This window comes from Pseudomonas sp. TH41 (assembly GCF_016650695.1).
In the GTDB taxonomy this organism is placed as follows: Bacteria; Pseudomonadota; Gammaproteobacteria; order Pseudomonadales; family Pseudomonadaceae; genus Aquipseudomonas.
Map to the genome: position 1 here is coordinate 2,847,673 of NZ_JAEKFH010000003.1, position 57,671 is coordinate 2,905,343.

The following is a 57,671-nucleotide window of genomic DNA, read 5'->3' on the forward strand; positions in this document are numbered from 1 at the left end:
CGTGCACGACGGGCGAGGGTATGACCGGTATCGAGATCGCGAGGGTCGATGATCTCTACGCCAAGGTTGCTCTGCCAGCCGAACAACTCCTGCTTCAACGCTGCTTCGAAACCATTGATCCGCGCTGATGCCACGTTCCGCGGGCGAGAGTTGCTGCCGAAAATAATCGCGTCTTCCAGGTTCGTGCGATACAGCGACGCTTCCAGTCGACTGCTGTCGGTCAACTGACTGCGCCATTGCAGTTCGTAGCTTTTCGAGGTTTCAGGCTTGAGGTCCGGGTTGCTGAAATCCGGGTAGTACAGGTCGTTGAACGTCGGCGCGCGGAAGCCTTCGCTGTACGTCAGCAACACGTCGTTATCCGGGTTCAACGGCAGCGTAAAGGTGCCACTCCAGCTGTTCTGGCCGCCAAACTGTTGGTTCTGGTCGCGGCGCAGGCCCAGTTCTGTGGAGAAGCTGTCCGCCTGGTAGCGATGCTGAACAAACACCGCGCGGTTCCAGCGGCTGTCCTCGTCAAACGGCGTGCTGCTGTTGATTCGGTCTTCGTACCAATCGCCGCCAAGGATCAGGCTGTTGCGCGCGTTGAGCGTCAGGTCGTTCTGCCAGCTCACCGAGTCGCGGTAGGTGTTGAATACGCCGCGCTCGTCGCTGAGTTTGTCGAGGGTCTTTTCGCGGTTTTCGCTGTGGCCGAATTCGACGCGGGTTTTCCAGAGGTCATTAACCCGTGCATCGACGTAGCTGCTGACGCTGCTCACATCGAATTCACTGTAAGGCTGTTGCTGGACCGACTCGAACGTGTCCGGGTCGAAGCGGCCGAACGGGTTGTCGAACGCGCTTTTGCCGCGGTTATCCAGCAGGTTGGCGCCGATTTCGATGTCATCGGTGAGGGCGTGGCTCAGGCTTAAACTCAGCGATTTGTTGCGGTACTCGTCGTGATCGCCGTCGCTCGGATATGACTCATGGGTGCGATTGATTCCAGCGGTTTCATCGAGGCTGGCGCCGAGGTTGAAGCGGGTTTTATCGTCGCCACCGGACAATCCGAGGCTGCGCTCCCAGGTCTGATTGCTGCCAAAACCCACGTGCATTCGCGGTTGCAGGCCGGCCTCGTTGCCACGGCGGGTGAAGATCTGGATCACCCCGCCAATCGCATCGCTGCCATAAATCACCGAACGGGAGCCGCGCAGCACTTCCACACGCTCGACCTGTTCAATGTTGATGTGTTGCAGGTTGCTGTCGCCGGAGGTCGAGTTGCCGATCCGTTGACCGTCCACCAGCACCAGGCTCTGGGCCGAATTAGTGCCGCGAATGTAAATCCCGGGCAGGCTGCCGCGCCCGCCAGTCTGCCCGACTTGCACGCCCGGCACACGCCGCAGCAAATCCGTGACGCTGTCCGGTTGCAGGCGATCGATGTCGTCGCGGGTGAACACGGTGTTGGCGGCGCTGCTGTCATTGCGTGCTTCGACCTGGCGGTTGGCGCTGATCAGTACGTCGGGCAGTTTCAGGGCCTGGTCGCGTTCGAAAGTGTCGGCCAGGAGCTGGCCGGCTGGCAGCAGGGTCAGCGTCAGCGCGAAAGGGGAGAGTTTCATGGAGGATCCGAGGCGAATTCAGGCACAACGCACGCCCCCTGTAGGAGCTGCCGAAGGCTGCGATCTTTTGATGTTGATCTTTGACAATGCCAGAGCCACCAAAGGCAAGATCAAAAGATCGCAGCCTTCGGCAGCTCCTACACGGGGATCGTGTTAGATGTTAAGCAGTTGCAGGCGTTGGCGAATCGACGCTTCGATCCCGGCTTCATCCAGCCCACACTCGGCCAGCATTTGCGCAGGCTTGGCGTGCTCGACGTAAACATCTGGCAAGCCCAGGTGCAACACTGACTTGAGGATGTTTTCGCGGGCGAGGAACTCGCTGACCGCGCCACCGGCACCGCCCATGACCGCGTTCTCTTCGATGGTCACCAGCAGCTCGTGGCTGCCGGCGATTTCGCGAACCAGCGCTTCATCAAGCGGTTTGACGAAGCGCATGTCGACCACTGTTGCATCCAGCGTCTCGGCGACTTTCAGCGCTTCGGCCAATTGCACGCCGAAGACCAGCAGGGCGACTTTGCTGCCCTGACGGCGAACCACGCCTTTGCCGATTTCGATCGGTTGCAGGTCTTTCTCGATGGTTGCGTTCGGGCCATTACCGCGTGGGTAGCGCACCGCCGCCGGGCCGTTGTACAGGTGGCCGGTGGTGAGCATTTTGCGCAGTTCGTTTTCGTCGCTCGGCGTCATCACCAGCATGCCGGGGATGCACCGCAGGAACGACAGGTCGAAGCTGCCTGCGTGCGTCGGGCCGTCTTCGCCCACCAGACCGGCGCGGTCGATGGCGAACAGCACGTCGAGGTTTTGCACCGCCACATCATGCACAAGCTGGTCATAACCGCGTTGCAGGAATGTCGAGTAGATCGCCACCACCGGTTTCGCGCCTTCGCAGGCCATGCCGGCAGCGAAGGTCACCGCGTGTTGCTCGGCAATCGCCACGTCGAAATAGCGCAGCGGGAAACGCTCGCTGAAGGCCACCAGGTCGGAGCCTTCTTTCATCGCCGGGGTGATCCCAACCAGGCGCGGATCAGCCGCGGCCATGTCGCACAGCCATTCGCCGAACACACCGGAATACTTCGGCCCAGCGGATTTTTTCGGCGCGGCGGCCGGAGCGTCCAGCGGTTCGAGTTTGGTGATGGCGTGGTAACCGATCGGATCGACTTCCGCCGGGGCGAAGCCTTTGCCTTTCTTGGTGACGATGTGCAGGAATTGCGGACCCTTCAGATCGCGCATGTTGCGCAAAGTGGCAATCAGGGTCGGCAGGTCATGGCCATCGATCGGGCCGATGTAATTCCAGCCCAACTCTTCGAACAGCGTGCCGGGAACCAGCATGCCTTTTGCGTATTCTTCGGTGCGACGGGCAATTTCCCAGGCACCGGGCAGGCGCGACAGAACCTTTTTGCTGCCTTCGCGCATGCTCGCGTAGGTGCGGCTGGAAAGGATCTTCGCCAGGTAGTTCGACAAGCCACCGACGTTGCGCGAGATCGACATGTCATTGTCGTTGAGGATCACCAGCATGTTGGCGTTCACTTCCGGCGCGTGGTTCAGCGCCTCGAACGCCATGCCGGCGGTCAGCGCGCCGTCGCCGATTACGGCGATCGCCTTGCGATCACTGTTCTGCAGGCGGGCGGCAATCGCCATGCCCAGCGCGGCGCTGATCGATGTGCTGGAGTGGCCGACGCCAAAGGTGTCGTATTCGCTCTCGGAACGACGCGGGAAGGCGGCAACGCCATCCTTCTGGCGCAGGGTGCCCATGCGCGCGCGACGGCCGGTGAGGATTTTGTGCGGATAGGCCTGATGACCCACGTCCCACACCAGCCGGTCGTCCGGGGTGTCGAAGACATAATGCAACGCGATGGTCAGCTCGATGACGCCCAGGCCGGCACCGAAATGCCCGCCGGTCTGACCGACCGTGTAGAGCAATTCCAGGCGCAACTCATCGGCCAGGGTTTCCAGCTCGGCTTCGCCTAACCGGCGCAGGCCGTCCGGCGTGTTGGCACGGTCGAGCAGGGGCGTGGTCGGGCGCTTGCGGGGAATCTCATGAAACGTCGTGGGCATCAGGCGAATCGTTATAGGTATAAAAGATGCGGCAGTTTACCTGATGCATCGCCCCCTGCCCACGCGTTGGTTTTAAGTTGGCGGATACGCCGTCAGCTACGGCGTTCGACGATATAGCGGGCCAGATCGCGCAATGGCTCGGCCGCCGCGTCAAACGGTCGCAGCGCATGCAGGGCCTGATCGCGCAGCTCCAGGGCATACGCCTTGGCCGCGTCGAGGCCGAGCAGGGCCGGGTAAGTCGGCTTGTCGCGAGCGATATCGGCGCCCTGGCGCTTACCGAGGGTCTCGGTATCGCTCTCAACGTCGAGAATGTCGTCCTGCACCTGAAACGCCAGACCAATGGCCTGTGCATACATCTGCAAAGACTTCAGTTCGTCTTTCTCGGCACGGCCGCTGGCCAATGCGCCGAGTTTGACGCTGACCTCAATCAGCGCGCCGGTCTTGTGCCGGTGCATGGTTTCGAGGGCTTTCTGATCGAGCTTCAGGCCTACCGAGCCCAGGTCGATGGCTTGACCACCGACCATACCGGCCGGGCCCGCCGCCAACGCCAGCGCGCTGACCATTTGCAGACGGATTTCAGCGTCCGACGAACTGAGGCGTGGGTCGAGGAGGGCGCTGAAGGCCAGGCTCTGCAAACCGTCACCGGCCAGAATTGCGCAGGCTTCATCGTATTTTTTGTGCGTTGTCGGCTGGCCGCGACGCAGATCGTCGTCGTCCATCGCCGGCAAATCGTCGTGCACCAGGGAATAAGCGTGAATCAGCTCCACCGCGCAGGCAGCGCCGTTGGCTTGTTCAGCCTTGCCACCCAGCGCTTCGCACGCCGCGTAGGCCAGCAGCGGGCGCACACGCTTGCCGCCGTTCATCACGCTGTAGCGCATGGCTTCGTACAGCCGCGCCAGCTCAGGGCTCGGCGCATTGAACAGGGTTTCCAGGGCCGCGTTGACCCGGGCCTGGCTGGTCGCCGAATACGCTGCAATCATTCTGGCTGATCCGCGTCGAAGGGTTCCTCGGCCAACTCGCCATCACGTTCAAGCAGCACCTGAACCTTCTGCTCGGCCTGGGCCAGCGCCGCCTGGCAATCACGGGTCAGACCGATGCCTTGCTCGAAAGCCGTCAGCGAGTCTTCCAGCGACAATTCGCCGTTCTCCAGTCGCTCTACCAGCGTTTGCAGGTCAGCGAGGGATTGTTCGAAATCCAGTGCAGCTTTTTTGCGGGCCATGGCGGCTATTTCCGGTTGACGTTAAACCGGCGCGACACTAGCAGACATGGGGGTTATGGGCAAATTCACAGACGACGCACGCTCCTTGTAGGAGCTGCCGAAGGCTGCGATCTTTTGATTTTAAAAAAACAAAATCAAAAGATCGCAGCCTCCGGCAGCTCCTACAGTGTTGAGCCATCGGGATAGCTGATTTGATAGCGGGTGCTCCGTCCGCCACCGGGCAGACGTTGTAGACAGCCCTTCTCCAGCAACTCAGCCAGATGACGAGTCGCGGTAGCCTTTGAAACCTTAGCTACCGCCTGATATTGCGCCGCGCTGATCCCGTCCGCGAAACCTCGTTCACCACCCTCAAGCAAGCGGTTAAGGACCTTTATTTGTTCGGCAGACAGTCCGGACTCTCGATGCGCCTGCCAGAAACGCGCCTTGCCCAGCACCGATTCAATTCGCGCCATGGCCTGCTGCAAACTGCGCAGCAGGGTTTGCAGAAACCACTCCAGCCACTCGGTGATATCCAGCGTGGATTTCTGGCTGGTTTCCAGCACTCGATAATAGCCGGAGCGATCCTCAAGAATGCTCGCTGACATGGCGCAGAACCGGATCGCTTGCGCTTCACCTTGCGCCAGGGCCAGGTCGGTGATGGTTCGTGTGAGGCGGCCATTGCCATCGTCGAAGGGGTGCAGGGTGACGAACCAGAAATGCGCGATGCCTGCTCGCAGCAAGGGGTCGAGTCCGGCCTGATTACGGCTGGCTTCAAACCATGTGAGGAAGGTACCGAGTTGACGCTCAAGCCCAAGGCGAGGCGGTGCCTCAAAGTGAACAGTCGGCCGGTCAAGTCGCCCTGACACCACTTGCATGGGTTCGTCGCCGCGTAATCCGCCGACGCGGATTGTTCGACTGGCAAGGTCCCTGTCCTGCTCCGGAAACAGCCATTCATGCCAATCCAGCAAGCGCTCCAGCGTCAACGGCTCATCGAAGTGCTGAGTGGCATCCAGCATCAGCTGCGCCAGGCCTTCGCTGCGCTGGCTGACCTTCTCGCCATCGGCCAGCTCAAGCCCAAGTCGCCGCGCTAATGAAGAGCGAACCGAGCCGACGTTCAACTGCTCACCTTCGATCGCCGATGAGGTCACGATGTTTTGCAGCAACGCATCCAGCTCGCTTTGAGCATTCAAAGAACCACTGACTGAACGGGTCATGCCCATCAACCGGCCTTGCGCCTGAACGCACTCGCGCAGCACGTAGGCCAAATGCTCGGCCTGCCAATTGAAGTCAGGCCAATCAGGTTGTTGCCAGATCCAGTGAGGAGCCATGATTGCGGTGCTCTTGTGGGGTGTGAGCCGATTAGAAAGGCTATTCGGCTCATACAGTGAGCCGAATATGCAGCCTATTCGGCTCACCGTCCAGCCACCACCGTGATCGCTACCGCAAATCAGATGTATCCGATTGTTAATAAACCATCGAATAGCTACCCTTCAAGCCATCTACGACCCACCATTCACGGGTCTTTCTAACGAAACGCAGTTTTTGGATCTGTAACGCGCCGAGGATCAGGCGCAAGGTTTCGTTATGCATGGCAGGAGGCGTCACATGCGTTCATTTCTTTTATTGCTGACGGGGCTCGCCTGCGCGACCGCTGCCTGGGCCGAACCGACGGCTGAGCTGTCGGAGCCGGTCGGCGGCTGGCGCTATAACGGCCTGCTCGACCGCAGCGAAAACCCTCAAGTCGCCTATCCCACACCGCCCATCGACCGCGGCGTGCAACGCAATCGCACGATGATCGAAGGCCAGCTCAAGGCCATCGGCACGCAGCGCGGGCCGCACACCTTGGCGGTCAACGGCAATCCCCTGAATTTGTACACCGACGATGAAGGGCGGTTCGCCCGGCCGTATGCCTTTGGTGCGGGCTCCAATAGCGTCGAAGTGCGCAGTGCCGAGGGCAAGTCGCTCAAGCGCGTTCAATTCTATGAAGCCAACGACCTGCGCACACCGGCGCGGATTCGGGTGGTGCTGGGGTGGGACGATCCGAAGGCCGAACTCGACCTGCACATCATTACGCCCGACGGCCAGCATGCGTTTTTCGCCCACTCAGCGTTGACCAATGGCGGCGGCCTGGACCCGGATGGCGTCGATGGCCCCGGCCCGGAAATGTTCACCATGACCGCGCCGATGCACGGCACCTATCTGGTTTACGTGAACTATTGGGGCAACTTCGGCAGCGAAGGCTATAACTTCGATGAGGCCAGCAACCAGAACGAGGTCATCACCTCGCAGATCAACCTGGTCCTCAACGAAAACACCGTTGACGAAAAGCGCGAGACCTTCATCGTGCCGCTGCGCGCGATCGGTGACCTGTTGCTGGTCAAGACTTTCAACTATTGAACATCCCGCACCACGGGTGAATTGTGCTTTGTAAACATGAGCGTGAACATGAGTGATAACACTGTATCCCCGGCCGCCGACGCTTCTGCAGCCAAACCCTCCCGTCGCTGGCCGGCGCTGCTGGTCGGGTTGTGCCTGGTGGCGGTCGTGGCGGGTGGGTTGGGATGGTTCATGCACAAAACCAAAGCGCCACCTGCGCAGTTGGCCAGCGACAAACTGGGCATGAGCCGACCGGACGGTCTGCTCGAAACCCACTCCTTGAGCCAATTGCCCAAGGATTTGCTGGCGGTGCCGTTCCTCAAGGAAACCCTGACCGAAGATTTCGTCTTCTATTACGAAGCGCATGTCGATCGCCTCGGCTTGATCGGCAGCCTGCGGCGGATCATTTACGAACATGACCTGAAGTTGCAGGACAGCCTGATCGAGCAACTGTTCGATCAACCAGCAGACGTGGCGCTGTGGCGCGGGGCGGATGGTCGGCTCAAGGATTTCCTGTTGGTGATGGACCGCGGCGGTCTGGCCAAGGTGCTGGAGCCGCTGGCGAAAGTGGCGCTGGATGATTCGCAGCTGAGCAAGATCGGCGAAGTAAAAGTCGGCGCCGACGATGTGGCGCTTTATCAACTCACCTACAACGCCAGCAAAGCGCTGCTGTTCGCCTCCCATGGCGACAAACTGGTGGTGCTGTCCAACCCGGGCAAACTCTACGACCCGCAAAGCGGCTCAGCGGAAGAACCGGGCAGCGTTTCGACCAGCGCCATCGCCGCGTTGCTCAACGGCGACAAACTCTTCCCTGAAGCCTTCGGCTTGCAACCCCGCGCGCCGGAAGTGAAACAGCGCCTCTCGGTCAACGCCAGCGTTCTGGCCATGGGGTATCAGCGTTTCATCCCGAACTTCGCCGGCCTGCGCTTTGATATGGACGACAAGGGCTGGCACAGCTTCCTCGCCATGGACGAACTGGAGAACCAGCCGGACTTCGATTTCAAACCGATCTGGCAAGCCATGCCGATGGGCGCCAGCGCTTGCGTTGCTCTACCGCTCGCCGCTGAACAACAAAAGCCGCTGCTGGTGAAACTCGGCGCCGAAGAGAATGTGGCCCAGGCGTTGACCGAACACATGGCCGGTGCCGCCGGTCTGTGTTGGTACGCCGACTCGCGTCTGTACACGCCGCTACTGGTGGCGAGCCTGAACGACAAGGACAGCGCCAAGCTCGACGGTGACCTGGGCAATCTGTTCGGCTCGATGGTCGGCGCCTACGAAAGCAAGGTCGATGAACACGCGTTCCCGGTGATCGAGAAGCAGGAAGGTGACACCCACCAGTGGCAGCGTCAGGTCAGTTCCAACTTCGGTCCTTATGCGGCCAAGGAGGCCGAAGACCCGGACGCGATCACCGGCAAGGCTTTCATGAAAGTGAGCCTGGCACGCCACGGTTCAACACTGCTGTTCTCCCTTGACGACAAGCTCCTGGACAAAGCCCTCGGCACCCTCGACAAACGCTTCCCACCGATGGCCGACGTGGTGCCCAAAGACCTGCTGATGCCGGTCTACTTCGGTCCGGATTCCATGGCGCAACTGATGCAGCAGGAAACCCTCGACAGCCTGCCGCAGGACATGGAACCGGTGTTCTACAACGCCGCGCAAACGTACTTGATCCCGAAACTGCGCACGCTCGGCGGTTACGGCAAATATGCGCTGACCTTGCCCAAAGGCAGCGAGCCCGACGGTCACTGGCAATGGCTGCCGCTGGAATGGAAAGCCCTGTGACCGCGTTCATTCGAGGCCTTGGCCTGCTGGCGATGTTGCTGGGTAGCCGCGTATTCGCCAGTGACGCCGCGCTGCTGGATCCGCAGCAATCCCAGGTCTTCCGCGCCTGGTTCGTGCGCATCGCCCAAGAGCAACTGACCCAAGGCCCGAGCCCGCGCTGGTATCAGCAGGACTGCGCCGGGCTGGTACGGTTCGCCGCCAACGAGGCACTGAAAGTCCATGACGAAAAATGGCTGCGCAGCAACGGCCTGTCCAACCGCTATCTGCCACCCGAGCTGCAATTGAGCGAGGCGCAACGCGGTCTCGCCCAGCAATGGCAACAGGGCGGCGGCAAGGTCGGGCCCTACGTCAACGCAATCAAGCTGATCCAGTTCAACAGTCATCTGGTCGGCCGCGATCTGGCGCAAGCCCGGCCCGGCGACCTGATGTTTTTCGATCAGGGCGACGACCAGCACCTGATGATCTGGATGGGCCGCTACATCGCCTATCACACCGGCACCAGTACCCCGACTGACAACGGCATGCGATCCGCGAGCCTGCAGCAACTCATGACATGGAAGGACACCCGATGGATACCCGACGCAGCCAACCCCAACTTTATCGGCGTCTATCGACTGAACTTTCTCTCCCAATGATCGGTGCCCGCATGCTGCGTCTGTGCTCAAAACTGCCGTTGCTGTTGGCCTTGCTGGCGCCCTTGGCCACGGTCAACGCCGAAGACACCGTCGAGCCGAGCGGCTACACGCCGGTGGCCGGTGAAAGCTTTTTCCTGCTGGCCGACAGCAGTTTCGCCAGTGACGAACAAGCGATGGTGCGCCTTGAAGCGCCGGGCCGCGACTACCGCCGATTCCGCATGGAGCCTTACGGCGGCGCCGACATTCGCGTGTATCGCATTGATAAGCCGCTGGATTTCCTCAAACGTCAGAAGAACCTGCACCGCGTGGTCAGCGACGGCCAGTTCAAGGGCGAAGGCCTGTCGAACACCCTCGCGTACCTGTGGGATAACTGGTACCGCAAATCCCGTCGGGTGATGCAGCGGGCGTTTTCCTACGAGTCGCGTAAGCAAGTCACCGAGGAAGTACCGGAACTGAAGATGGGCACGGCGATCGCTGCGCCAACGCCTTACGACGCTCGGCCGCAATTCGCGTTGATTCCGGGCTTGCCAGTGGTCAGTCAGTTCCGTTATCCACTGTGGGAAGCCAAACCGATCCAGCCGCCTGCCGGCGTGAACCTGGCCGGTTCTTCCAGCGAGTTTGTCAGCGTCGCACCGGGCAATGTGTATATTCCGTTGGGTCATCTGAAGCCGGGTCTGTACCTGGTGGAAGCGTTGATCGGCAAGTACCGCGCGACCACCATGGTGTTCGTCTCCAATACCGTGGCGGTGAGCAAGATTGCCGGTGATGAACTGCTGGTGTGGGCCGCGCGCAAACACGAAGGCAGTTCGGTGCCGAAGGTGAATGTGCTGTGGACCGACGGCCTCGGCGTGATGAGCAGTGGCGCCACTGACGCCGACGGTTTGCTGCGTCTGAAACACGTCAGCCCCGAACGTTCGTTCGTGATCGGCGAGGACGAAGAGGGCGGGGTGTTTGTCTCCGAAAACTTCTATTACGACAGCGAAATCTACGACACCAAACTCTATGCGTTTACCGACCGACCGCTGTACCGGCCGGGGGATTGGGTGTCGCTGAAAATCGTCGGTCGCGAGTTCAAGAATGCGCGCGATTCGGTATTGCCGACCGCTGCCGACGTCAACGTGACCGTGCTCGATGCCACGGGCACCGCGCTGCAATCGCTGGCGCTGAAACTTGACGCCAAGGCCGGCACTCAAGGCCGTTTCCAGTTGCCGGACAACGCGGTGGCGGGCGGTTATGAAGTGCGTTTCAGCTACAGGGATCAGGCCTATAGCAGCGCCTTCCGTGTCGCCGAATACATCAAGCCGCACTTCGAGATTTCGCTGAACCTGGCCAAGCAGGATTACCGCACTGGCGAGCCGGTAAAAGGCAGTCTGGTGCTGCTGTACCCCGACGGTAAACCCGTGGCCAACGCGAAGCTGAGCCTGAGTCTGCGTGCCCAGCAACTGTCGATGGTCGACAACGAACTGCAATACCTCGGGCAATTCCCGGTAGAGCTGACCAGCACCGAACTGACCACTGACGCCAAGGGCAACGCGACCCTCGACCTGCCCGCCGCCGACAAACCGAGCCGTTACATGCTCACTGTGTTTGCCAGCGATGGCGCGGCGTATCGGGTCAAAACCACCAAGGAAATCCTCATCGACCGAGGTGCCGCGAGTTTCAGCCTGCACGCGCCACAGCGCTTCAGTGCGGTGGGCGACAAGGTTGCGTTCACTTACGCCAACGAAGGTGGCAGTGAACAAAGCAAAGCCGTTACGCCAAGCGGCTACAGCTGGGTGCGTCTGGAAGACCAAAGCACCGGTGAAGACAAACTCGCGGCAACCGATAAAGGCTTTACCTTTGTCTTCGACCGCCCGGGCACTTACAACCTGACGTTGAAGGATGATCACGGCCGCGTCGTCGGCGCCACCGGCCATTCGGTCACGGGCGAGGGCGTCAAAGCCGTGCCGGGCACCGTAGAAATCGTCCTCGACAAACCCGAGTACAAGGCCGGTGACGAAGCGTTGGCGTTGATCACTTTTCCTGAACCCGTCAGCGATGCATTGCTGTCGCTGGAGCGTGACAAGGTCGAGGCCACCGCGCTGCTGTCCAAGGGCGGCGACTGGCTGAAGATGGAAAAACTCAGCGACACCCAATACCGCGCGCGCATCCCGGTGAAGGACCATTTCGCCCCGAACCTGACGTTCTCCGTTCTCTATACCAAGGGCGGTCAGTACAGCTTCCAGAACGCCGGCATCAAGGTGGTGGCGCCGCAGATCGACGTGGCCATCGCCACCGATAAAGAGTCCTATCAGCCGGGCGATACGGTGTCGGTCGACCTTACCACTCAGTTCGCGGGCAAGCCGATTCCGGCGCACCTGACGGTCAGCGTGGTCGATGAAATGGTCTACGCGCTGCAACCGGAAGTGGCGCCGACCATCGACCAATTCTTCTATCACCCGCGCCGCAACAATGTGCGCACCAGCGCCAGTCTGTCGTTCATCAGCTACGACGTCGCGTTGCCGGGCAGCCCAGGCGCACCGGGTAAAGCCAACCGCAGTGAGCGGGGCGTGAAAGTGTTGGAGCGACCGCGTCGCGAAGACGTCGACACTGCCGCGTGGCAGCCGGAACTGATCACCGACGCCAACGGCAAAACCCGCTTCACCTTCAAGATGCCGGACTCGCTGACCCGCTGGCGCATCACCGCGCGAGCCATCGCAGATGACGGTCAGGTCGGACAGAAGAAGCAATTCGTGCGTTCGGAAAAACCGCTGTACCTGAAGTGGAGCGGCCCGACCAAGTTCCGCACCGGCGACAAGCCGGATCTTGGTGTATTTGCCTTCAGCCAGGCCGAGCAACCGGTCAAGGCTGAGTTGGTGATTCACGACGGCGGTTCAGATCAACGTGTGCCGGTGACGCTGAATAACGGCATCAACTACATCGCGCTGCCAGCGTTCGCGTTGGCCGGTGGCGAGTGGACAGCTGAACTGGTGCAGGACGGTAAAACCGCGGATGCACTGGCCGTGCGCCTGACCGCAACGGGCGAAGGTTGGCAAGTCACGCAAAGCCAAAGTATCGACGTGGCGACGGGTGATACGCCGTTGACCTTGCCCGCTGACGCGACGGACATTCGTCTGCGTCTGGATGACAGCCCGCAAGCACTGTTCCGTTCGGCACTCGATGATTTGCTGAGCTATCCGTACGGCGGCGTCGAGCAGACGGCCAGTCGTTTGCTGCCGTTGAGCATCGCGTATCCGACCTTGTCGTCGAATCCGCAGATCCGCGATCGCTTGCGTTTGATCATGCAAAACAGCCGCCTGCGCCTGGTACAAATGGCCGGGCCTTCCGCGAGTTTTACCTGGTGGGGCATGGACGGTGAACCGGACGCGTTCCTCACCGCGTACGCCTATTACGCCGACTGGCACGCCAGCAAAGCGCTGGAACTGAGCCTGCCGCCGGAGCATTGGCAGCGGGTGCTGGAGGTCTACGCCAAACAGGCGAAAAACACCCCTCTGTTGCAGCGCGCGCTGATTCTGTCGTTCGCTAAACAGATGCAATTGCCGGTGAACACCTTGCTCAGTGGTTTGATGGACGACCTGTCGAAAGCGGGAGAGGGCAATGCGGCGAACTTGATGGAGGACGGTGAAGACAGCATCGTCATGAGCGATCCGGATTCGGCGCTGGGTTTGGCTGCGGCGCGTGCGCTGACGGCCTCGTTGGCGCGTCAGTCCAAGGTGACGTTGCCGGATGCTTTCAACCGACAACTGGCCGACGCACAACAGCGTCTGGCCGTCAGCTCGCAGCCGTTTGCCGAAGCCTTGAACCTGTCGCTGCAAACCTTCGATCAGGCACACGCGCAAGCGCTGTTGCAGCGTCTGTTGCCACAACAATCAACCCTGGAACGTGCGTTGGCGCTGACCTGGTTGCAGCGCAGCATCGAACAAGCTTCGCCGACCATCGCACTGGTACCGGGTGAAGGCTGGAAGAAAGAACACGGTGATACCGGTGAGGTGTATTGGACGTGGCAGGGTGCTCCGCCCGTACCCGCCGTGTTGTCGCTGGCCGGGGCGCAAGAGCGTCCATTGCGGGCGGCGTTGAGCTTCCAGACCCAACAACCGCCGGTTGATCCGATGGCCGTGACCATCACCCGTCGCCTGTCGCGTCTGGTACCGGGTGACGAAGCGTTCACCTTCAAACTGGAAGCGGTCGGCACGCAGCCGTTATCCAGTGACAGCCTGTATCTGGATGAAGTGATCATCACCAGCAAAGCCGCCAAACCACTGCGTTACGGGATGATCGAAGTGCCGCTGCCACCGGGAGCCGATGTCGAGCGTACGACGTGGGGGATCAAACTCATGGGCAAGGCCGGCACCGAGCCGACCGCGCTGGAGAAGGCGCGCTTCGAACCGGGCCAGATGGCCTACGCCATTCCGGTGGACGCCTTGAGTGGCGAGTTGCGTGTGCGCCATCTGGTGCGCTTCTCGCAGAAAGGCCAGTTCAACCTGCCGCCGGTGCGTTTCACCCAGGTCTACGCGCCACAGCATCAGGCTCAGGAACAGAAACCGGCGCTTGGTCAGGTCACGGTCCACTGACATGCTGCGGCCTCTGGTCTGGTGGCTGATGTGTTTGATCCCTGCGCTGGCGACAGCGCAGGACGAGCCGCTGCGGCTGGGCTTCAAGGGCGAAATGATTTCCTTGAACCGGACTCAGGTGATCGCGCGCGAGCCGTTGCCTGCTGATTTGCAGGCGCCGTTGGGCAGTCTGTGGAAGTTGTTTGTCTACGGCTGGCTGGTGGATACCGGCGCGCGTGAGCCTGCTTACGAGTGTCATGGGCAGTCAAAAGAAGAAGTTTATTGCTGCACGGCGGGCGGCAAGATTGAACGCGATCAAGCGCTGGTGAAATCGTGTGGGTTGTATTTCGAGCCTGCGCGGTTGGGCATCGCTGGCGCTGAGTGGCGCAAATATTGGCAGGCGCGACAGGCGCCGGAGTGGCTGCTGGACTTGCCCTCGTTGAAGCCTTCCACGCGAGTGTCGGTGGTTGAATTGCTTAAGGTGTTAGCCGTGATGCCGGCGCAGGATCAGGCGCGACGGGTGTTGCTGGATGTGGTGCTGAACGCCGCTGACGGCAATGTCGTGGGCGAACTCGGTGGCCGGTTACGGGTGAAAACCTGGAGCTGGTTGGGCGATCAGGATCCGACTTCGCGCCAGGGTGGGTTCGCCGGTTGGACGGCGGATGGCACGCCGATCTGGGCCGGTGGGCGCGGGACCAGTCAAAGGGTCCTGCGCAATTACGGTGAGGCGTTGTCTTCTGTGTTGCCGGTTGATTGGCCTTCGGACGCGGGGCGTTGCGTTGAAGTCGACCTGTTTTCTCACTACCCGATTGGGCGTGTGCTGTCCGGTGATCGCGTTGTAGCGTCCGGTCCCTTACAAGGCGACTACCGCGTCGAATTCATCAACGGCAACCAACTCGATATCCACAGCGATGGCGAACTGTTTCTGTTGAAGGACACGCTGGTCGCTCGTCTGGATCGCGAAGAATACGTCGCCCGCGTCCTTCAGCGCGAAGCCAGACCCGAGCCCGTCGAAGCCGCCAAAGCGCTGGCCATTGCCATCCGCACCTACCTGCTGCAAAACGCCACCCGCCACGGCGATTGCCTGAGCATCGACGACAGCAGCAGCCGGCAACGCGTCGCCCCACGTCCAGCCACCATTGAGTCCCGCAATGTTGCGGCCTGGACCAGCGACCTGGTGTTGGCCGGCAGTACCGTCACCTACCACTCCGACCAACCCGGTCCGGACAAACTCTCCTGGCAGCAAGCCGTCGAACAAGCCAACGCCGGCCAGCGCTACGACGCCATCCTGCTCCACGCCTACCCCCGCGCCAGCCTCAGCCGCTGGGACAATCCCGTCGCCGCCTGCGAAGCACTCCCCGCTGCGCAAGACTGGCTACAAAACCAACGTCGCGGCTGGCGCCAACGCCTCGAAAGCGAAGTCGGCTACAACGAAGTCAGCACCTTCGCCGTCTGCCGGCTCTCTTTCGGCCACCCCTACGTCGACCGCGAACGCCAGCGCATCTACGTGCGCGGCGTGCTGTCGCTGCAAGACCGCCTCGACCTGACCCACGAATACCTGCACCTGGCCTTCGACGCACACCCCAACGGCCAGGATGAAACCTACATCGAAGGGCTCGCCCGCCACCTCTTGCTGGAATAGGCCATGAACGTCAGTTATCCACAGGTCTTCCTGTTCCTTTGCGCCTTTGGCGTGTTGCCGACGCTTTTTGCGGCGGATAGCGCCGTCAAACTGGACACCCCCGTCGGTGGCTGGCGCACGGGTGCGATTGAGGGTGAAGGCGAGAACTTCCGTCAGACCGTCAATTACCCGGCCTCATCAGTGAACACCCCGATGGGGCAAGCCAACACCGCGCGCATCACTGGCCAGATCAAAACCACCCCCAAGTCCACTGACCCCGGCCGATTGATCGTCAACGGCGTCAGCATGCCACTGAAGATCGATCCGGCTGGCCGCTTTGATCGACCGTTCTCGTTCCCCAATGGCAGCAACAGCGTCGAAGTCCGAAGCCCTGATGGTCAGCAGAGGCATCGCACGCAGTTCCTCAACGCCAGTGGCGGGGCTACCCCAGCCAAGTTGCGAGTGTTGTTGTCATGGGACAGCGACAACACAGACCTGGACTTGCACCTGATCACCCCCGATGGCGCGCACATCTGGTATGGCGATCGTGTTGCCCCCAATGGTGCGGCGCTGGATGTTGATGTGACGACGGGTTACGGCCCGGAAATCTTCGCCATGCCAGCGCCGATCAAAGGGCAGTATCTGGTGTATGTGAATTACTTCGGTGGCGGGTATCGCAGTGATGAGGAGGGGCAGGAGGATGCCGTTCAGCCGCTGACGACGGCGCAGGTGACGGTGATTACGGAGGAAGGGACGCCGAATGAGAAGATGGAGACTTTTCTGGTGCCGATGAGGGCGGTGGGGGAGTTGACGTTGGTTAAGGGGTTTAGTTATCCGTGAGGCGGTAATAGTGACAGCGGTGCTGTCACTATTAAATTGGGCAGTAGCGTGCGCCCGATTGGATGAAGGATGACGTTGAGTCAAAACGCAGACATTAAAAAGCCGGCTTGTGGCCGGCTTCTCGGGGACTGGCTTGGTTCATTTTTGGTAAACCGCGCCAGCCTTCAAAACGTACACCCGGATCTTGCGTCCGGCTGTGGGACTTGGCGAGAAAATCATCTGCCTTGTCGGTGCGATTCTCCGCCGCGGGGCGGGTCGATGCGCAAAATATGGGGCGCAGCATACTGATTTTTTTGGGAAATTCCCAGTCTGGTGTGCGTGTTGGAGCGATTGCGGTATGTGTAGCAGCTGCCGAAGGCTGCGTTCGGCTGCGCAGCGGCCGTAAACCCGGTATCCGCGGTAATCCTGAGATACCGTGGTGGATGGTTTCACGACTGCTCCGCAGCCGAACGCAGGCTTCGCCAGCTGCCACAAGGGTTGCGTAGTCATAGGAAGGGGACGGGTGGCCGGCGTTTGTTGAGGGTTGACCACCAGAACACCCAGCCCAATACCCTGATGTTCTGCTCTTCGATTTGCGGCGCTCTGAAGATCTCGTCCGGGTACTCGGCGCGGTTATGGCTGCGCAATCGCAGTGCATTTCCGGGCATCCGGTGCAGGTATTTGATCCGCAGCATGCCGTCATGTTCGATCGCGTAAATTTCCCCGTCAACAATCTGCGTCAGGCCGCGGTCGATGGCGACGGTTGAGCCGTCTTCGATTTTTTCGCCCATGCTGTTGCCGATCATGTAGGCGCAGATGGCATCTGTATGGTTGATTTCCAGGGAGTCCAGGTGGCTGCGGGGCAGGCGAATGGGTTGGCTGGTGTCTTCGATGACGTGGGTTTTGGTAGAGCCTGGAGTGGTGGCAGCTTCTTTGTAGAAGGCCAGCTCAACGTCGGTGGGTTCTATGACCGTGTAGATGCCGCGGATGGCCTGGGCGTCGAAGGTGTTGCCGGATTCGTCGAGCAGGCGCAGGTGTTTGGCGTCTTTCGGGCCTTCGGCGGTTTTCAGCCAGTCGCTGTTGACGGACAGTTTTCTGGCGACTTCTTCCATGTAGTAAGCGGGCACACCGCGGGTGTACCAGTTGTGGACGTTTTGCGGCGCCGTGTCCAGGAACTCGGCAAATCCTGTCGTCGTAATGTTCGCCGCTTTGAGGAGCGCTTTAAACCGTGGACCGCTAGTGTTCTTTTTCATAAACACGAGTCTACGGGCGCAGGGCGGGGGTTTGAATAAACAAACCGTTCAAAATTCGAGGGAAATTTACGACTGGATGTAAGACCTATTTGGCGAATTTTAAACAAGAAAAAACGAGTGCAGCCGGGAGGTAAACGGTCTGTTTAAAATCACTTTATAGGCGTCCACAAAAAACCCCGGATCAACCGGGGTTCTTTTCAAGCCGTCAGTGGCGCAAGGCCAATGGCGTCTCAGCCTTTATAGGCAGCAACCGACTTGGTGATCGCGTCGCGGGCGGCGTCTGCACCGGCCCAGCCTTCGATCTTCACCCATTTGCCTTTTTCGAGGTCTTTGTAGTTCGCGAAGAAGTGCTCGATCTGCTGAATCAGCAGCGGTGGCAGATCGGTGTATTCCTTCACGTCGACGTACAGCTGGGACAGCTTGTCGTGTGGAACTGCGATGACTTTGGCATCGCCGCCGCCGTCGTCGGTCATGTTCAGGATGCCGACCGGACGTGCGCGAATGACCGAACCAGGAGCAACCGGGTAAGGGGTCACGACCAGCACGTCGAGGGGGTCACCGTCGTCAGCCAGGGTGTTCGGGATGAAACCGTAGTTGGCCGGGTAGAACATCGGGGTGGCCATGAAACGGTCAACGAACAGGCAATCGCTGTCTTTGTCGATTTCGTATTTGATCGGCGCGTGGTTGGCCGGAATCTCGATCGCGACGTAGATGTCGTTCGGCAGGTCTTTGCCAGCCGGAATCTTGCTGTAGCTCATTGGGCGGTGCCCCCGTTAGTTGACCAAAAAACACTTGGCCGGATTGACCAAAAAGTGGCGGCGATTATAGGCATATTCCACCGCTGATGCCACGTACCAGAGGTCGTAGAGACCCAGGGGTCCTGTCTCACCGATACTGTTGCTTTTTGACGGCGTCCGTCGCGGCCACTCGTCAAAAGAGCAACAGTATCGGTGAGACAGGACACTAGTCGCGTGCCTGATAGACAGGGTCTTCGGCCAGAAGTTGCCGCAGTCGGGCCAGTGGGTCCTGCCGGTAAAACAGCTTCAGCTGCTCATAGACCTGTGGATAAGCCTCGTGCAGCAAATCCGGTGCGCTGAAGAAATATTCGCTGGTGACGGCGAAGAACTCCGCCGGGTTCTCGGCGGCGTAGGGGTCGATGGCGGTTTCGGCGTGCGGATGGCGGTCGAGGTGGCGGTTAAGGTCATCGTAGGCGTGTTGCATGACTTTCGCCCAGTCACTGACGCGCATGTCGGGGTGCAGCGGCGGCAGGCCGTTGGCGTCGCCGTTGAGCATGTCGAGCTTATGCGCGAGCTCGTGGATCACCAGGTTGTAGCCTTCCCAGCCACCGCTGGCCATTACGCCGGGCCAGGCGAGGATGATTGGGCCTTGCTGCCAGGCTTCACCGCTGTGTTCGCCATCCCATTCGTGCTCGACGCCACTGGCATCGCGATGGCGTTGAGGGCTGAGGAAGTCGTCGGGGTAGAGAACGATTTCGTGGAAGCCGTGATACCAGTTCAAATCGCCCAGGTTCAGCAGCGGCAACTGGGCTTGGGCGGCGAGCAGCAGGCATTGCTCCTGATGGAGTTCAACACCGGGCAAGGCGGTCAGGTGTTTGTCCTGGAGGAAAAGCACACTGGCTTCGCGCAACCATTGGTCTTCGGCCGCGCTGATACCGTCGAGAAAGCTCAGGTGATGGCGCACCCGTTGCCACATGTCGTCGGCAATCGGGTGTTTGGCCAGGATGCGTTGGCGACGCCAGGCGCTAAGGGACCACATCGCGAATCAGCGCGACTCGGCTTTGGGGTTCGAACCAGCCAAGCGGCTGCGGATGATGCCGATGATCATCGGTAACAGTGACAGCAGGATGATGCCGACGACCAGCAACGACAGGTTTTTCTTGATGAACGGTACGTTACCGAAGAAATAACCAAGGGTGACCAAGCCGCCGACCCAGAAGATCGTGCCGAGGACGCTGAAGGCAAAGAAGCGCGGGTAAGGCATTTTGCCGACGCCGGCGACGAACGGTGCAAAGGTGCGGATGATCGGCATGAAGCGCGCCAGGCTCACGGTTTTACCGCCATGCTTGTCATAGAAGTCGTGAGTTTGCTTCAGGTAGTCGCGGCGGAAGATTTTCGAGTCCGGATTGCTGAACAGCCGTTCGCCGGCCGTTCGTCCAACCAGGTAATTGGTGCTGTCGCCGAGGATCGCCGCCAGCATCAGCAAGCCACCCAGCAATACCGGGTCCATGCCGCCACCGGCCGCAACGGCGCCAGCAATAAACAGCAGGGAGTCGCCAGGCAGGAACGGCATCACCACCAGACCGGTTTCGCAGAAGATCACCAGAAACAGAATGGCGTAGATCCATGACCCGTAGTTGTTCACCAACAAGTCGAGGTAAACATCGAGATGCAGGATAAGGTCGAGCGGGTTGAAATCCATGGAAAGCACCTAGAGTGATGGCCCGACTCAGCAGACCTGTGCGGATGACTTCGTGAAAGCCTACAGATGGGTGTAGTTTTTCTTTCAAGCCGGAAAGGGCGGCATTATACGGGCTGAAAAGTGAAAAACGTGTCGAGTTTGTAGCGAGGAATGTCGAAGAGACCGGTGGTTGCAGGGACCTCTTTTGTGTAGGAGCGAGCTTGCTCGCGATGCACTTGAGAGCACCGCGGGGTGTCAGGCTTGGCGCGTTAGCGTTAACGACCATCGCGAGCGAGCTCGCTCCTACAAGGTATCCGGTGCGATCAGAGTTCGTCGCTGATTGGCAGTACGTAGTTCTTGAATTCGGTGTCTTCCTTGAATCCGATGGATTCGTAGGTTTTCTGCGCGACTTCGTTGTTGCTGCTGGTGGAAACGCGCATGCGCACGGCATTGGTTTCCTTGGCCATTTTCTTTGCGGTGCGGATCAGGTTGTCGGCCACCAACTGACGGCGTGCGTCTTCGGCGACGTAGATGTCGTTGAGAATCCACACGCGTTTAAGCGAAAGGGACGAGAAGCTCGGATACAACTGACAGAAACCCATCAGTTTGTTGGTGTCGTCATCGGCCAGGGCCAGGTAAATCACCGACTCCTTGCGCCGCAGGCGTTTCTCGAGGAACGCGCGGGACGAGTCCGGATACGGCAGGGAACCATAAAACTCGCGATATTTGACGAACAACGGGGTCAGCAGGTCCAGATGTTCGAGGGTCGCTTGAATAATCCGCATGGTAGGTCTCGTCTTGAAGTGGCTGTCTTCACGTGCTCTGACGGCAAACGTTTCTCACTGAGAGCCGTGCTTCGATCCTGCCTGAAGTGGGCCCGCAAAGGCAATGCAGAAACGGTTCACGTATTCGGCAGGCTCAGTAGGAAATTACCTTTCAGGTCCGCACCAACCTCTGACTCCAGCGTCTGAACCTGCGCTTCGTCCTTCAGGTTGACCCCCGACAACTGCCGTCGGCAGGCTTCACGCATCAAATACAGCAAACGATGTGCCGCCATGCCATAACTCAGGCCTTCGAGGCGTACATTCGAGATGCAGTTGCGATAAGCATCCGTCAACCCGATCTTGGGATTGTAGGTGAAATATAGCCCCAGGCTGTCGGGTGAGCTGAGGCCAGGGCGTTCGCCGATCAGGATCACCACCATCTTCGCGCCCAGTAATTCGCCAATTTCGTCGGCCACCGCGACGCGCCCCTGTTCCACCAGAATCACTGGAGACACAGACCAGCCTTCCGCTGAAACCTGCTCTTCCATCCGCGCCAGAAACGGCAGGGTATGGCGATGAACGGCCAGCGCCGACAAACCATCGGCGACAACGATCGCCAGATCCACCCCGCCAGGATGGGCCAACGCGTAATCGCGCAGGGTCTGCGCTGACGCTTCGCTCAACTTTCGCCCCAAATCGGGGCGCTGCAAATAGCTGTTTCGATCGATGGCCGCGCTATGCAGCAAGACACTCTCGCGCCCGCATTCGGTCAATTGCGAGCTCAGCCCCGCAGCGTCGAACGGCAAGTGCACCGCATCCCGCGCTTGAGCATGGGCGTACTGAAAATCCAGCTGCGCGCTGGTCGGCATGCTGGTACCGGTTCTACCGAGGGCGATCCGCGCCGGCGTCAGGCGACGCAGTTCCAGCAACGGGTTCTGTGGATCAACGGGCGGTTTATCCATTTCAACACTCATCCCAGTTGCGCCATCGCTTGGCGGAAAGCCGGCGGCAGGCTGTCGCCGAAGTGAATCTTGCCATCCGCTTGAGTGAAGATACCCATTTTCGCCAACCACTGTTCGAACTCCGGCGCAGGCTTGAGGCCCAGGGTTTGTCGGGCGTAGAGGGCGTCATGGAACGACGTCGTCTGGTAATTGAGCATGATGTCGTCGGAGCCGGGGATGCCCATGATGAAGTTGATCCCGGCCACGCCCAGCAGGGTCAGCAGGGTGTCCATGTCGTCCTGGTCGGCTTCGGCGTGGTTGGTGTAACAGATGTCGCAGCCCATCGGCACGCCCAAGAGCTTGCCGCAGAAGTGGTCTTCAAGGCCGGCGCGGATAATCTGTTTACCGTTGTAGAGGTATTCCGGACCGATGAATCCTACAACCGTGTTCACCAAAAACGGTTTGAAATGTCTCGCCACGGCGTAGGCGCGGGTTTCGCAGGTCTGTTGATCGATGCCGTGGTGAGCATTGGCTGACAGGGCACTGCCTTGGCCGGTCTCGAAATACATCAGGTTCTGGCCGAGCGTGCCGCGATTCAGGCTCAAACCCGCGTCGTAACCTTCCTGCAACAGGTTCAGGTTGATGCCGAAACTGGCGTTGGCCGCTTCGGTGCCGGCGATTGACTGGAACACCAGGTCCAACGGAACACCGCGATTCACGGCTTCAATGGACGTGGTGACGTGGGTCAAAACGCAGGCTTGAGTGGGAATTTCGTAGCGCTGGATGATCGAATCGAGCATTTCCAGCATGGCGCAGATCGAGGCGATGCTGTCGGTGGCCGGATTGATCCCGATCATCGCGTCGCCATTGCCATACAGCAGCCCGTCGAGAATGCTCGCGGCGATGCCGGCCGGTTCGTCGGTGGGGTGGTTGGGTTGCAGGCGGGTAGAGAGACGGCCGCGCAGGCCAAGGGTGCCGCGGAAATGGGTGATGACGCGGATTTTCTGCGCCACCAGCACCAGATCCTGCACGCGCATGATCTTCGACACGGCGGCGGCCATTTCCGGTATCAGGCCGGGGGCGAGGGCGCGCAGGCTCTGTTCGTCGGCGGCATCGCTGAGCAACCAGTCGCGGAATCCGCCGACGGTAAGGTGGCTGACGACCGCGAAGGCCTGTTTATCGTGAGTGTCGATGATCAGTCGGGTGACCTCATCGGCCTCGTAAGGAATCAGTACTTCCTGTAGGAAGTGGGTGAGCGGGATGTCAGCCAGGGCCATTTGCGCAGCCACTCGCTCGCCATCGTTGAGCGCAGCAACGCCCGCCAGGAAATCCCCGGAGCGCGCCGGGCTGGCCTTGGCCATGACGTCCTTGAGCGTGTCGAAGCGATAGGTCTGGGCGCCGACGGAATGGGCAAAGGTGGCCATGGGACGGTGTCCTCCTGATTAAATCAATACTTAACAACGCCGCTAATTCCTTGTAGGAGCGAGCTTGCTCGCGATGGTATGTCAGGCGACATCGATGTAACTGACCCACCATCGCGAGCAAGCTCGCTCCTACAGGGGAACTGCGTGCACTTCAAAATGGCAGGCGCCGGGCAACAAGCCCGGCACCGGTGCAATTAGATACCCGTAAGCATGGCATCAGCCGGCGCATCGAAGCGCTGCTTGGCGGTCAATTGGAAATACAAGTAACCGGCGGCCATGAAGCCCAGGAACACGCACCCGATCAGGGTGTTGAACCAGGCCATCGCCACCAGGCACACCACGGCCAGGAACAGTGCGATCCCCGGCACGATCGGGTAACCCGGCGCGCGGAAGGTGCGTTCCAGGTTCGGCTCGGTTTTACGCAGTTTGAACAGGCTCAGCATACTGATGATGTACATCACGATGGCGCCGAATACCGACATGGTGATCATCGCCGCCGTCAACGTCATGCCTTGCAGGTTGACCAGGCCATCGCTGTAGATCGCCGCGATGCCGATCACACCGCCGGCCAGGATGGCGCGGTGCGGGGTCTGGAAACGCGACAGTTTGGCCAGGCCGCGAGGCAAGTAGCCGGCTCGGGCCAGGGCAAAGAACTGGCGCGAGTAGCCGAGGATAATCCCGTGGAAGCTCGCCACCAGACCGAACAGACCGATCCAGACCAGCATGTGCATCCAGCTCGAGTTGTTGCCGACCACCGCTTTCATCGCCTGGGGCAGGGGATCGTTGATGTTTGCCAGTTGGCGCCAGTCGCCGACGCCGCCCGCCATCACCATCACGCCGATCGCGAGGAACACCAGGGTCAGGATGCCGCTGACGTACGCCTTGGGAATCGTGCGTTTCGGGTCCTTGGCTTCCTCGGCCGCCATCGCCGCGCCTTCAATGGCGAGGAAGAACCAGATCGCGAAGGGGATCGCCGCAAAGATCCCGGGAATCGAGGCGATGGTGAATTCGTTAGAGCCCGACCAGCCGTTGAGCACGAAGTTACTGAAGCTGAAGCCTGGCGCGACCACGCCCATGAACACCAGTAACTCGGCGACGGCCAGCACGGTGACCACCAACTCAAACGTCGCGGCGATGCTGACGCCGAGGATGTTCAGCGTCATGAACACGAAATAGGCGCCCACTGCCGCGATCTTCGGGTCCAGTTCCGGGTATTGCACGTTGAGATAGGCGCCAATGGCCATGGCGATGGCCGGTGGTGCAAAGACGAATTCGATCAGGGTCGCGATACCGGCGATCAGTCCGCCTTTCTCGCCAAAGGCTCGCCGGCTGTAGGCAAACGGCCCACCGGCGTGGGGAATGGCAGTCGTCAATTCGGTGAAGCTGAAGATGAAACAGGTGTACATCGTCGCCACCATCAAAGCGGTGACGAGGAATCCCAGCGTGCCTGCGGTGCCCCAGCCGTAACTCCAGCCGAAGTACTCGCCGGAAATCACCAGGCCGACGGCAATGCCCCATAAATGCAGGGTGCCGAGTGTGGGTTTGAGCTGTGTGGAAGAAGTCATAAGTCCTCGCTGTCGTTTTTTTTTGATCTTTTGGACTTTCGGGTACGGCGTTTACGTGTGGAGCGGGCACGCAAAGCCCGTGCCAGAGCGGCAGGGCGATGTTTTGATGTTGTCGATAAGGACGCCTTCGCGGGCAAGCCCGCTCCCACAGGGGGACGCGGTGCAAATGTGGGAGCGGGCTTGCTCGCGAAAGCTATATGCAGGGCGACACAGGAATACCTGCATCGCCCCCGATTTTTAGAAGAAGCCCAGCGGATTGATGTCGTAGCTCACCAGCAGGTTTTTGGTCTGCTGATAGTGGTCGAGCATCATTTTGTGGGTTTCACGACCGACGCCGGATTTTTTGTAGCCGCCGAACGCGGCGTGCGCCGGGTACAGGTGGTAGCAGTTGGTCCAGACACGACCGGCCTTGATGGCGCGGCCCATGCGATAGGCGCGGTTGATGTCGCGGGTCCAGAGGCCGGCGCCCAGGCCGAACTCGGTGTCGTTGGCGATGGCCAGGGCTTCGGCTTCGTCCTTGAAGGTGGTGATGCTCACCACCGGGCCAAAGATTTCTTCCTGGAACACACGCATTTTGTTGGTGCCCTTGAGCAGCGTCGGCTGGATGTAATACCCGGTCGCCAGGCTGCCCTCGAGTTTTTCGATTTTACCGCCGGTCAGCAGCTCGGCGCCTTCGCCCTTGGCGATTTCCAGGTACGAAAGGATTTTGTCGAATTGTTGCTCGGACGCCTGGGCGCCGACCATTGTGTCGGTGTCCAGTGGGTCGCCACGTTTGATCGACAGCACTTTCTTCATCACGACTTTCATGAAGTCGTCGTAGATCGACTCTTGCACCAATGCGCGGGATGGGCAGGTGCAGACTTCGCCCTGGTTGAAGAACGCCAGCACCAGGCCTTCAGCGGCTTTTTCGATGAAGGTTTCTTCGGCTTGCATGATGTCGGCGAAGAAGATGTTTGGCGACTTGCCACCCAGCTCCACGGTGGACGGAATGATGTTTTCGGCGGCGCATTTCATAATGTGCGAGCCGACCGGGGTCGAGCCGGTGAAGGCGATCTTGGCGATGCGTTTGCTGGTGGCCAGGGCCTCGCCGGCCTCTTTGCCATAGCCTTGCACCACGTTCAGTACGCCTGGCGGCAGCAGGTCGCCAATCAGCTCCATCAGCACGGTGATGCCCAGCGGGGTTTGTTCGGCAGGCTTGAGCACCACGCAGTTACCGGCAGCCAGTGCCGGGGCGAGTTTCCAGGCGGCCATCAGGATCGGGAAGTTCCACGGGATGATCTGCCCGACCACGCCCAGCGGTTCATGGATGTGATAGGCCACGGTGTTGCCGTCGATCTCGGCGGCGCTGCCTTCCTGGGCGCGGATGCAGCCGGCGAAGTAACGGAAATGGTCGGCGGCCAGCGGGATGTCGGCGTTGAGGGTTTCCCGCACGGCTTTGCCGTTGTCCCAGGATTCGGTGATCGCCAGCAGTTCCAGATTCTGCTCGATGCGGTCGGCGATTTTCAGCAGCACCAGCGAGCGCGCCTGGGCGGACGTGGCGCCCCAGGCATCGGCGGCCGCGTGGGCGGCGTCCAGGGCCTTGTCGATGTCTTCGGCCGTGGAGCGCGGGAATTCGGCAATCGGTTGGCCATTGACTGGCGAAGTATTGGTGAAGTACTGACCTTTAACAGGCGCGACGAACTCGCCGCCGATGTAATTACCGTATTTGCTCTTGAACGAAACGATAGCGCCTTCAGTACCGGGGTGAGCGTAACGCATGATATTTCTCCTTGGCTTTTGTACTTATAAAGATCGATGCGCAAACTGCCTGCGCGACGATCATGCTGCGTTAAAAACAGGTTCGGAATGCTCATGTAGGTTCCCTACACTCCGCTCCCTCGCCTGTTTTTGCCTTGCCTGATCGCCGCTCGGCGAGTTTTCGCACCGATCTTGCGGAGGCGCGCATGTGCGCTTGCTATAAGCGTAGAGCAAAGGTCGGGCCACTGCCTTGCAGGTCAGGCAAATCAAGGCCTTGCGCAGTTTTTGTCGGACAGGCGGACCCCGTTCGTGACGTTTTCGGTACAGCTCTCGTGACACTTTGTACCGTTTGTGGCACAGCCTGTGACTGGCCGGTCTTGCCAGCATTGCAATGCGCGTCAGGCTGGAGGATGCTCGGTGCTCTTCACACCTTTGATGGCTGCCGCATAACCCTGTAGGAGCTGCCGCAGGCTGCGATCTTTTGATCTTAAAAATCAAAATCAAAAGATCGCAGCCTTCGGCAGCTCCTACAGGGGCGGTGTAAACAGCTGGGGGAGAATAATAAGAAATGCACGACAACCATTTGAGTCGCCATGCCCAGCAAGTGTTGACCGTGACCCAGGGGAAATCCCACCTGCAGGGTCCCGGTAGCGATCCGTCCATCGCCCGTTCCTGGCTGCGTTGCCTTGAGGACTATCACCTCGACCCGACCCTGACCATGGCGCCGACGGTGCTTGAACATGGCCGCGTCCTGGAAAGCCGTGAACGCTTGCAGCAAGTGCTGCACATCGCCGGCAACGAAATGAGCAGCCTTCATCAGCAACTGTCCGGCGCCGGGCATGCGGTCCTGCTGACTGACGCCCGCGGGGTGATCCTCAATTGCGTCACCGCGCCTGCCGAACGCAAGATCTTCGAGCGCGCTGGTCTCTGGCTGGGCGCCGACTGGAGCGAGGCCTGCGAAGGCACCAACGGCATCGGCACCTGTTTGGTGGAGCGACAGTCGCTGACTATTCACCAGGACGAACACTTTCGCGGTCGCCATACCGGCCTGACCTGCTCGGCGAGCCCGGTATTCGACCCCCATGGCGAACTGTTGGCGGTGCTCGACGTGTCTTCGGCGCGTCACGAGGTCTCGCGGCAGAGTCAGTTCCACACCATGGCGCTGGTCAATCTGTCGGCGAAGATGATCGAGAGCTGCTATTTCCTGCGTTACTTCGACAATCAATGGTTGCTGCGTTTTCACTTGCAGGCCGAATCCGTGGGACTGTTCAGCGAAGGGCTGCTGGCGTTCGACGGGGAAGGGCGGATCAGTGCGGTCAACCAGAGCGCACTGAACCTGCTCGGGCATATTCGCGGGGGCTTGCTGGGCAAACCGGTGGAAATGTTTTTTGATTGTTCGCTGGACGAATTGCTCGGCCGTGCGAGTGTGAATGCCAACGCCAGTTGGCCGTTGCGAACCCGTGACGGTCGCAGCCTGTTTGCCGTGTTGCGGGGGCAGCCGCGCAGTATTCCGGTGCCGGTGGTTCAAAGTCCGGTGATTGCCGAGCGTGCGCGTCTGTCGGGCATCTGTATTGGCGATACCGCGTTGCAGGAAGACTTCCGCAAATCCCTGCGGGTCTTTGAGCGGGACGTACCGCTGTTGATCAATGGCGAAACCGGGTCCGGCAAAGAGGCCTTCGCCAAAGCCGTGCACCAGGCCAGCCAACGGGCCGAAAAAGCCTTCGTCGCGCTTAATTGCGCGGCCATTCCTGAAAGCCTGATCGAGAGCGAGCTGTTCGGCTATCGCGGCGGCAGCTTTACCGGTGCGCGCAAGGAAGGCATGCGTGGCAAGTTACAGCAGGCCGACGGCGGGACGTTGTTCCTCGATGAAATCGGCGACATGCCGCTGGCGCTGCAGACTCGGTTATTAAGGGTGCTGGAGGACCGTCAGGTGGTGCCGATTGGCGGTGAGCCGGAGTCGGTCAATGTGCGGATCATCAGCGCCACTCACCGCGATTTGCTGGAGCGGGTGGCGGACGGCAGCTTCCGCGAGGATTTGTATTACCGGCTCAATGGGTTGGAGGTTGCGTTGCCGGCATTGCGCGATCGTACGGACAAATCCCAGCTACTCGACTTCTTGCTGACCGAAGAGGCCGGCGGGGAATCGGTGCTGATCGACGCGCCGGCACGCCAGGCGTTGTTGGGTTATGCCTGGCCGGGGAATGTGCGGCAACTGCGCAATGTGCTGCGCACGTTGGCGGCGTTGTGTGAGGACGGACGGATTGGACTGGAGGATTTGCCCGCGATGATTCGTCAGGCTCGGCCATTGCACGCTGTGGCCGTAGAAGCGCAATCCGAGCATCCGCTGGATGATGCCGAGCGGCTGGCGTTGCTGAATGTGCTGGAGCAAACGCGTTGGCATATGACGCATACGGCCGAACAGTTGGGCGTCAGCCGCAATACGCTCTATAGAAAACTGCGTAAACACGGCATCGCCCGTTAGATGCACCAGATCCTGTAGGAGCGAGCTTGCTCGCGATGGGCTTGAGGACGCCACGGGGTGTCAGGCTTTCCGCGTAATCGTTAACGACCATCGCGAGCAAGCTCGCTCCTACAGGGGCGTGGTGGTTGATCTTCAAACACAAGGTGCGATTTCCCCCTTCCTACGCTAACCTGCGGCCATGTTTTACGAGGTCGACTATGCACATTCATATTCTTGGTATCTGCGGCACTTTCATGGGTTCGATGGCGGTTCTGGCCAAAGAGCTGGGCCATCACGTGACGGGCTCCGATGCCAACGTCTATCCGCCGATGAGCACCCAGCTTGAAGCGCAGGGCATTGAGTTGACCCAAGGCTACGATCCTTCACAACTCGACCCGGCACCGGATCTGGTGGTGATCGGCAATGCCATGTCCCGCGGCAACCCGGCGGTCGAATATGTGCTGAACAAAGGCCTGCCTTACGTCTCCGGCCCGCAATGGCTGGCGGATCACGTGCTGCAAGGTCGCTGGGTGCTGGCGGTCGCGGGTACTCACGGCAAAACAACCACCAGCAGCATGCTCGCCTGGGTGCTGGAACACGCGGGCATGAGCCCGGGTTTCCTGATCGGCGGTGTGCCGCAGAACTTCTCGGTGTCGGCTCGCCTGGGTGACACACCGTTCTTCGTTATCGAAGCCGACGAATACGACAGCGCCTTCTTCGACAAGCGTTCCAAGTTCGTTCACTACCGCCCGCGCACGGCGATCCTGAACAACCTGGAATACGATCACGCCGACATCTTCCCCGATCTGCCAGCCATCGAGCGGCAGTTCCACCATTTGGTGCGGACCATCCCGAGTGAAGGCCTGGTGATCCATCCGACAACCGAGCCGGCCTTGCAACGCGTCATCGAAATGGGCTGCTGGACCCCGGTGCAAACCACGGGTGCCGGTGGTCAGTGGCAGGTCAAGTTGCTGAGCGAAGACGGTTCGAAGTTCGAGGTGATGTTCGAAGGTGTGGCTCAAGGCGTGGTCGAGTGGGACATGACGGGTCAGCACAACGTCGCGAACGCCCTGGCCACGTTAGCGGCGGCACGCCACGTCGGTGTGGTGCCATCGATGGGCATCGCCGCACTGAGCGCTTTCAAAAGCGTGAAGCGGCGCATGGAGAAAGTCGCGGAAGTGGGTGGCATCACCATTTATGACGACTTTGCTCACCACCCGACCGCCATCGCCACGACGCTCGACGGTTTGCGCAAGCGTATCGGCGACGCGCCATTGATCGCGATCATCGAACCGCGCTCCAACTCGATGAAGCTCGGTGCCCACCGCGACGGCTTGCCGGAAAGCGTGGTCGATGCCGATCAGGTGATCTGGTATGCGCCGGCCAACCTCGGCTGGGACCTGGCCAGCACCGCCGCGCTGTGCACCGTGCCGTCGATCGTCAGTGACTCACTGGAAGGCATCATCGAACGCGTGAAGAGTCAGGCTCAGCCCGGCACTCACGTGGTGATCATGAGCAACGGCGGCTTCGGCGGCCTGCACGGCAAACTCGCCGAGGCGCTGCGATGAACAACGGCCCGGAACGCATCACGCTGGCGATGACCGGCGCTTCAGGCGCCCAGTACGGTTTGCGCCTGCTCGACTGCCTGGTACGTGAAGACCGCGAAGTGCACTTTCTGATTTCCAAGGCCGCGCAACTGGTGATGGCCACCGAGACGGACGTGACGCTGCCGCCCAAGCCGCAGACGATGCAAGCCTTCCTCACCGAATACACCGGCGCTGCCGCCGGGCAGATTCGGGTGTACGGCAAGGAAGACTGGATGTCGCCGGTGGCCTCTGGGTCCGGCTCGCCGGCGGCGATGGTGGTGGTGCCGTGTTCCACCGGGACCTTGTCGGCCATTGCGACCGGTGCCTGCAACAACCTGATCGAGCGTGCCGCTGACGTCACCCTGAAGGAGCGCCGCCAGTTGATCCTGGTGCCGCGTGAGGCGCCGTATTCGAGCATTCATCTGGAGAATATGCTCAAGTTGTCGAACATGGGCGTGACGATCTTGCCGGCCTCGCCGGGCTTCTATCATCAGCCGCAAACCATCGATGACCTGATTGATTTCGTCGTGGCGCGCATTCTCAACGTGCTGAACATTCCCCAAGACATGCTGCCACGCTGGGGTGAGCATCATCTGACCAGCGATGAATAAGCTGCTGACGATGGTGCTGGTGTTGCAACTGGCGGGGTGCGCCACGGCGCGCACGCTCGATGCGGCCAAACCCGGGGCGCCGGTGGTGTATTCAGGCACTCGGCTGGATTTGTACGCGATGAACGGCGGCTGCTGCGCCAAGGACCGTTTCGGTGCAGAAGCGCCGAGCTATCCTGGCGTCGACCTGCCGGCCAGCGCGTTGCTCGACACGTTGCTGTTGCCGTTGTCGGTGCTCACCGTGATCGGGGTCAGTTTTCAGGCGACCGGCGGGTTGTAAAAAAGCAAAAGATCGCAGCCTTCGGCAGCTCCTACAGGATGAACATATATCCCATGTAGGAGCTGCCGCAGGCTGCGATCTTTTGATCTTACTTGCCTAACTTGCGCAGCTCATCCGACTCAATCACCCGCACCCCATCCTGCTCTTCCAGCGCCAGCCGCCACATGGCGCGGGCCAGTTGGCAGGCTTCGATGCCGCGGAATTTACCGGGAATCAAACGGGACAGTGGCCCAGCGAATTGCTCCGCCAGGCGGGGTTCTGCGCGGTCACCCAACAGCAGGGAAGGTCGGCAAATGGTCAGTTGCGGCCAGTCCTGCGCGCGCAATGCCTGTTCCATTTCGCCTTTGACCCGGTTGTAGAAAATCGTCGATTTCGGATCAGCCCCCAGGGCGCTGATCACGATCAGGTGCCGTGCGCCCATTTCGCGGGCGCGCTTGGCGAACGCCACCACCATGTCCAGGTCCACGGCGCGAAACGCCTGTTCCGAGCCGGCTTGCTTGATGGTGGTGCCGAGGCAGCAATAGGCGATGTCGACGCGACCGTTCAGTTGCTGCAAAAACACCGCCGGGTCACCGACCGGGTTTTCAAGGTGGGGATGCTCCGCCAGTGGCCGGCGTGAGGGCGCCAATACCCGTGTGATCGTTGGCTCATTGAGCAGGCGATCAAGCAGATGTTCACCGGTCAATCCGGTAGCTCCGGCAAGCAATACGTGCTGAGGCGTCAAGTACATAGTGTTTCCCCCTTGATACTGTCAGCTTAGTTGTTCTTTGCATCCTTGCTGTCAATGGAGACACTTTGCAGTGCTTTTCGTGCTTGCTGTTTGCGTAGCAGCTGCCAGTGAGACAGGACAGTTTTCGGCGCCCAGATCTGTGGCTCCGAGGCTTCGAAGCTGTCCGCCAGCTCGCGCTCGGCGACGGTGGCCTTGGCCAGTTTGAAGGCTTGTTCCAGATCGTCGGTCTGGTTCAAAGCCTGGGCGAACAGGGCGTCGCCGAAGTAGGTGAAGTTGGCTTCTTCCGAACAGCCGAAGGACACTCGGTCGGCGCGCGAGGCGGTCATGATCAGGGTGCGCTCGTCCTTGAGGGCCGGGATGAAGCCGCCGGAATAGCAGGACGAAATCACCACGATCTTGTCGCGGTTTTTCAGGGGGGCGAGGACGGCGGCGAGTTCATCGGCCGGCAGGTCGGACAGTTCCATGCGGGGTTGGTCGAGCACCAGTTCGTGTTCGCTGGTGCCGTGACTGGTCAGGTAGATGAAGATCAAATCTTCCGGGCCACTGCGTTCAGCCAGGGTCTGGACGGCGCGGCGCAGGTTTTCCCGGGTGGCCATGGGCCGGTCGACAAGGTGGTCGCGATGGTTCACCAGGCGGATCTGGCCAAACGCGCCGAAGCGGCTGGCGAGCATGTTGCTGACGTAATCGGATTCACGCAAAAACACGCTCTGCTTGCCGTCACCGCCGAGGGTCAAGGTGTACAGCTCCACCGCTGGGGTCGAGGCCGGCACGTTGAACAGTGCATCGTCGAGCAAGCGGCCCTGGGCCAGCAAGCCGAGTTCGAGTGAGTCGGGCAGCAACTTGCCATCGGCATCACGTACGCGCTGGCCATTGATCCACGTACCGCTTTGCACGGTGCCGTCAGTCAGAACCAGGGTGCCACGACCGGAATAGCTGTCACTGTCGAATTGGCCGATGTAGAAACTGCCGTCCGGCAGGTTCAAGCGGCCCTGGCCGGAAAAGCGCCAGTCACTGAACTGGCCTACGTAATGGCTGCCATCGGCGCCAATCAGTTCGCCCTTGCCGTTCAGCGACCCTTCCTTGAACTGGCCCAGCCAGACATCGCCATCGGCGTTCTCGTAGCGGCCCTTGCCGTGCAATTGATTGTTCTTGAAGTCGCCGACATAAATGTCGCCATCGGCGCTGTTGAACGTGCCATTGCCCTCCAGCTGACCGTTGACGAACGTCCCGGTGAACTGATTGCCACTGGCGTCGCCGCGCTGACCTTCGCCATTGGGTTTGCCGTGGGTGAACTGGCCCTGATAGGTGCTGCCGTCGTCGAGTTCGAGACGACCCAGCCCTGAATATTGATCGGCTTTGAATTCGCCGCGGTAGGTCATGCCGTTTTCTTTGAGGGTGCCTTCACCGTCGCGTCGACCGAGTTTGAAACCGCCGGTGTAGCTGCTTCCGGCCGTCGTCAACACGCCTTGCCCGTCGAACAGGCCCTGATTGAACTGGCCGCGATAGACCTCGCCGTTGCTGCCGTGCCATTCGCCCTGGCCATGCCATTGGCCCTTGTCGAAGGCGCCGGCGTACCAACTGCCGTTCGGGTAATCGATACGGCCCTGGCCTTGCAGCAATCCGTCGACCAGGCCACCGCGATAGCGTCCGCCATCCGGCAGGCGGGCATCGGGGGACAACAGCGATTCGCCGTCGCCGCACGCGGTGAGTAATAGGGTCAGAGCGAGGAGTGCAAGTGGGCGCATAGCGGGATCCGGGCAATTAGGCGACCGAGTATGCCGCAGCTATGTGTCCTTAATATAGAGAGGAACATAGAGAGACGGCGCGAAACAGCATGAGCTGCTTCGCATCCGGGAGGTTTTACACGAAGCAGAGGGACAGAGGTTCGGCGATGTACGCCGGTTTTTCCGATCCTTCGATCTCAAGCGTGGCGGTGGCTTTGAGCAGCCATTGACCGGGTTTTTTCTCGTTGACATCGGTCAGGTCGACCTTGAGCCGCACTTTCGAGTTGACCTTGACGGGCTGAATGAATCGCACGCTGTCGAGGCCGTAGTTGACCACCATCTTCAGGCCTTCAGGCAGGACGAGGATGTCTTCCATCAGTTTGGGGATTAGTGACAGCGACAGGAAACCGTGGGCAATGGTGCTGCCAAATGGCGTTTGCGCGGCTTTGACCGGGTCGACGTGGATGAACTGATAGTCACCAGTGGCTTCGGCGAACAGGTTGATGCGCTCCTGATCGATGGTAAGCCATTCGGAACATCCAAGTTCCTTGCCGACATAATCTTTGAGCTCTGCAACGGGGACATAGGGCATTGAGACTCTCCTTGGGTTCATCATTTTTTTAGTTTAGGTGGGGGGATTTGACCTCCCGGATTACCACTTTAGATCAACATGGCAAACGGCTCAGGTCAACTGACCATGCTGATGGCGAATGCCGGTCTATAGCGTTGGCATGCTTATAATGCAGGCGCGAATTTGCGGGAGAGGACGGATGTTGTTACGTGGCCTGACCTGGCTGGTGCTGTTTCAATTGCTGGGCACCGCCATCAATCATTTGTTTTTGCCGGTACTGCCGGGGCCGATCATCGGCCTGCTGTTGTTACTGGTGTACCTGATCAGCCGTGGTCAGGTCGGCGAACCGCTGAACCTGGCAGCCAGTAGCCTGCTGCGTTACCTGCCGTTGTTGCTAGTGCCGCCGGCCGTGGGCGTGATGGTGTATGCCAAAGACATTGCCGCGGATTTCTGGGCGATTGTGGGCGCGCTGGTGTTGTCGTTGGTGCTGTCCCTGTCGTTTGTTGGCGTGCTGATGCAGCGCCTGATCAAACGACACGCTCATCCTGAGGACAGCCAATGATCTTCGACTGGCACGGCGCCTGGGCGTCAGTGATTCATCATCCGTTGTTCGGTATCGGCATTACCCTGGGCGCTTATCAGCTTGTGCTGGCGGCGTTCGAGAAAACCCGCTGGGTGTTTCTCCAGCCAGTGCTGGTGTCCATGCTGCTGGTGATCGGTGTGTTGGTGGGTTGTGGCCTGACCTATGCCGAGTACCGCAAAAGCACCGAGATTCTCAGCATCTTGCTCGGTCCAGCCACGGTGGCGCTGGCGGTGCCGCTATACCTTAACCTGCGACGGATTCGGCAGTTGTTCTGGCCGATATTTACTACGCTGGTGATAGGCGGTGTGGTTGCCACCGGCATGGGTGTGTTGCTGGGGTGGTCGTTCGGTGCCGAGCATATGATCCTGATGACCATGGCGCCGAAGTCAGTGACGTCGCCGATCGCCATGTTGGTGGCCGAGCAAATTGGTGGCGTTGCGGCGCTGGCGGCGGTATTTGTGTTGATCACTGGCGTGATCGGGGCGATCTTCGGTCCGAGTCTGTTGAATCGGCTCGGTGTCCACAGTCCCGAGGCGCGCGGCATGGCCCTGGGCATGACTGCCCACGCGGTCGGGACGTCGGTAGCCTTGCAGGAAAGTGAAGAGTGTGGCGCCTTTGCGGCGCTGGCGATGAGTCTGATGGGCGTGGCCACGGCGGTGTTCCTGCCGTTGGCGGTGTCGATGGTGGTGTAAGGAAATGTCTATGAGCTTGCCGCTTTTCCCGCTGAACACAGTGCTGTTTCCTGGCTGCATCCTCGATTTGCAGATCTTCGAGGCGCGCTACCTGGACATGATCAGTCGCTGCATGAAACAGGGCGGCGGCTTCGGCGTGGTGTGCATCCTCGACGGCGAAGAAGTCGGCATCGCCCCGGCGGGTTATGCGCTGGTCGGGTGCGAAGCACTGATCACCGATTTCAAGCAGCAGGAGAATGGCTTGCTGGGGATTCGTGTCCAGGGCGGTCGGCGTTTCCACGTATTGAGTGCCGAGGTTCAGCGCGACCATTTAACCCTCGCCGAGGTCGAGTGGCTGGAGGACGAACCCGAGCAACCTTTGCAGGACGAGGACGCCGATCTGGTGGCCTTGCTCAAGGCCTTGGCCGAACACCCGATGGTCGAGGCGCTGAACATGGGCACCGAAGCGACCGGACAACAATCGCTGGCCAACCAACTGGCGTACCTGTTGCCATTTGCCGAAGTGGACAAGATCGACTTGCTGCAACTCGATGATCCGCAGCAGCGACTGGATGCGATACAGGCGTTGCTGGACGAGTTGCAGGGTGAGTTGTTTGCCTGACGAACGCTAAAGATCGCAGCCACCTGTAGGAGCGAGCTTGCTCCGGGCGGCGTTCCGACGAAGGACGTTAACGATAACGCGTTCGTCCTGAATGAACGCGTTGCTCTCAAGTCATTCGTCGGAACGCCGCCCGGAGCAAGCTCGCTCCTACAGGTGGCTGCGATCTTTTGATCTTCAGTAGGCGTATCTCAACATCGCATGCGGCAAATGTCGCAGAGCAAAAAAGCCAAACAACGCCACCAGCGCCGGCAATACCAACCACCAGACCTTGGGTGGCATGGCATTAAGCGGCGTCTGACGCTGACTCAGCCAGAGGCTCGCAGCACAGACACATGCCGCCAACATCGCGCCGGCCAGCACATCCGTCGGCCAATGCGCGCCCAGGTAAACCCGCGACAGGGCAATCGACAGTGCCGGCAAGCAACCCAGCAGCAGCCAGGTCAGGCGCATCCGTGGCGGTTGTCCGCGGCCGGCGAGTACGGCGAGCGTCAGAAACAGTGCGAAGGAACCGGAAGCGTGGCCGCTGGGCATGCTGTAGCTGGCCAGCGGATCACTTAGCACTTCCGGGCGCAGGCGGGCAAAAAAATGCTTGGTCGCGGTATTGGCCAGCGCCGTGCAGAGCAGGGTGCTGCCGGCGAAAATCGCCTGCCGCCATTGCCGCATGAGCAACAGCAAGCCGGTCAGCAGGGCGCTGAACATCAGCATGTTGCGAAACTCACCGATCAGCGTGAGAACAACGGCCACTTCATCGAGCATCGGGCTGCGGTGTTCCTGTACCAAGGTCATCACGCCCTGGTCCAGGGCGGTTAAATGGGGATAGCCGATAAACAATCCCGCCAGAATCAGAAAGCTCATGCCGGTAATCAGCATTGTCGCTTTGCGATGACGGCGCAGGCTGCTGGTGACGCTCAAACCCACCATGACGGCAATGCTGCCCACGACAATCCCGGCTTGCGGCCAGAAACCCTCCGGCAACGGCAAGCGAATCGCCGCGCCCGTGGCCCAGCCCGGTAGCAGGTAGGCAACGCTCCAGCCCGCAGCGGCCAGCAGGCTGACGGCGGCGAACCGCGCAAAGGGCATGTCGAACATCCCGGCGACCATCGGCAACATCGGGCGCAACGGACCGATGAAACGCCCGACCAGCAAACTGGCGATACCGTAGCGCTGGAAATACGCTTCGGCGCCGGCGATCCATTCCGGGTGATGACGTAGGCCGGGCAGGCGTCGGATGTTCTGATGGAAATGCCGGCCGATGAAGTAGGACACGACATCGCCCAGTATGCCGGCGACGAACCCGAGCAACAGCGTCTCGCTCAATGACAGCGCACCACTGCCGGCCAGTACTGCCACGGCGAACAGCAGCACCGTGCCGGGCACGATCAACCCGGCAATTGCCAGGCACTCCACGAAGGCCACGATGAACACTGCCGCTGCCAGCCATTGCGGGTTGACCGTCAACCAACCGGTCACGCTATCGAGCCATGGGCCCATAAATACAACTCCATTGAATGTTCAAGGACGAACGCGATCTCAAAACATCGAAGATCCCCCCTGTAGGAGCGAGCTTGCTCGCGATGGTGGGTCAGCTACATGGATTTGGCTGACCCACCATCGCGAGCAAGCTCGCTCCTACAGGGGCTGTGTTCACAGCAAAAAATAATCGCGACCTTCGACCTGCCCCCGTCGCAGCGGGTTCCGCGTGCAATAGGGCCCGTAAGCCGCATCGACAAAGCGGTACATCAAATGCTCATCGCGCCCATGGGGAATGCCCAGTCGCGTGGTCTGGATGATGTGGGCGGGCGACGAACCGACATCTTCCACCAGCAGGACTTCGTGATCAAAACGCTTGGCGTCCCAAACCGGCACCTTCAACCCCAGCGCTTTGCAGAGCAACGTCTGACCCGCACAGAGTTTTTGTGACGGACGAGGGCGGCCTTGGGCATCAGGATTGTTCAACAGCATCTGCGCCAGGCTGGCCGGCCCGCTCAATTCATCGACCCACGGATAAGCGGATTTGATCAAAACCGCATTGCCCGCGCCTTGAGCGCTGAAGTTCAGTGAGTCGCCACCCCGGGCGTAATACATATAAATGTGCCCGCCATCCAGAAACAAAGCCTTACGCTTTTCTGTGTAGCCGAGGGAGGCGTGGCTGCCTTTTTCTTCACAGTAATACGCTTCGGTCTCGATGATTCGCGCGCTGAGCCATAGGTCTGCGACCCGGTGGCGGATGACTTTGCCGAGTAAATCACGCGCCAGTGTTTGAGCATCTCGGTCAAAAAACGCGTCCGCAAGTCCCTTGGGCAGGCAAGTAGCGGACGCAGGAACAGTCAGGTTAGTCATGATGAACGAGGTTTATCAGGGCTGATTGAGCGGTGATGATAACAATTTGCGGCTTAATCACGGCTGAACGTCGGCAAATTGCCTTCCATTTCGACCATCCGCCCGTCACCGCTGTTAGTCAGGGGACGCGACAGCTATAATCTGCCGCTTTACTCTTTACCAAGACCTTAGCAAAGACCATCACAGACCATGACTGAGTCCGTTCTTGACTACATGACCCGATTGGGTCGCGCTGCCCGCGAGGCTTCTCGCGTCATTGGCCGTGCCAGCACTGCGCAAAAAAACCGCGCGTTGCAGGCGGCTGCCAATGCGCTGGACGCTGCACGCGCCGAGTTGACGGCCGCCAATGAGCTGGACCTCGCGGCGGGACGCGCCAATGGTCTGGAACCTGCCTTGCTGGAACGTCTGGCGCTGACTCCGGCCCGTATCGACGGCATGATCGTGGGGCTGCGTCAGGTCGCGGCATTGCCAGACCCGGTGGGCGCAATCCGCGACATGAGCTACCGGCCGTCGGGGATTCAGGTCGGCAAGATGCGCGTACCGTTGGGTGTGATCGGGATCATTTACGAATCGCGGCCGAACGTGACCATTGATGCGGCCAGCCTGTGCCTGAAGTCGGGTAACGCGACCATCTTGCGTGGCGGTTCCGAGGCGATTCATTCCAACCGTGCCATTGCCGCCTGTATCCAGCGCGGTCTGGCCGAGGCCGGTTTGCCGGCCGCCGTGGTGCAAGTGGTCGAAACCACTGATCGCGCAGCCGTTGGCGCGCTGATCACCATGCCTGAGTACGTCGACGTCATCGTGCCCCGTGGCGGCCGTGGCTTGATCGAACGGGTCAGCCGCGACGCCCGCGTGCCAGTGATCAAGCACCTGGACGGCATTTGCCACGTTTACGTCAGTGCCCACGCCGATCTGCCGAAAGCCCAGCGCATCGCGTTCAACGCCAAGACCTACCGTTATGGCATCTGCGGTGCCATGGAAACCTTGTTGGTGGATCAATCGGTGGCCAAGGATTTCCTGCCGTCGATGGCGGCACAGTTCCGTGAAAAGGGCGTCGAGCTGCGCGGTTGTGAGCGTACCCGCGCGATCATCGATGCCGCAGTGGCCACTGAAGAAGACTGGAGCACTGAGTACCTGGCGCCGATCCTCTCGATCAAAGTCGTCGACGGGCTGGACCAGGCCATCGAACACATCAACACCTATGGCTCCCATCACACGGATTCGATTGTCAGCGAACACCAGGGCGACACCCGGCGTTTTGTGGCTGAAGTCGATTCATCGTCAGTGATGATCAACACGCCGACGTGTTTCGCCGATGGCTTCGAATACGGATTGGGTGCCGAGATTGGCATTTCTACTGATAAGCTGCACGCCCGCGGCCCGGTGGGTCTCGAAGGTCTGACCTGCGAGAAGTACATCGTGGTCGGTGATGGCCAGTTGCGCGGTCAGGAGTCGGTCTGACTTGGGCGACTTAGACCCGTCAGCCCCAGTGACCGCCAGCGAGCAGCAACCCCGCCGCATTGGCGTGCTGGGCGGAACCTTCGATCCGGTGCACATCGGCCATTTGCGCGGTGCGCTGGAAGTCGCCGAATCGCTGGCGCTCGATGAGCTGCGCCTGACACCCAGTGCCAGGCCGCCCCATCGGGATACGCCGCAGGTGTCGGCCAAAGACCGGCTGGCGATGGTCGAGTGTGCGGTGGCCGGCGTGGCACCGTTGGTGGTGGACGCTCGCGAATTGCAGCGGGACAAGCCGTCCTACACCCTCGACACCCTGGAACTGATGCGCGCCGAACTGGCCGCGCAAGACCAGGTTTTTCTACTTTTGGGCTGGGACGCATTTTGCGGCCTGCCCACTTGGCACCGCTGGGAAGAGTTGCTCCAGCATTGCCACATCCTGGTGCTGCAACGCCCGGATGCCGACAGCGAACCGCCGGATGCCTTGCGCAATCTGTTGGCGGCGCGCTCGGTGAGCGACCCGCTGGCCCTCAAAGGGCCGAGTGGACAGATTGCATTCGTCTGGCAGACGCCGCTCGCGGTATCCGCCACCCAGATCCGTCAACTGCTGGCCAGCGGTAAGTCGGTACGTTTCCTGGTGCCCGACGCGGTCCTGGCCTACATCGATGCGCACGGACTTTACCGTGCGTCGAACTGAAAAAGGGCGCGCTTCAAAGCACGAAATGACGTGTATTGAAGCGCCCGAACATACGAGCAAAACGAGTTTTATATGACGAACAAAGACGTAACTAAAGTAAAGCGCAAAGGCACGTTCAAGAGCGCCCCGCTGCCTGAGCCGGTTCTCAGCACCGAGCCCCTGAAGGGTGATGAGCTGGTCAAGGTTGCCGTAGCCGCCCTGGAAGACGTAAAAGGCCAGGACATCCAGGTGATCGACGTTCGTGAAAAGCAGAGCATCACGGACTACATGATCATCGCCACCGGTACCTCCAACCGCCAGATCGGCGCGATGCTGGACAAGGTTCGCGAAGCCGTCAAAGCCCTGGGCGTCAAGCCGCTGGGTGAAGAAGGCAAGGGCGACAGCGATTGGGTGCTGCTGGACATGGATGATGTCATCGTCCACATGATGACCGCCTCGGCTCGTCAGTTTTACGACCTGGAGCGTCTGTGGTCCGGTGCAGAACAGAGCCGTGCTCTGAACGCGGCTCACCACAGCCCGGAAAACACCCATGAGCACTTCATCAAGCTCAACAAAGACCAGCAATAAGGGACCGCTGTGCGACTGCGACTGATCGCCGTCGGTTCACGCATGCCCAAATGGGTGGAAGAAGGCTGGCATGAATATGCCAAGCGTCTTCCGTCCGAGCTGGCGCTGGAACTGGTGGAAATACCGCTCAACACCCGTGGCAAGAACGCCGACGTGGCGCGCTTTATCCGTCAGGAAGGCGAAGCCATGCTGGCCAAGGTCGGCCCGAACGAGCGCGTCGTCACCCTCGAAGTTCATGGCAAGCCCTGGAGCACCGAGCAATTGGCGGTCGAACTCGATCGCTGGCGGCTGGACTCGCGCACGGTGAACTTCATGGTCGGTGGCCCCGAGGGGCTGGCGCCGGAGGTGTGCGCGCGGGCTGATCAGCGCTGGTCGTTATCGCCGTTGACGTTGCCGCACCCGCTGGTGCGGATTCTGATCGGCGAACAGCTGTACCGTGCCTGGACAGTTCTGTCCGGCCACCCTTACCACAAGTAGTTCTGCCCTCATGTCCCAGCCGATCCGCATCAAGGACCACGAGAAAGACGCCCGTCTGGTGCGTGGCCGCGTCGTGTTCGGGGCTATTGCGGTCGTGACGCTGATCGCCGTGCTGATTGCGCGGTTGTATTTCCTCCAGGTGATCCAGTACGAGTACCACTCGACCCTGTCGGAAAACAATCGCGTCCATGTGCAGCCGATTCCGCCGACTCGCGGGCTGATCTTCGACCGCAATGGCGTGGTGGTGGCCGATAACCGGCCCAGCTTCAGCCTGAGCATGACCCGCGAGCGCTCCGGCGACTGGCAGCAAGTGCTCGACGTGATTGTGGAAGTGCTGGAGATGACGCCCGAGGATCGGGTGATCTTTGAGAAACGCATGCGTCAGGGGCGTCGGCCGTTCGAGCCGGTGCCGATCCTGTTCGAGCTGACCGAGGAGCAGATTGCCCGTATCGCGGTGAACCAGTTCCGTCTGCCGGGTGTGGAAGTGGTCGCGCAGCTGGTTCGTCACTACCCGCAGGGCGCGCATTTTGCGCACTCGGTGGGTTACATGGGGCGGATCAACGAGAAAGAGCTGAAGTCGCTCGATCCGGTGAGTTACAGCGGCACCCATCAAATTGGTAAAACCGGCATTGAGCGCTTCTACGAGCCCGAGCTGCACGGTCAGGTGGGTTACGAAGAAGTCGAGACCAACGCTCGGGGCCGCGTGTTGCGGGTGCTCAAGCGTACCGATCCGATTCCCGGCAAGGACATCGTCCTGAGCCTGGACATCAAATTGCAGGAGGCCGCCGAAGCTGCACTCGGTGGGCGTCGTGGCGCCGTGGTAGCGCTGGACCCGAAAACCGGCGAAGTGCTGGCGATGGTCAGTCAGCCGAGTTTCGACCCGAACCTGTTCGTCACCGGCATCAGCTTCAAGGCGTATTCCGAACTGCGCGACTCCATCGACCGGCCACTGTTCAACCGGGTGCTGCGCGGTCTGTACCCGCCGGGTTCGACCATTAAACCGGCGGTGGCGATTGCCGGCCTGGATTCGGGTGTAGTCACCGCGTCGACCCGGGTCTTCGATCCCGGCTACTACATGCTGCCCAATTACGATCACAAATATCGCAACTGGAACCGCACCGGCGACGGCTATGTGGATCTGGACACGGCGATCATGCGGTCCAACGACACCTACTTCTATGACCTGGCCCACAAGCTGGGGATCGATCGGCTGTCGACCTACCTGGGCAAGTTCGGGATCGGCCAGAAGGTTTCCCTGGACATGTTCGAAGAGTCTCCGGGGCTGATGCCGTCCCGGGAGTGGAAGCGTGCAACCCGTCGTCAGGCGTGGTTTCCGGGCGAGACGCTGATTTTGGGGATCGGCCAGGGCTACATGCAGTCGACTCCGCTGCAACTGGCCCAGGCCACGGCGCTGGTGGCCAACAAAGGGGTGTGGAACCGTCCGCACCTGGCAAAGACTGTCGAAGGCGAGAAGCCCAAGGATGAAAATCCGATGCCGGACATCATCCTGCGCGACCCGTCCGACTGGAACAAGGTCAATCACGGTATGCAGCAGGTGATGCACGGTGCCCGGGGGACGGCGCGCAAGGCATCGATCGGCGCGCAATACCGGATTGCCGGCAAAAGTGGTACGGCCCAGGTGGTCGCGATCAAGCAGGGTGAGAAGTACGACCGTTCCAAGGTGCAGGAGCGCCACCGCGACCACGCCTTGTTCGTCGGCTTCGCGCCGGCCGACAACCCTCAAATCGTGGTGTCGGTGATGGTCGAGAACGGCGAGTCCGGTTCCGGTGTCGCCGCGCCTGTGGTGCGGCAAGTCATGGACGCCTGGCTCCTGGACCAGGACGGCCGATTGAAAGCCGAATACGCCAGCCCTATCAGTGCGGAGGCTACGGCCCGTGAAGAGTAATTTCGATCGCATCCTCTCCAGTGAGGATGTGATGCGTCGCCGTGCGACGCTGTTGCAACGCATGCACATCGACGGTCCGTTGCTGATCCTGCTGCTGACCCTCGCCGCCGGCAGCCTGTTCGTGCTGTATTCGGCCAGCGGCAAGAGCTGGGATCTGCTGGCCAAGCAAGCCACTTCGTTCGGCATCGGCCTGGTGTCGATGGTCGTCATTGCCCAGTTCGAACCGCGTTTCATGGCCCGCTGGGTGCCCGTTGGTTATGTGCTCGGCGTGTTGTTGCTGGTGGTGGTGGACGTCATGGGCCACAACGCCATGGGCGCGACGCGCTGGATCAACATTCCCGGGGTGATCCGTTTCCAGCCTTCGGAATTCATGAAGATCCTGATGCCGGCGACCATCGCCTGGTATTTGTCCAAGCGTACGTTGCCACCGCAGCTCAAGCACGTGGGCGTCAGTCTGTTTCTGATCGGTTTGCCCTTCATCCTGATCGTGCGTCAGCCGGACCTCGGCACTTCGCTGCTGATTCTCGCCGGTGGCGCATTCGTATTGTTCATGGGCGGCCTGCGCTGGCGCTGGATTCTCAGCGTGCTAGCCGCTGCCATACCGGTGGCCGTGGCGATGTGGTTTTTCATCATGCACGACTATCAGAAGCAACGAATCCTGACCTTCCTCGACCCTGAAAGCGATCCGCTGGGCACGGGCTGGAACATCATTCAGTCGAAAGCCGCCATCGGCTCCGGCGGCGTGTTCGGTAAAGGCTGGCTGCTGGGAACCCAGTCGCACCTGGACTTCCTGCCGGAAAGCCACACCGACTTCATTATTGCGGTCCTGGGCGAAGAATTCGGCCTGGTGGGCATCTGCGCCTTGCTGCTGATTTACCTGTTGTTGATCGGTCGCGGGCTGGTGATTACCGCCCAGGCCCAGACATTGTTTGGCAAATTGCTGGCTGGCAGCCTGACCATGACGTTTTTTGTTTACGTTTTCGTCAACATCGGTATGGTCAGTGGCCTGTTGCCGGTGGTGGGGGTGCCGTTGCCGTTCATTAGCTACGGAGGAACTTCGCTGGTAACGCTGCTGTCAGCGTTTGGGGTTTTGATGTCGATCCATACCCATCGTAAGTGGATCGCACAGGTTTGAATAAGGTGAAGATTTCAATGCAAGTAATGCGTGGCTGGGCGACTCGAAATGCGCCGTGGGTCGGCCTGGTAAGCATCCTTGGCACTGCGCAGGAAGCGTTGGCCGGCGATTACGAAGGCACACCCCAGGTGGCCGAATTCGTCGGTGAAATGACCCGCGACTACGGTTTTGCCGGTGAACAGCTGATGGGCGTGTTCCGCGAAGCCGAGCGCAAACAGTCGATTCTGGACGCGATCTCGAAACCTGCCGAGCGGGTCAAGCAGTGGAACGAATATCGCCCGATGTTCATCACCGACGCGCGCATCGCCCGTGGTGTCGACTTCTGGCGTCAGCACGAGGCCGTACTGGCCCGCGCTGAACAGGAATACGGCGTGCCGGCTCAGGTAATCGTCTCGATCATCGGCGTTGAGACCTTTTTCGGCCGCAATACCGGCAATTATCGTGTGATCGATGCGTTATCGACCCTTGGTTTCGACTATCCTCCCCGTGCTGATTTCTTCCGCAAGGAATTGCGCGAGTTCCTGCTGCTGGCGCGCGAGGAACAGGTTGACCCGCTGACCCTCAAAGGTTCCTACGCCGGCGCCATGGGCTTGCCGCAATTCATGCCAAGCAGTTTCCGGGCTTATGCGGTGGACTTTGACGGTGACGGCCACATTAATATCTGGACCAATCCGGACGATGCCATCGGCAGCGTCGCCAGTTATTTCAAGCGTCATGGCTGGGTGGCGGGCGAACCGGTGGTCAGCCGCGCCGATGTGCGTGGCGATCAGGTCGATGAAGGGTTGACCGCTGGCATCGAGCCGACTAAAACCGTCGGGGAGTTGCGAGCCTTGGGCTGGTCGAGTCATGATGCGCTGCGCGATGATATGCCAGTTACGGCTTTCCGTCTGGAAGGCGATAATGGCCCCGAATACTGGATGGGCCTGAAGAATTTTTACGCGATCACGCGTTATAACCGCAGTGTGATGTACGCCATGGCGGTCCATCAACTGTCTGAACAGCTGGTCCAAGCACGGGGCGTCAAGTAATGCGGGCATTGCCTATGAATAAACCCCTGAAGCTGATGGCATTCGCCGTGCTGGCAGTGCTGGTCGCCAGTTGTTCGACCAGCCGCTCGCCGACGCAGAAGTCTTCCACCGCCGTGCGCTCTGCACCGGGTCTGGACATCAACCGGGCTCACAAGGACGGCGCACCCTGGTGGGATGTTGACGTCTCGCGCATCCCGGATGCCACGCCGACCCTGCACACCGGTCCTTATAAAGCCAACCCGTACACCGTGCTGGGCAAGACTTACTTCCCGCTGCAAGACTCCAAGACCTACGTCGCCTCGGGCACGGCGTCCTGGTATGGCACCAAGTTCCACGGTCAGAACACCGCCAATGGCGAGGTGTATGACCTATACGGCATGAGCGCTGCTCACAAGACCTTGCCACTGCCAAGTTACGTTCGGGTGACCAACCTGGACAACAACAAAAGCGTGATCCTGCGGGTCAACGACCGTGGGCCGTTCTACTCGGACCGGATCATCGACTTGTCCTATGCCGCCGCCAAAAAGCTCGGTTACGCCGAAATCGGCACCGCCCGGGTCAAGGTCGAGGGCATCGATCCGCAAGCGTATTGGGCACAAAAAGGCCGTCCGGCGCCTTTGATGCTCAACGAGCCGCAAGTCGCGCAGAATAGCGCCCCGATGATTACGGCTTCGGCCGGCAAGATCGAACAATGGACTCCACCGCCGCAGCAACACGCCGCGGCCGTAGTACCGGTGCAGATCGATGCCAAGAAAAACGCTTCGGTACCAGCCTCTGGCCAGTATCTGCAGGTGGGCGCGTTCGCCAACCCGGACGCTGCAGAACTCCTGAGATCGAAGCTCAGCGGGATGGTGAGCGCTCCGGTGTTCATCAGCTCGATCGTGCGCAATCAACAGACCCTGCATCGGGTGCGCCTGGGACCGATCGGTTCTCAGGGTGAAATCCAGCAGGTGCAGAACAGCGTGCGAATGGCCAATCTCGGTTCGCCGAGCCTGGTCACCGCCGAGTAAAACGTAGTACTTGATTGACGGTTCGCTTGCAGTTTGGGGGGTGAACCGGGTTGTTGGCTCGTTGAAGAACAAAAGCCCGGCAAGGGTTCTGAGTGAACAACTGAACACGCGACAGCTCGTTAGAAAGCTGTCTGATTAGTTTTGCCCCTGGGCAGTTTCCATTAGCGATTTCGAGAGACGGATGAACATCACCACCTTTGCCAAACGCCTGTTCCTGTTAGTCCCGCTGCTCCTCTCACCCGCCGCGTTCGCGGTCGAGATGATGCCGTCGCCACCACAACTGGCCGCCAAGGCCTACGTGCTCATGGATGCCAGCAGCGGCAACGTGCTGGTTGAAAACAACGGTGACCAGCGTCTGCCTCCGGCCAGCCTGACCAAGCTGATGACCGCGTACATCGCGACCCTGGAAATCCGTCGTGGCCAGATCGGCGAAAACGACCCGGTCACCGTCAGCGAAAACGCCTGGCGCACCGGCGGTTCGCGGATGTTCATCAAGGTTGGCTCGCAAGTCACTGTCAGCGACTTGCTGCACGGCATCATCATTCAGTCGGGTAACGACGCCAGTGTTGCGCTCTCCGAGCACATCGCCGGCAGCGAAGACGCGTTCGCCGACCTGATGAACAAAACCGTGGCCGACCTGGGCATGACCAACACCCACTTCATGAACCCGACCGGTCTGCCAAACCCTGAGCACTACTCGTCGGCTCACGACATGGCAGTGCTGGCTCGCGCGATCATTCACGAAGACCCGGCTCACTACGCGATCTACTCGCAGAAAGAGTTCTTCTGGAACGGCATCAAGCAACCTAACCGCAACCTGCTGCTGTGGCGCGACAAGACCGTTGATGGTCTGAAAACCGGCCACACCGACGAAGCCGGCTACTGCATGGTGTCTTCGGCCGTGCGTGATGGCATGCGCCTGATCGCCGTGGTGTTCGGCACCAACAGCGAAGTGGCTCGCGCCTCCGAAACCCAGAAGCTGCTGACTTACGGTTTCCGCTTCTTCGAAACCCAGACCTTCTATCAGAAAGGCGCCGAGCTGGCTCAGGCCCCTGTCTGGAAAGGCACCACCAATCAAGTCAAGGCCGGCCTGGCTGAAGACCTGACCATGACCTTGCCAAAAGGCCAGCTGAAAAAGCTTGCTGCCAGCATGACCATGAACCCGCAACTGGTTGCGCCAATCGCCAAGGGCGACGTGATCGGTAAAGTCGAAGTGAAACTGGACGACAAGGTGGTGCACAGCGCTGACCTCATCGCCCTGGACGCTGTCGAGGAGGGTGGTATCTTCCGCCGCATGTGGGATAGCATCCGTCTATTCTTCTACGGCTTGTTCAACTGAATTAGTGTGGACTTGCATGGCCCCGTTCCAGTCCGGAGCGGGGCTATGTTCGTTGCCACGGCTTACGAGGCCGTTACGCCATGACAGATACCGAAGTAAAGGCGCCAAAGATCGAATTCCCCTGCGCGGATTACCCTATTAAGGTGATCGGCGATACCGGCGTGGGCTTCAAGGACAAGATCATTGCAATCCTTGAGAAACACGCGACCGTTGACCACAACACCCTGGCCGAACGCCAGAGCACCAACGGCAAGTACACGACTATCCAATTGCACATCATCGCCACCGGCCAAGAACAGCTGTACGACATCAACAGCGAACTGCGAGCGACCGGTTTCGTGCACATGGTGCTGTGATGTCTGGCACGCTGGGCTTTCGCGAGCTCGGCCAGATGGCTTACGAGCCGGTCTGGCATGCCATGCAGCGCTTCACCAACGAACGCGGCGCTGATGCCGCGGACGAGATATGGCTGGTGGAACACCCACCGGTGTTCACTCAGGGGCAGGCCGGCAAGGCTGAACACCTGTTACTCCCGGGGGATATTCCGGTGGTGCAGGTTGATCGCGGTGGTCAGGTGACTTACCACGGTCCAGGCCAATTGGTGGCTTACCTGTTGCTTGACGTTCGCAAGCTGGGTTTCGGCGTGCGTGACCTGGTCACCCGCATGGAGCTTTGCCTGATCGAGTTGCTGGCCAGCTATGGCGTTACTGCCGCAGCCAAGCCGGATGCGCCGGGTGTCTACGTCGACGGGGCGAAAATTGCTTCACTGGGTCTGCGGATCCGCCACGGTTGTTCCTTTCATGGCCTTGCCTTGAACGTGGATATGGACCTGGAACCGTTTCGACGGATTAATCCCTGCGGCTATGCGGGGCTGGCGATGACCCAGCTGCGCGATCACGCAGGATCGATTGAATTTGCCGAGGTAAGTGCCCGGCTGCGCGCGCAGCTCGTCAAACACCTCGACTATGCTGAGCAGACGACCCTAACGGGCGGAATCGACTGATATGACTACTGATGCAGTGCAAACCATGATCCCGACGCAGGATGTCACTGAGCGTCCGGCCCCGCGTGCGAAGGTTGAAGCCGGCGTCAAGCTGCGCGGCGCCGAGAAGGTTGCACGCATCCCGGTGAAGATCATCCCGACCACCGAATTGCCGAAGAAGCCTGACTGGATTCGCGTACGCATCCCGGTTTCCCCGGAAGTCGACCGCATCAAGGCCCTGTTGCGCAAACACAAGTTGCACAGCGTGTGCGAAGAAGCGTCCTGCCCGAACCTGGGCGAGTGCTTCTCCGGTGGCACCGCGACCTTCATGATCATGGGCGACATCTGCACCCGTCGTTGCCCGTTCTGCGACGTGGGCCACGGTCGTCCGAAGCCACTGGACGTCAACGAGCCGGAAAGCCTGGCCATCGCCATCGCCGACCTGAAACTGAAGTATGTAGTGATCACCTCGGTTGACCGCGACGACCTGCGTGACGGCGGTGCCCAGCATTTTGCCGACTGCATCCGCGAGATCCGCAAGCTGTCGCCGAACGTGCAGCTTGAAACCCTCGTGCCGGATTACCGTGGCCGCATGGACGTCGCGCTGGAAATCACCGCCGCCGAGCCGCCAGATGTGTTCAACCACAACCTGGAAACCGTGCCGCGCCTGTACAAGGCAGCGCGTCCGGGGTCGGATTACCAGTGGTCGCTGACCCTGCTGCAGCGCTTCAAGCAGATGATGCCGCACATTCCGACCAAATCCGGCTTGATGCTGGGTCTGGGCGAGACCGACGAAGAAGTCATCGAAGTCATGAAGCGCATGCGCGAACACGACATCGACATGCTGACCCTGGGCCAGTACCTGCAACCGTCCCGCAGCCACTTGCCGGTCCAGCGCTTCGTGCACCCGGACACCTTCGCCTGGTTTGCCGAGGAAGGTTACAAGATGGGCTTCAAGAACGTCGCTTCCGGCCCGCTGGTACGTTCCTCGTACCATGCCGACGAGCAGGCGAAGCTGGTTAAAGCCGAGCTGATGTCGTCCTGATCCAAGCCTCCCGCAAGGCCTTTGGGCCTTGCGGGCATTTTTTGCCTCGCTGGCGGCAATGACAGTCTTTTCCTGCAACCTGCGGGGCGACTGACCCTCTTCTGTTTGTCCCCGTTCCTGACTACTGTGTGCTTGACGCTTTCACGCAGGGAGATTCATGGATGACCGTTCGACCGACCCACACCCTTTGTCCACACGTTCCTGTACCGGCCTTGCCGCTGGAAGGACTGATCGGCGTCATTGCGCCCGCCGGTCCCGCTTCGCTGGACACCGATAAAGCCATCGCCTGGATGCGCGCTCGCGGTTATTCGCTGCGGATTTTCCCCGGCGTGTATAAGCAGGAAGGCTATCTGGCCGGCAGTGACGATGTGCGGCTCAATGACCTGCACGCAGCGTTCGCCGACAGCGAGGTCGACGCCATCATTTGTCTGCGTGGCGGTTACGGTACGCCACGGTTGCTCGACCGCATTGATTTCGAGTTGCTGCGACGCAACGCCAAGCCGTTCATCGGCTACAGCGACATCACGGCGCTGCATGTGGCGATCAGCCGTTATGCGGGTTTCGTAACCTTTCACGGTCCGCTACTGAACGCTGACCTGCTGGGTGACAAGCAAAAACCAACCGAGTCTTCATTTTTCAACATGCTGCGGGGGCAGGTGAAGGCGGGCAGCGTGCTGACGCACCCGGCGGCCTACCCGTTGACCACCATCGAGCCTGGCATCGCTCACGGGCGCTTGCTGGGGGGCAATCTGTCAATGATTGCCACGACCCTGGGCACGCCTTACGAGATTGATGCCGAAGGCGTCATTCTGTTTATCGAGGACATCAACGAGCCGCTCTATCGCATCGACCGGTTGCTGACGCATCTGCGCCTGGCAGGGACGTTGGGCAAGCTGCGTGGGGTTCTGGTGGGGGATGTGGCAGGGGTTGAAACGGCGGCGTTGGAGCGACTGCTCAAGCAAACCTTCGAATCGTTGCGAATTCCGGTGTTGGCCGGGTGGCGCAGCGGGCATTGCGATCCGAACCTGACGTTGCCGATGGGGGCGTTGGTCAGATTGGATGCGGGGAAAAAAGAGTTGGTGTTGGAGCAGGATGTTGTAATCAAGTAATAGGGTTGACGCAAAAAGATCGCAGCCTTCGGCAGCTCCTACAGGGTTTTGTGTGCGCCTGTAGGAGCTGCCGAAGGCTGCGATCTTTTGCTTCTAGCGGCTACGAAGTCCTTCGAGCAACTTGTGCGTCGGATATCCATCCGCCGGCCAGCCAAACGACTGCTGGGCGCTGCGGATGGCCTTGCGGGTATTGGCGCCGATGATCCCGTCGGGATTGCCCGCGTCGTAGTTCCGGGCACTCAGCAAGCTCTGCAGTTCGATCCGCTCGGTACGGCTCAACGGCAAATCATCTTTGGGCCATGTGCCACTGATCAATCCAGCATCATTGAAACGCTCGGACAACAGACTCACGGCCAATGCATAGGACGACGAATTGTTGTACTTGAGGATCGCGCGGAAGTTGTCGAGGACCAGGAATGCCGGGCCACGGTAACCGGCCGGCAGCAGCAGGGCGGCTGACAGGTGTTCGGACCCTGCCGGAACCTGAGCGCCGTTGGGCACCGAGATGCCCAGTTGCTGCCATTCGGCGACGCTCTTGCGAATCGTGCCGTCGGCCAACATGTAATTGAAACTGCCCGGCAACTGAACTTCAAAGCCCCACGGCTGGCCTTTCTGCCAGCCGGAGCTTTGCAGGTAATGCGCGGTCGAGGCCAGGGCGTCGGCGGGGCTGCCCCAGATGTCGCGGCGACCGTCGCCATCGAAATCCACGGCGTCGGTGTTGTAGGTGGTCGGGATGAACTGGGTCTGGCCCATGGCGCCGGCCCAGGAACCGAGCATTTTTTCAGGTTCGATGTCGCCCTGTTGCAGGATCTGCAGGGCGGCAATCAATTGCGCGTGGGCGAACCCGGGACGACGGCCTTCGTAGGCGAGGGTCGCCAGGGAGTTGATCACCGACTTGTTGCCCTGGAACTGACCGAAGTTACTCTCCATGCCCCATACCGCAACCAATGCCTGGCGATCGACGCCATAACGCTGCTCGATACGTTGCAGGGTGTCGGCGTACTGGCTAATCAGCGCCTGACCTTTGCGCACCCGCAACGGCGACAGGGCGCCGTCGAGGTATTCCCACACCGGACGGGAGAACTCCGGTTGGCTGCGATCGGCATTAATCACGCTCGGGTCGAAGCTGACATTGGCGAAAGCGCGGTCGAACAGGTCCGCGCGAATGCCGGCGGCCAGTGCGTCCTTACGAAACCCCGCCTGCCATTCGGCAAAGGTCTGGGTCGGCTGGATGTCGAGGTTTTCACCGGTCGGCACCACGGGCGGAATGACCGCAGGGGCTGTCGCGACGGGGAGGGTCTGAAGCGGCTGGGCGTCAGCGGCGGTCGGTTTTTCCGCGCAGGCGACAAGCAAAATGAGGCTGGAGGCAGCGATCAGTTGGCGCAGGTGCCAACGACGGGAAAGACAAAGGGGCATGCACGGGTCCAGGGAAAACGAATCAGGTGCAGACCTTAACATGTTGAGCGAACGCCTGCCTTTTCAGGCTGCCAGAAAGTAAGAAGCCTCCCAGCTATTAGACTGGAAGGCTTCGCGGCGGTAGCTGCCTTTGCCCTTGCCGGCTCGTTCCTGACGGCTGCGGAACAGTGGCTGGGCGATGATGGATTTGGCCTTGTTGGGGCCATTTTTGGATGGCTTTTTGCTCATGAGGATTCCCGCAAGTGAGTGGGTTTTGCGGGGCAAATAATCTGCCGAAGTCGGGGTTCTGTCTATAGGGCCAATGGATGTGTTTTGTGTAGGAAGCAAGATCAAAAGATCGCAGCCTGCGACAGCTCCTACAGGGGATTGCATTCTCATGTAGGAGCTGCCGCAGGCTGCGATCTTTTGATCTATTCGGCGGGCAAGTTAAGGCGCTGACCGGCCATCAACAACGACAACCGGCTCAGGCTCATCCACGGCGAGCCCGCGGCCTGGCCCTTGATCTGCGCATCGATGCGCTGAGCTTCCAGTAACAACTGCGCCCAGCGTTGCGCCGAATAGCGTTGCAGGGCTTTGCTCATCAGTGGTTTGCGTTTATCCCAGACCGGCGGTCGGGCCTGGCTGAAGGCTTTGTCCAGCGGCACACCTTGGCTGTATTGCAGTGACAGGTTGGCCAGCAGCCGCAGTTCACGGGCCAGGGCCCAAAGAATCACCGGCGGTTCGACGCCTTCGCCCCGCAGCCCTTCGAGCATGCGCAGGGCATGGGCCGCTTCGCCGTTTAGAATGGCATCGGTCAGCCCGAAAACATCGAAGCGCGCACTGTCAGCCACTGCTGCCTGCACCGTTTCGACGGTGATCTGACCGCCTTCGGCCATCAGCTTGAGTTTTTCGATTTCCTGGGCGGCGGCCAGCAGGTTGCCCTCAACCCGTGCGGCGATCAATTCGACGGCGTCCTGGCTGGCGGAAAGCCCGGCCTGGGACAGCCGTTGACGGATCCAGCTTGGCAACTGGTTGGCGTCTACCGGCCAGATCTGCACGAACTGGGTCTGCTGGCCTTCGACCAGGGCCTTGCCCCATTTGGTTTTTTGCGCACTGCCGTCAAGTTTCGGCAGGCTGATCAGCAACACCGTGTCTTCGGCTGGTCGCGAGCAGTACTCGATAAACGCAGCGGCGCCTTTGTCACCGGGTTTGCCAGAGGGTAAGCGCAGTTCCAGCAGACGCTTTTCGGCGAACAACGACATGCTCGCACCCGCTTGCAGCAACGTACCCCAGTCGAAACTGGCATCGGCGGCAAATACCTGGCGTTCGTCGAAACCCTGTTGGCGGGCGGCGGCACGAATGGCGTCAGCGGCTTCCTGGCACAGCAAGGGGTCATCGCCACTGATGATGTAGACGGGCGCAAGGGCACCTTGCAGGTGTTTGGCGAGTTGGGCGGGGGCGAGTTTCATAAGAGAGGGTGAACGGGGCGCCTGAGCGCCCCGTAAACCTTACTGCTTCGGCAGTTGGACTGGCGACTGACGCGGAGTATTCGCTTCAGCCTTCTGCGCCGCTTCCAGCGCCGCGGCGTCAGCCTTGGCCCTGGCTTCGGCAGTCTGCTGCAGTTGATCCAGCTGGGTCGGCGAGAGCTGTTGCAAGCGCAGCATCATGCGCTGAATCAGTTCACGACGTGTTTCGGTGCGGGCAGTGACGGCTTCCTGATCGGAGCCGACCAGATTGTTGCCGTCATGGATAAAGATTTTCTGCACTTCAAGCTTGTCGCTCATCAGTGGCAGGTCGTGGGCACCACGAATGTCGTAGTTCAGCACCGTGGTGACCTGATACTCGCCAGTACGGCCGGCACCGGCATAGCTGAGGATGCGCTGGTTTTCCTGCTCGTCAGTCAGCACCAGTTTGTAGGGGGCGCCGGTGTAAACCTTAACGCCGCTGCCTTCCAGCACCTGGCGCAATTGGATCACGGTTTCGCCGTAGGCGTTGCGGGCGCTGACGTCGAGTTCCTTGATCGCCAGTTCGGTGGTGCCGGTGCCGCGCAGCTGGAACCCGCAGGCGCTCAGCAGTACGGCGAGACCCATCACCAGCAAATTGCGTTTGATCATCTTGTTGCTCCCCTTGAAACCAGGTGGGCCGATCATGCGGCCCGAAAGGTCTTACTCTGCGCCGGGTATGACCTGGCGCCTGATCCAATTTAGCTGGCGACGATATTGACCAGTTTCCCGGGCACTACGATCACTTTACGAATAGTCAGGCCGTCGACAAAGCGCAGCACGTTTTCGTTGGCGCGTGCGGCGGCTTCGACTTCTTCGCGGCTGGCGCTGGCCGGCATTTCGATGTGCCCGCGCAGTTTGCCATTCACTTGAATGACAAGCTGCAGGCTGTCCTGCACCAGCGCGCTGTCGTCCAGCACCGGCCAGCCTGCGTCGATCACCGGGTCTGCATAACCCAGTTGATTCCACAGTTCGTGGCTGATGTGCGGGGTGATCGGTGCCAGCAACAGGGTCACGGTTTCCAGACCTTCGTGAATCAGGGCGCGATCCTGTTCGGTGCCTTGCGGGGCTTTTTCCAGGACGTTCATCAACGTCATCACCTGGGCGATGGCGGTGTTGAATTTGTGGTTCTGGCCGACGTCGTGGCTGGCCTGCTTGATGGCCTGGTGGATCGAACGCCGGATGGCTTTCTGCTCGTCGGTCAGGCTGGCGACGTCCAGTTTGCCCGGCAGGCCCTGAGTGACGTGCGCTTGAGCCAGACGCCAGACGCGCTTGAGGAAGCGGTGCGAACCTTCTACTCCGGAGTCGGACCATTCCGCGCTCATGTCAGGCGGCGAGGCGAACATCATGAACAGGCGGCAGGTGTCTGCGCCGAACTGGTCAATCATCGACTGCGGGTCAACGCCGTTGTTCTTTGACTTGGCCATCTTCTCGGTGCCACCGATTTCCACCGGCAGGCCGTCTGCGATCAGCTTGGCGCTAATGACCTTGGCCTTGCTGTCGCGTTCGAGTTCGACGTCCGCCGGGTTGAACCACGTGTAGGCACCATTGGCTTCGCGACGATAGTAAGTCTCGGCGATCACCATGCCTTGGGTCAGCAGGTTCTTGAACGGCTCGTTGGAGCTCACCAGGCCTTCGTCACGCATCAGCTTGTGGAAGAAGCGCGCGTACAGCAGGTGAAGAATGGCGTGTTCGATACCGCCGATGTACTGATCCACCGGCAACCAATGGTCGGCCGCCGATTTTTCCACCAGGCCGCCTTCATAGTGCGGCGAGGCGTAACGGGCGTAGTACCACGAGGACTCGACGAAGGTGTCCATGGTGTCGGTTTCACGCTTGGCAGGCTGGCCGCATTTCGGGCAGCTGCACTCGTAGAACTCGGGCATGCGCGCCAGAGGCGAACCGGCGCCATCCGGTACGACGTCTTCCGGCAGTACGACTGGCAGTTGATCTTCCGGGACCGGCACATCACCGCAGGTGTCGCAGTGGACGATCGGGATCGGGCAGCCCCAGTAGCGCTGACGGCTGATGCCCCAGTCGCGCAGGCGGAACTGGGTGCGCGAGGCGCCCAGGTTTTTCTTGATCAGCGCGACTTCCATGGCGTCAAAGGCGCCTTCGAAGTCCAGGCCATCGAACTCGCCGGAATTGATCAGCGTGCCATGCTCGCCGTAAGCATCCTGCCAAGGCGCCGGGTTAGTGTCACCGGAACTGGTGCGCACCACCGACTTGATGGGCAGGTTGTACTTGGTGGCGAACTCGAAATCACGTTCGTCGTGCGCCGGAACCGCCATGACCGCGCCGTCGCCGTAGTGCATCAGTACGTAATTGGCGACCCATACCGGGAGTTTCTCACCGGTCAATGGGTGCTCGACGAACAGCGAGGTCGGCAGACCTTTTTTCTCTTGTGTGGCGACGTCGGCTTCAGCGACGCTGCCGCCCTTGCATTCAGCGATGAACGCTTGCAGCTCAGGGTTGTTCTGCGCAGCCAGGGTGGCCAGATGGTGTTCGGCGGCCACGGCGACGTAAGTCGCGCCCATCAGGGTGTCCGGACGGGTGGTAAAGACTTTCATTGCGCCGGTTTCGCCGATGGAGTCGACGTCGTACGGGAACTGCACTTCCATCCCGCGGGATTTGCCGATCCAGTTGCGCTGCATGGTCTTGACCTGTTCAGGCCAGCCCGTCAGGTCGTCGAGGCTCTCCAGCAGTTCATCCGCGTAGGCGGTGATCTTGAAGTAGTACATCGGGATTTCGCGCTTCTCGATCAGCGCGCCGGAACGCCAGCCGCGACCGTCGATCACCTGTTCGTTGGCCAGGACGGTCTGGTCGACCGGGTCCCAGTTCACGGTGCCGCTTTTTTTGTAGATCACACCTTTTTCGAACAGGCGAGTGAACAGCCATTGTTCCCAGCGGTAGTAATCCGGCTTGCAGGTGGTCACTTCACGTGACCAGTCCACCGCCAGGCCCAGGCTGCGCAGCTGGGTTTTCATGTAGGCGATGTTTTCGTAGGTCCATTTGGCGGGCGCTACGTTGTTTTTCATCGCGGCGTTTTCCGCCGGCATGCCAAAGGCGTCCCAACCCATGGGTTGCAGGACGTTTTTGCCTTGCATGCGCTGATAGCGGGAGATCACGT

The 57,671-nt window shown here is 60.3% G+C and carries 51 protein-coding genes (2 of these 51 only partly in view); 26 read left to right on the plus strand and 25 right to left on the minus strand.

Annotated features, from left to right (window positions below; genetic code table 11):
• The 6 genes from JFU37_RS15705 to JFU37_RS15730 all read right to left on the minus strand — a co-directional run.
• Positions 1–1,583, minus strand: the 5' portion of a protein-coding gene (locus JFU37_RS15705) for a TonB-dependent receptor domain-containing protein (protein ID WP_201116087.1). Its footprint begins 301 nt before the window's first position; 1,583 of the gene's 1,884 nt are visible here — the first part of the coding sequence; its start codon is at positions 1,581–1,583; its stop codon lies off the left edge, out of view.
• A gap of 153 nt (positions 1,584–1,736) precedes the next feature.
• Complete coding sequence (gene dxs, locus JFU37_RS15710) at positions 1,737–3,635, minus strand: 1-deoxy-D-xylulose-5-phosphate synthase (protein WP_201116088.1); 1,899 nt, start codon at positions 3,633–3,635, stop codon at positions 1,737–1,739.
• 92 nt (positions 3,636–3,727) lie between these two features.
• On the minus strand, positions 3,728–4,615 hold the full coding sequence (gene ispA / locus JFU37_RS15715; RefSeq protein WP_201116089.1) for a (2E,6E)-farnesyl diphosphate synthase: 888 nt from the start codon (positions 4,613–4,615) through the stop codon (positions 3,728–3,730).
• Entirely contained in the window at positions 4,612–4,854 is a 243-nt protein-coding gene (locus JFU37_RS15720; RefSeq protein ID WP_007894317.1) for an exodeoxyribonuclease VII small subunit, read from the minus strand. The genes ispA and JFU37_RS15720 overlap by 4 nt, the downstream gene beginning before the upstream one ends.
• 161 nt (positions 4,855–5,015) lie before the next feature.
• The gene (locus JFU37_RS15725; protein ID WP_207201449.1) at positions 5,016–6,161 is read right to left on the minus strand and encodes a Fic family protein; all 1,146 of its coding nucleotides are present in this window, start codon (positions 6,159–6,161) and stop codon (positions 5,016–5,018) included.
• A 136-nt stretch (positions 6,162–6,297) separates the two neighbouring features.
• Positions 6,298–6,438, minus strand: a complete 141-nt coding sequence (locus JFU37_RS15730; protein WP_201116090.1) for a hypothetical protein — start codon at positions 6,436–6,438, stop codon at positions 6,298–6,300.
• On the opposite strand from JFU37_RS15730, the gene JFU37_RS15735 reads away from it, so the two are divergent.
• The 6 genes from JFU37_RS15735 to JFU37_RS15760 are packed head-to-tail and all read left to right on the plus strand — an operon-like array spanning position 6,439 to position 16,637.
• A complete protein-coding gene (locus tag JFU37_RS15735) occupies positions 6,439–7,230 on the plus strand; it encodes a YfaP family protein (RefSeq protein ID WP_201116091.1) in 792 nt (263 codons plus the stop codon).
• Positions 7,231–7,278: 48 nt separating this feature from the next.
• Complete coding sequence (locus JFU37_RS15740; protein ID WP_201116092.1) at positions 7,279–8,991, plus strand: DUF2138 domain-containing protein; 1,713 nt, start codon at positions 7,279–7,281, stop codon at positions 8,989–8,991.
• Positions 8,976–9,626 (plus strand): DUF1175 domain-containing protein, encoded by a 651-nt coding sequence (locus JFU37_RS15745; RefSeq protein ID WP_201116509.1) that lies wholly within the window; start codon positions 8,976–8,978, stop codon positions 9,624–9,626. The genes JFU37_RS15740 and JFU37_RS15745 overlap by 16 nt, the downstream gene beginning before the upstream one ends.
• Positions 9,623–14,197 carry an alpha-2-macroglobulin family protein gene (locus JFU37_RS15750; RefSeq protein WP_201116511.1) on the plus strand — a complete coding sequence of 1,525 codons (4,575 nt, stop codon included), beginning with the start codon at positions 9,623–9,625 and terminating at the stop codon, positions 14,195–14,197. The genes JFU37_RS15745 and JFU37_RS15750 overlap by 4 nt, the downstream gene beginning before the upstream one ends.
• A gap of 1 nt (position 14,198) precedes the next feature.
• On the plus strand, positions 14,199–15,818 hold the full coding sequence (locus tag JFU37_RS15755; protein ID WP_201116093.1) for a DUF2300 domain-containing protein: 1,620 nt from the start codon (positions 14,199–14,201) through the stop codon (positions 15,816–15,818).
• A gap of 3 nt (positions 15,819–15,821) precedes the next feature.
• Positions 15,822–16,637, plus strand: coding sequence for a YfaP family protein (locus JFU37_RS15760; protein WP_201116094.1), 816 nt, complete (start codon positions 15,822–15,824; stop codon positions 16,635–16,637).
• Positions 16,638–17,122: 485 nt separating this feature from the next.
• Here JFU37_RS15760 and JFU37_RS15765 read toward each other — a convergent pair whose 3' ends face one another.
• The 9 genes from JFU37_RS15765 to exaC all read right to left on the minus strand — a co-directional run bounded on the left by JFU37_RS15765 (position 17,123) and on the right by exaC (position 26,739).
• The gene (locus JFU37_RS15765) at positions 17,123–17,869 is read right to left on the minus strand and encodes a S24 family peptidase (protein ID WP_201116095.1); all 747 of its coding nucleotides are present in this window, start codon (positions 17,867–17,869) and stop codon (positions 17,123–17,125) included.
• A 230-nt stretch (positions 17,870–18,099) separates the two neighbouring features.
• Positions 18,100–18,627 carry an inorganic diphosphatase gene (gene ppa, locus JFU37_RS15770; protein ID WP_201116096.1) on the minus strand — a complete coding sequence of 176 codons (528 nt, stop codon included), beginning with the start codon at positions 18,625–18,627 and terminating at the stop codon, positions 18,100–18,102.
• A 205-nt stretch (positions 18,628–18,832) separates the two neighbouring features.
• Positions 18,833–19,645 (minus strand): M90 family metallopeptidase, encoded by an 813-nt coding sequence (locus JFU37_RS15775; protein ID WP_201116097.1) that lies wholly within the window; start codon positions 19,643–19,645, stop codon positions 18,833–18,835.
• A 6-nt stretch (positions 19,646–19,651) separates the two neighbouring features.
• Entirely contained in the window at positions 19,652–20,308 is a 657-nt protein-coding gene (locus JFU37_RS15780; RefSeq protein WP_201116098.1) for a DedA family protein, read from the minus strand.
• 302 nt (positions 20,309–20,610) lie between these two features.
• The gene (locus tag JFU37_RS15785; protein WP_201116099.1) at positions 20,611–21,072 is read right to left on the minus strand and encodes a GNAT family N-acetyltransferase; all 462 of its coding nucleotides are present in this window, start codon (positions 21,070–21,072) and stop codon (positions 20,611–20,613) included.
• Positions 21,073–21,188: 116 nt separating this feature from the next.
• Positions 21,189–22,013 carry an ethanolamine ammonia-lyase subunit EutC gene (gene eutC, locus JFU37_RS15790; RefSeq protein ID WP_201116100.1) on the minus strand — a complete coding sequence of 275 codons (825 nt, stop codon included), beginning with the start codon at positions 22,011–22,013 and terminating at the stop codon, positions 21,189–21,191.
• Positions 22,014–22,021: 8 nt separating this feature from the next.
• Complete coding sequence (locus JFU37_RS15795; RefSeq protein ID WP_201116101.1) at positions 22,022–23,416, minus strand: ethanolamine ammonia-lyase subunit EutB; 1,395 nt, start codon at positions 23,414–23,416, stop codon at positions 22,022–22,024.
• 194 nt (positions 23,417–23,610) lie between these two features.
• Positions 23,611–24,981 (minus strand): ethanolamine permease, encoded by a 1,371-nt coding sequence (gene eat / locus JFU37_RS15800; protein ID WP_201116102.1) that lies wholly within the window; start codon positions 24,979–24,981, stop codon positions 23,611–23,613.
• 237 nt (positions 24,982–25,218) lie between these two features.
• Positions 25,219–26,739, minus strand: coding sequence for an acetaldehyde dehydrogenase ExaC (gene exaC, locus JFU37_RS15805; RefSeq protein ID WP_201116103.1), 1,521 nt, complete (start codon positions 26,737–26,739; stop codon positions 25,219–25,221).
• A gap of 547 nt (positions 26,740–27,286) precedes the next feature.
• Between exaC and JFU37_RS15810 the strand changes: the two genes are divergently transcribed.
• The 4 genes from JFU37_RS15810 to JFU37_RS15825 all read left to right on the plus strand — a co-directional run bounded on the left by JFU37_RS15810 (position 27,287) and on the right by JFU37_RS15825 (position 31,653).
• The gene (locus JFU37_RS15810) at positions 27,287–29,200 is read left to right on the plus strand and encodes a sigma-54-dependent Fis family transcriptional regulator (RefSeq protein ID WP_201116104.1); all 1,914 of its coding nucleotides are present in this window, start codon (positions 27,287–27,289) and stop codon (positions 29,198–29,200) included.
• A gap of 197 nt (positions 29,201–29,397) precedes the next feature.
• Positions 29,398–30,747 carry a UDP-N-acetylmuramate:L-alanyl-gamma-D-glutamyl-meso-diaminopimelate ligase gene (gene mpl, locus JFU37_RS15815; RefSeq protein ID WP_201116105.1) on the plus strand — a complete coding sequence of 450 codons (1,350 nt, stop codon included), beginning with the start codon at positions 29,398–29,400 and terminating at the stop codon, positions 30,745–30,747.
• Positions 30,744–31,376 carry a flavin prenyltransferase UbiX gene (gene ubiX, locus JFU37_RS15820; RefSeq protein ID WP_201116106.1) on the plus strand — a complete coding sequence of 211 codons (633 nt, stop codon included), beginning with the start codon at positions 30,744–30,746 and terminating at the stop codon, positions 31,374–31,376. The genes mpl and ubiX overlap by 4 nt, the downstream gene beginning before the upstream one ends.
• Positions 31,369–31,653, plus strand: a complete 285-nt coding sequence (locus JFU37_RS15825; RefSeq protein ID WP_201116107.1) for a YceK/YidQ family lipoprotein — start codon at positions 31,369–31,371, stop codon at positions 31,651–31,653. Before ubiX ends, JFU37_RS15825 begins: the two co-directional genes overlap by 8 nt.
• An 88-nt stretch (positions 31,654–31,741) precedes the next feature.
• Here the strand turns inward: JFU37_RS15825 and JFU37_RS15830 are convergent, their stop codons facing one another.
• From JFU37_RS15830 to JFU37_RS15840, 3 genes are all read right to left on the minus strand, one after another.
• Positions 31,742–32,383, minus strand: coding sequence for an oxidoreductase (locus JFU37_RS15830; RefSeq protein WP_201116108.1), 642 nt, complete (start codon positions 32,381–32,383; stop codon positions 31,742–31,744).
• A gap of 26 nt (positions 32,384–32,409) precedes the next feature.
• Positions 32,410–34,128, minus strand: a complete 1,719-nt coding sequence (locus JFU37_RS15835) for a C13 family peptidase (RefSeq protein ID WP_201116109.1) — start codon at positions 34,126–34,128, stop codon at positions 32,410–32,412.
• Between the two features lie 115 nt (positions 34,129–34,243).
• Positions 34,244–34,699, minus strand: a complete 456-nt coding sequence (locus JFU37_RS15840) for a MaoC family dehydratase (protein ID WP_201116110.1) — start codon at positions 34,697–34,699, stop codon at positions 34,244–34,246.
• 178 nt (positions 34,700–34,877) lie between these two features.
• On the opposite strand from JFU37_RS15840, the gene JFU37_RS15845 reads away from it, so the two are divergent.
• The 3 genes from JFU37_RS15845 to JFU37_RS15855 are packed head-to-tail and all read left to right on the plus strand — an operon-like array spanning position 34,878 to position 36,554.
• Complete coding sequence (locus JFU37_RS15845) at positions 34,878–35,240, plus strand: CidA/LrgA family protein (RefSeq protein WP_201116111.1); 363 nt, start codon at positions 34,878–34,880, stop codon at positions 35,238–35,240.
• A complete protein-coding gene (locus JFU37_RS15850; RefSeq protein ID WP_201116112.1) occupies positions 35,237–35,953 on the plus strand; it encodes an LrgB family protein in 717 nt (238 codons plus the stop codon). The genes JFU37_RS15845 and JFU37_RS15850 overlap by 4 nt, the downstream gene beginning before the upstream one ends.
• Before the next feature lie 10 nt (positions 35,954–35,963).
• Positions 35,964–36,554, plus strand: a complete 591-nt coding sequence (locus tag JFU37_RS15855) for an LON peptidase substrate-binding domain-containing protein (RefSeq protein WP_201116113.1) — start codon at positions 35,964–35,966, stop codon at positions 36,552–36,554.
• A gap of 174 nt (positions 36,555–36,728) precedes the next feature.
• Here JFU37_RS15855 and JFU37_RS15860 read toward each other — a convergent pair whose 3' ends face one another.
• Both JFU37_RS15860 and JFU37_RS15865 read right to left on the minus strand, forming a co-directional pair.
• Positions 36,729–38,045, minus strand: a complete 1,317-nt coding sequence (locus tag JFU37_RS15860) for a bifunctional DedA family/phosphatase PAP2 family protein (RefSeq protein ID WP_201116114.1) — start codon at positions 38,043–38,045, stop codon at positions 36,729–36,731.
• A 153-nt stretch (positions 38,046–38,198) separates the two neighbouring features.
• Positions 38,199–38,894 (minus strand): DNA-3-methyladenine glycosylase, encoded by a 696-nt coding sequence (locus JFU37_RS15865; protein WP_201116115.1) that lies wholly within the window; start codon positions 38,892–38,894, stop codon positions 38,199–38,201.
• 189 nt (positions 38,895–39,083) lie between these two features.
• Here JFU37_RS15865 and JFU37_RS15870 point away from each other — a divergent pair, with 189 nt between their 5' ends.
• The 13 genes from JFU37_RS15870 (at position 39,084) to JFU37_RS15930 (ending at position 51,644) form a co-directional block, all read left to right on the plus strand.
• Positions 39,084–40,355, plus strand: coding sequence for a glutamate-5-semialdehyde dehydrogenase (locus tag JFU37_RS15870; RefSeq protein ID WP_201116116.1), 1,272 nt, complete (start codon positions 39,084–39,086; stop codon positions 40,353–40,355).
• Position 40,356: 1 nt separating this feature from the next.
• Complete coding sequence (gene nadD, locus JFU37_RS15875) at positions 40,357–41,046, plus strand: nicotinate-nucleotide adenylyltransferase (protein ID WP_201116117.1); 690 nt, start codon at positions 40,357–40,359, stop codon at positions 41,044–41,046.
• Between the two features lie 72 nt (positions 41,047–41,118).
• On the plus strand, positions 41,119–41,613 hold the full coding sequence (gene rsfS, locus JFU37_RS15880; RefSeq protein ID WP_201116118.1) for a ribosome silencing factor: 495 nt from the start codon (positions 41,119–41,121) through the stop codon (positions 41,611–41,613).
• A 9-nt stretch (positions 41,614–41,622) separates the two neighbouring features.
• Positions 41,623–42,090, plus strand: coding sequence for a 23S rRNA (pseudouridine(1915)-N(3))-methyltransferase RlmH (gene rlmH / locus JFU37_RS15885; RefSeq protein ID WP_007937439.1), 468 nt, complete (start codon positions 41,623–41,625; stop codon positions 42,088–42,090).
• Positions 42,091–42,100: 10 nt separating this feature from the next.
• Entirely contained in the window at positions 42,101–43,996 is a 1,896-nt protein-coding gene (mrdA, locus tag JFU37_RS15890; RefSeq protein ID WP_201116119.1) for a penicillin-binding protein 2, read from the plus strand.
• A 31-nt stretch (positions 43,997–44,027) separates the two neighbouring features.
• Positions 44,028–45,131: a rod shape-determining protein RodA gene (gene rodA, locus JFU37_RS15895; protein WP_201116513.1), complete on the plus strand. Its 1,104-nt coding sequence runs from the start codon at positions 44,028–44,030 to the stop codon at positions 45,129–45,131.
• A gap of 17 nt (positions 45,132–45,148) precedes the next feature.
• Positions 45,149–46,159: a lytic murein transglycosylase B gene (gene mltB / locus JFU37_RS15900; protein ID WP_201116121.1), complete on the plus strand. Its 1,011-nt coding sequence runs from the start codon at positions 45,149–45,151 to the stop codon at positions 46,157–46,159.
• Positions 46,159–47,169 carry a septal ring lytic transglycosylase RlpA family protein gene (locus JFU37_RS15905; RefSeq protein ID WP_201116123.1) on the plus strand — a complete coding sequence of 337 codons (1,011 nt, stop codon included), beginning with the start codon at positions 46,159–46,161 and terminating at the stop codon, positions 47,167–47,169. Before mltB ends, JFU37_RS15905 begins: the two co-directional genes overlap by 1 nt.
• Before the next feature lie 181 nt (positions 47,170–47,350).
• Positions 47,351–48,508: a D-alanyl-D-alanine carboxypeptidase family protein gene (locus JFU37_RS15910; protein WP_201116124.1), complete on the plus strand. Its 1,158-nt coding sequence runs from the start codon at positions 47,351–47,353 to the stop codon at positions 48,506–48,508.
• A gap of 80 nt (positions 48,509–48,588) precedes the next feature.
• Positions 48,589–48,864 (plus strand): DUF493 domain-containing protein, encoded by a 276-nt coding sequence (locus JFU37_RS15915; RefSeq protein WP_201116125.1) that lies wholly within the window; start codon positions 48,589–48,591, stop codon positions 48,862–48,864.
• Positions 48,864–49,511, plus strand: coding sequence for a lipoyl(octanoyl) transferase LipB (gene lipB / locus JFU37_RS15920; protein ID WP_201116126.1), 648 nt, complete (start codon positions 48,864–48,866; stop codon positions 49,509–49,511). Before JFU37_RS15915 ends, lipB begins: the two co-directional genes overlap by 1 nt.
• 1 nt (position 49,512) lies before the next feature.
• Positions 49,513–50,535 (plus strand): lipoyl synthase, encoded by a 1,023-nt coding sequence (gene lipA, locus JFU37_RS15925; RefSeq protein ID WP_410017333.1) that lies wholly within the window; start codon positions 49,513–49,515, stop codon positions 50,533–50,535.
• Between the two features lie 161 nt (positions 50,536–50,696).
• Positions 50,697–51,644, plus strand: coding sequence for a S66 peptidase family protein (locus JFU37_RS15930; RefSeq protein ID WP_201116127.1), 948 nt, complete (start codon positions 50,697–50,699; stop codon positions 51,642–51,644).
• Between the two features lie 93 nt (positions 51,645–51,737).
• On the opposite strand, the gene JFU37_RS15935 is transcribed toward JFU37_RS15930, so the two are convergent.
• The 5 genes from JFU37_RS15935 to leuS form a co-directional block, all read right to left on the minus strand.
• The gene (locus JFU37_RS15935; protein WP_201116128.1) at positions 51,738–53,060 is read right to left on the minus strand and encodes a lytic murein transglycosylase; all 1,323 of its coding nucleotides are present in this window, start codon (positions 53,058–53,060) and stop codon (positions 51,738–51,740) included.
• Between the two features lie 63 nt (positions 53,061–53,123).
• Complete coding sequence (gene arfA, locus JFU37_RS15940; RefSeq protein ID WP_094470475.1) at positions 53,124–53,288, minus strand: alternative ribosome rescue factor ArfA; 165 nt, start codon at positions 53,286–53,288, stop codon at positions 53,124–53,126.
• A 182-nt stretch (positions 53,289–53,470) separates the two neighbouring features.
• Positions 53,471–54,508, minus strand: coding sequence for a DNA polymerase III subunit delta (gene holA / locus JFU37_RS15945; protein ID WP_201116129.1), 1,038 nt, complete (start codon positions 54,506–54,508; stop codon positions 53,471–53,473).
• 39 nt (positions 54,509–54,547) lie between these two features.
• On the minus strand, positions 54,548–55,153 hold the full coding sequence (locus JFU37_RS15950) for an LPS-assembly lipoprotein LptE (protein ID WP_201116130.1): 606 nt from the start codon (positions 55,151–55,153) through the stop codon (positions 54,548–54,550).
• Between the two features lie 89 nt (positions 55,154–55,242).
• Positions 55,243–57,671: the 3' portion of a leucine--tRNA ligase gene (leuS, locus tag JFU37_RS15955; RefSeq protein ID WP_201116131.1), read on the minus strand. The gene runs 178 nt beyond the window's last position; the window shows 2,429 of its 2,607 coding nt (coding positions 179–2,607); its start codon lies off the right edge, out of view; its stop codon occupies positions 55,243–55,245.

Bases quoted from the DNA above. Each gene is read 5' to 3' on its own strand.
- dxs (WP_201116088.1), bottom strand. From the start codon at position 3,635: ATGCCCACGACGTTTCATGAGATTCCCCGCAAGCGCCCGACCACGCCC.
- ispA (WP_201116089.1), bottom strand. From the start codon at position 4,615: ATGATTGCAGCGTATTCGGCGACCAGCCAGGCCCGGGTCAACGCGGCC.
- JFU37_RS15720 (WP_007894317.1), bottom strand. From the start codon at position 4,854: ATGGCCCGCAAAAAAGCTGCACTGGATTTCGAACAATCCCTCGCTGAC.
- JFU37_RS15725 (WP_207201449.1), bottom strand. From the start codon at position 6,161: ATGGCTCCTCACTGGATCTGGCAACAACCTGATTGGCCTGACTTCAAT.
- JFU37_RS15735 (WP_201116091.1), top strand. From the start codon at position 6,439: ATGCGTTCATTTCTTTTATTGCTGACGGGGCTCGCCTGCGCGACCGCT.
- JFU37_RS15740 (WP_201116092.1), top strand. From the start codon at position 7,279: ATGAGTGATAACACTGTATCCCCGGCCGCCGACGCTTCTGCAGCCAAA.
- JFU37_RS15745 (WP_201116509.1), top strand. From the start codon at position 8,976: ATGGAAAGCCCTGTGACCGCGTTCATTCGAGGCCTTGGCCTGCTGGCG.
- JFU37_RS15750 (WP_201116511.1), top strand. From the start codon at position 9,623: ATGATCGGTGCCCGCATGCTGCGTCTGTGCTCAAAACTGCCGTTGCTG.
- JFU37_RS15755 (WP_201116093.1), top strand. From the start codon at position 14,199: ATGCTGCGGCCTCTGGTCTGGTGGCTGATGTGTTTGATCCCTGCGCTG.
- JFU37_RS15760 (WP_201116094.1), top strand. From the start codon at position 15,822: ATGAACGTCAGTTATCCACAGGTCTTCCTGTTCCTTTGCGCCTTTGGC.
- JFU37_RS15765 (WP_201116095.1), bottom strand. From the start codon at position 17,869: ATGAAAAAGAACACTAGCGGTCCACGGTTTAAAGCGCTCCTCAAAGCG.
- ppa (WP_201116096.1), bottom strand. From the start codon at position 18,627: ATGAGCTACAGCAAGATTCCGGCTGGCAAAGACCTGCCGAACGACATC.
- JFU37_RS15775 (WP_201116097.1), bottom strand. From the start codon at position 19,645: ATGTGGTCCCTTAGCGCCTGGCGTCGCCAACGCATCCTGGCCAAACAC.
- JFU37_RS15780 (WP_201116098.1), bottom strand. From the start codon at position 20,308: ATGGATTTCAACCCGCTCGACCTTATCCTGCATCTCGATGTTTACCTC.
- JFU37_RS15785 (WP_201116099.1), bottom strand. From the start codon at position 21,072: ATGCGGATTATTCAAGCGACCCTCGAACATCTGGACCTGCTGACCCCG.
- eutC (WP_201116100.1), bottom strand. From the start codon at position 22,013: ATGGATAAACCGCCCGTTGATCCACAGAACCCGTTGCTGGAACTGCGT.
- JFU37_RS15795 (WP_201116101.1), bottom strand. From the start codon at position 23,416: ATGGCCACCTTTGCCCATTCCGTCGGCGCCCAGACCTATCGCTTCGAC.
- eat (WP_201116102.1), bottom strand. From the start codon at position 24,981: ATGACTTCTTCCACACAGCTCAAACCCACACTCGGCACCCTGCATTTA.
- exaC (WP_201116103.1), bottom strand. From the start codon at position 26,739: ATGCGTTACGCTCACCCCGGTACTGAAGGCGCTATCGTTTCGTTCAAG.
- JFU37_RS15810 (WP_201116104.1), top strand. From the start codon at position 27,287: ATGCACGACAACCATTTGAGTCGCCATGCCCAGCAAGTGTTGACCGTG.
- mpl (WP_201116105.1), top strand. From the start codon at position 29,398: ATGCACATTCATATTCTTGGTATCTGCGGCACTTTCATGGGTTCGATG.
- ubiX (WP_201116106.1), top strand. From the start codon at position 30,744: ATGAACAACGGCCCGGAACGCATCACGCTGGCGATGACCGGCGCTTCA.
- JFU37_RS15825 (WP_201116107.1), top strand. From the start codon at position 31,369: ATGAATAAGCTGCTGACGATGGTGCTGGTGTTGCAACTGGCGGGGTGC.
- JFU37_RS15830 (WP_201116108.1), bottom strand. From the start codon at position 32,383: ATGTACTTGACGCCTCAGCACGTATTGCTTGCCGGAGCTACCGGATTG.
- JFU37_RS15835 (WP_201116109.1), bottom strand. From the start codon at position 34,128: ATGCGCCCACTTGCACTCCTCGCTCTGACCCTATTACTCACCGCGTGC.
- JFU37_RS15840 (WP_201116110.1), bottom strand. From the start codon at position 34,699: ATGCCCTATGTCCCCGTTGCAGAGCTCAAAGATTATGTCGGCAAGGAA.
- JFU37_RS15845 (WP_201116111.1), top strand. From the start codon at position 34,878: ATGTTGTTACGTGGCCTGACCTGGCTGGTGCTGTTTCAATTGCTGGGC.
- JFU37_RS15850 (WP_201116112.1), top strand. From the start codon at position 35,237: ATGATCTTCGACTGGCACGGCGCCTGGGCGTCAGTGATTCATCATCCG.
- JFU37_RS15855 (WP_201116113.1), top strand. From the start codon at position 35,964: ATGAGCTTGCCGCTTTTCCCGCTGAACACAGTGCTGTTTCCTGGCTGC.
- JFU37_RS15860 (WP_201116114.1), bottom strand. From the start codon at position 38,045: ATGGGCCCATGGCTCGATAGCGTGACCGGTTGGTTGACGGTCAACCCG.
- JFU37_RS15865 (WP_201116115.1), bottom strand. From the start codon at position 38,894: ATGACTAACCTGACTGTTCCTGCGTCCGCTACTTGCCTGCCCAAGGGA.
- JFU37_RS15870 (WP_201116116.1), top strand. From the start codon at position 39,084: ATGACTGAGTCCGTTCTTGACTACATGACCCGATTGGGTCGCGCTGCC.
- rsfS (WP_201116118.1), top strand. From the start codon at position 41,119: ATGACGAACAAAGACGTAACTAAAGTAAAGCGCAAAGGCACGTTCAAG.
- mrdA (WP_201116119.1), top strand. From the start codon at position 42,101: ATGTCCCAGCCGATCCGCATCAAGGACCACGAGAAAGACGCCCGTCTG.
- rodA (WP_201116513.1), top strand. From the start codon at position 44,028: ATGCGTCGCCGTGCGACGCTGTTGCAACGCATGCACATCGACGGTCCG.
- mltB (WP_201116121.1), top strand. From the start codon at position 45,149: ATGCAAGTAATGCGTGGCTGGGCGACTCGAAATGCGCCGTGGGTCGGC.
- JFU37_RS15905 (WP_201116123.1), top strand. From the start codon at position 46,159: ATGCGGGCATTGCCTATGAATAAACCCCTGAAGCTGATGGCATTCGCC.
- JFU37_RS15910 (WP_201116124.1), top strand. From the start codon at position 47,351: ATGAACATCACCACCTTTGCCAAACGCCTGTTCCTGTTAGTCCCGCTG.
- JFU37_RS15915 (WP_201116125.1), top strand. From the start codon at position 48,589: ATGACAGATACCGAAGTAAAGGCGCCAAAGATCGAATTCCCCTGCGCG.
- lipB (WP_201116126.1), top strand. From the start codon at position 48,864: ATGTCTGGCACGCTGGGCTTTCGCGAGCTCGGCCAGATGGCTTACGAG.
- lipA (WP_410017333.1), top strand. From the start codon at position 49,513: ATGACTACTGATGCAGTGCAAACCATGATCCCGACGCAGGATGTCACT.
- JFU37_RS15930 (WP_201116127.1), top strand. From the start codon at position 50,697: ATGACCGTTCGACCGACCCACACCCTTTGTCCACACGTTCCTGTACCG.
- JFU37_RS15935 (WP_201116128.1), bottom strand. From the start codon at position 53,060: ATGCCCCTTTGTCTTTCCCGTCGTTGGCACCTGCGCCAACTGATCGCT.
- arfA (WP_094470475.1), bottom strand. From the start codon at position 53,288: ATGAGCAAAAAGCCATCCAAAAATGGCCCCAACAAGGCCAAATCCATC.
- holA (WP_201116129.1), bottom strand. From the start codon at position 54,508: ATGAAACTCGCCCCCGCCCAACTCGCCAAACACCTGCAAGGTGCCCTT.
- JFU37_RS15950 (WP_201116130.1), bottom strand. From the start codon at position 55,153: ATGATCAAACGCAATTTGCTGGTGATGGGTCTCGCCGTACTGCTGAGC.